The organism is Acinetobacter psychrotolerans, from assembly GCF_048552595.1.
Lineage (GTDB): Bacteria > Pseudomonadota > Gammaproteobacteria > Pseudomonadales > Moraxellaceae > Acinetobacter.
Window position 1 is genome coordinate 57,672 of sequence record NZ_JBIMDK010000011.1, and the last position, 54,994, is coordinate 112,665.

Consider the following 54,994-nt stretch of genomic DNA (forward strand, 5'->3'; position numbering starts at 1 on the left):
TTATTGCATTATTAGAAATTTTACGTTCTGAAAATAAAGCCTATTAATTGACGCAAAGGATTCGAATTTACATGCAATTTGTTCAAGGATTACCGCAAGGTATTTATGTCGGACAGACACATATACAACACACAAAGGCTTTGCCATCGGGAAAGCCTGAGCTTGATGGTTTTAACTTAGCATTGCATGTAAATGACGATCCGCAACGAGTGCAGCAACATCGCATGATTTTATTGGATGAGTTTTCACAATTCGGTGTCAATAAAATTACATGGATGACGCAAACCCATAGCACAATTTGCCATACCATTAATGATGAGATAACCTTTGAAGCGCTTATTGGTGATGGTTTAATCACACAAAAGCAAGGTCATGCTTTAATGATGATGACGGCAGATTGTTTGCCTGTGGTTTTGGGGAGTGCTGATGGTACTGAAATTGCCAATTTACATGCAGGTTGGCGTGGTTTAGCAGGAGGGATTATTGAAAATACGATTATTCAAATGCAGACCCAACCGACTTGGGCATGGTTAGGTGCAGCAATTTCACAGCCTTGCTTTGAAATTGGTACAGAAGTAAAAGACGCATTTTGTTCGAAATATACTGAATTAGAAACAGCATTTAAACGTGCTGAACAAGCAGGTAAATATTACGCAGATTTATATGCGATTGCACGCTACGTTCTCAAACAACACGGTATAGAAACTGTGCTTGGAGGAGACCAATGTTCATACTCGCAAGATCAAGATTTTTATTCATACCGCCGTCATGCTAAAACTGGACGGATGGCGACTTTTGTATTTATGCAAAAATAAAAATAGAGCTATCTCAAAAAAGATCTATCTTGAAAAGAATCAATGATTGAAAGATGGATAATAATTTTTAAATATTTTGTATGAAAATTCCACATTTACAATAATCAGTTTTAAAACTGAATTAATGTTAAACTTGACTAAATTTGTTTGTTTTATATTTGATATGTCTTTATCTTCAAAATCTATTGCGATCGTCTACCACAGCCCTTTTGGTCATACTGCAAAAGTTGCAAGTTATATCGTACAAGGTGTTGAAAAAATAGGTGTAACCGTTCACAAAATGGATATCGGACATATAGATTGGGATGTTTTAGACCAAGCAGATGCCATAGTTTTTGGTTCGCCTACATATATGGGAAGTGTCACGGGTCCATTTAAAATGTTTATGGATTCAACCTCTCAGCGTTGGAAAAATCGTGATTGGCAAGGCAAGCTTGCTGCTGCATTTACCAATTCAGGTGGCTTAAGTGGCGATAAACTTGCTGTATTACAACAGATTAATCTCTTTGCCATGCAACATGGCATGTTGTGGACAGGTTTACCGTTGATGCCTACAGGGATCAAAGCGACTGATTTAAATCGTATGGCTGGTTATTTAGGGTTAATGACGCAGTCAGATAATGCCCCGATAGAAATTACGCCACCATCTGGTGATTTAGAAACAGCACTGTGGTTTGGAGAATATCTCGCATTGATGATCAATCGTATTCATTGATTTTTATCTTAAAGTTTTTTATTTCCAGTTGATAAAGCCTCCAATTTGGAGGTTTTTTATGCTCTAAAATATATTCATGTTCTATTTGTAACAATGATAAAAGTATTTTTTCGTCTTTATTATCTTGCTAATATCTTTGTATTGTTTTTATTATCTTATTAATATCTTTGTATTGTTAATTATAAATTACATAAAATATGACATATTTTGTATAAATATTATTTACTACTTGGTTGGTCTCGTTTATTGTTGCGAAAGGACTAAAATAAAATCATAAAAGGAAATTAGAATGGGATATAGTCCTTTATATAAAAAACAGGCAATACTGTCTTCATTATTGCTTTTTGTTTCGGTATGTTCTTCTGTGCATGCGATTGATTTAATAGAATTAAATGATCGTGAATTGTCTAATGTTAATGGTCAGGCATTGATGAGCTTGGGTTATATTGCGCCTAATGACTCAGTTAATAAGATGCAAGGGCAAGGTGTCGGTTTTTATAAGTTGGGCATAGAAGCAGAACTTGAGTTAAATGCCAATATTAAAAAACTGCAATTAGGTTGTGGTGGTGTGAATGGAGCAGGTGGTTGTGATATTGATATCGATAATCTGAGTCTTTCTGGTGTAGCAGATACGCGTGAAGGGCGGGTCAGTTCAAGTGCAAAATTAACCAATCCTTTTTTAGAGTTTGCGATAAAAAATCCAAATGCTGCCTCAACAAGAGAGATTGTTGGTCTACGTTTAAGTGCTGAAAAAGCTTTAGGAATGTTGACAACGGGTACTGAAAATAGTGTAACACCGAATGGTATCAATTCACTGAGTGGTTATATGAAAATTAAAGATACAACAGGTACGGGATACACTGCTGGAAGAAATATGACCTATGCTGACACTAAACAGTCAATTGATGGTAATGTTAAAACAAGTTTTTTATTTATTCCCATTACGTTGGGTTTTAAGTCTACAGACTACAATTTAGCTTTGGATTCAGCTAAAGCGGATATATTTATAAATGGGACAACTATTTCAGGACGTAGGCTTTCAAGTGCAAAATTAGATGGCTATGCAAATATTAATCAATTAAATTTTGGCGGGCAGTTGGGTGCTTCTTTAAATATTACGGGAGGGTTGCTGACTTTACAAAAACAAGTAACTGGTAATATAACTGGGTTAAAGGCAAATATTACAATCGAAGAAAATCTGGGTTTTATTCATAAAATTCCATTGGATAATCCATTTTCATTGTCGCTACAATCGCAAAATGTGTGGTGGCCTGGTGCAGCAGAAACAGCACAAAAGGGCTGGTGGATGGCATTTGAGGATACTATTGATATAGGAAGTGTGGTGCCAAGTAAAAAAATTGATATTACTAATGATGTTTTAAAACAAGTTGTAGGGCCAATCAGCACATATATTACCAATAACCCAGTAGCGTGCGAATTATTCGATTGTATAGGAGGGAGTGGTTTGGCTGTTGGAAATGTTAATCTTCCGAATACATCCGTAAACTTTCCTTTAAAAGATTTACAACTTGCAACTCAGGATTTCGCTCCCAACTGTTACGGCAGTCTGAAGTTCTGCTAATGCAGATGAAATATAAAAAAACCTCCAATTGGAGGTTTTATCATTTAAGCTCAATGCCTTATTTATGAAAAATACGTGCTTTATCACGTTGCCAGTCACGATCTTTCTCAGTTGCACGTTTATCGTGTAACTGTTTACCTTTTACCAAAGCAATCTCAAGTTTAGCCAAACGACCTTTCCAATAACATGCCAAAGGTACGCAGGTATAACCTTTTTGATTCATCGCTCCCATCAACTTTTCAAGTTCACGGCGAGACAATAATAATTTACGGGAGCGTGTCGCTTCGGGTACAACATGTGAGGAAGCTGTTAGCAGCGGCTGAATCTGGGCACCAAATAAATAAGCTTCATTATTTTTAAAGGTAATATAGCTTTCTGTAATCGTCATACGTCCAGCACGTAACGATTTCACTTCCCACCCTTGTAGTGAAAGACCTGCTTCAAATTTCTCTTCTACAAAATAATCGTGGCGCGCACGTTTATTCTGCGCAATTGTGCCACCATTATTTTTTTTTACCACAATGTTATTCGACATAATACACATTTTCCAAGAATGCCCTTATTTTGCCTCAAACTTGAGCGTAGGTGAAGTCATTTCATAATTAAAACCTGATTGTAAATGTCAGAGAGTTATTCGCTAATATTTAAGTTTTTGTTAAACTATATGCCTACATAACAAACTAGAGTACATATGGATGTCTAAAACTCGTGTCATCTATCCGGGAACTTTTGATCCAATTACCAATGGTCATGTCGATTTAGTCGCTAGAGCCGCAAGAATGTTTGATGAAGTTGTGGTGGCAATTGCCATTGGACATCACAAAAATCCAGTATTCTGTTTGGAAGAGCGTGTAGAGTTAGCGAAAATGTCGCTTAAACATTTACCTGGTATAGAGTTTGTCGGATTTGATGGACTGTTGGTCAACTTTGCCAGAGAGCAGAATGCAACTGCGGTGTTACGTGGTTTAAGAGCCGTTTCAGATTTTGAATATGAATTTCAGCTTGCAAATATGAACCGTCAGTTGGATCAACATTTTGAAACTGTATTTTTGACGCCATCGGAACAATTTTCATTTATTTCTTCAACAATGGTTCGGGAAATAGCACGATTAAAAGGTGATGTGAATAAGTTTGTGCCACCATGTGTGGTCGAAGCCTTTAATCGTAAGCATCAACAAGGTTGGTAAAGTGTCTTTAATAATCACCGATGAGTGCATCAACTGTGATGTATGTGAACCTGTATGTCCAAATGACGCAATTTACATGGGGGAGGAAATTTATGAAATTAATCCAAACTTATGTACAGAATGCGTTGGGCATCATGATCAACCGCAGTGTTCTCTCTATTGTCCAGTCGATTGTATTCCACTTGATCCAAATCATGTGGAAAGCCAAGATGAGCTCATGGAAAAATATAAAATACTAATTGCTCAAAAAAGCGCAAGCAATTAACTGGAAAGTTTGTTAGGATACGCCCCGAAGTGAGCCAGACGATCGCTGCTGTGTAGATCTCCGTGATTGAAACAGGGGAGGAAAGTCCGGGCTTCATAGGGCAGGGTGCCAGGTAACGCCTGGGCGGTGTAAACCGACGGCAAGTGCAGCAGAGAGTAGACCGCCTTCATATCGTTTCTTTTCGGAGAAATGGAAGGTAAGGGTGAAAGGGTGCGGTAAGAGCGCACCGCGTGTCTGGTAACAGTTCACGGCAAGGTAAACCCCACCAGAAGCAAGACCAAATAGGAATCCTGAGGCACGGCCCGTGCTGGATTCGGGTAGGTCGCTTGAGCGTATGAGTGATTGTACGCCTAGAGGAATGATCGTTCTCGACAGAACCCGGCTTATCGGCTCACTTCAATAAATTTTTTTAACAATCGCTTGACGTAGTGGTGTTTACAGCAGATAATGCGCCCACAGTTTAAGGCTATGTAGCTCAGTTGGTTAGAGCACCGCACTCATAATGCGGGGGTCACAGGTTCAAATCCCGTCATAGCCACCATTTTTATAGACCACGTTTCCAAAAACGTGGTCTTTTTTTATCTTGAATATTTAGAAATTTAATATTTGGCTTGTTTTATTTTAAGTGACCAAAAGATATTTTCACTTTTATCTCGAATCAGATTGCCTGAGATATGTTTTAAATCAAGAGTGGGTGAAATTTTACTCGAGCTGTGTACGCTTTGTTGTAACCAGTCTAGGTGTAGCTTGTGGCATCGATCAATATCATAATTTTCCCAAGATGAATAATCTTCATCTAAGTCCCTTAACTCAAAAGTGATGGAGGAAATTAAGCCTTGATGATTAAAATTGAATTGAGTTTTTATATTTAAATTAACTTTTATTACCAGATAAATTTGATTGAGTATTATTTTTACTGAATGCTTAGGGCTTAGTTTTTTATCTGGACGTTTTTTTAATATTTTGAGTTGTTGTTCAAATTCTTGAAATATATCAATGGATAAAGTACCCCCTAAATTTTGAAAGGTTATATTGGCTAGATTGAGTAAGATTTTAAAATCGGTAAAGGATGTGTGAAATGGAATTGAAATTTTATTGAAATTAAATGTCTTTAAATTATCATTAATATTAAATGTTTTAAGCATTGTTAAAATTCTTTTGATTGTTTATTTTTGGATAAATTCTAAATTCAGACATAAAAAAACCAGCATATCGCTGGAAATTTTATTGCACCATTTTAAGAAGTATTAAAATGGTGCCCGAGGCCAGACTCGAACTGGCACGCTTTGTGGGCGGGGGATTTTAAATCCCCTGTGTCTACCGATTTCACCACTCGGGCATGTGCGCAATAATATAGGACAGTTTTTTACTTGGCAAGGGGATTTATGTCGATTTGCTTTCTTTTCAATCAATTCATGTGTTTATGTTTGATAATGAAGCACTTTAAGTCGTCATATTGAAATATCTGTCATAATTTTTTCATAAATTTGAGATTAAACCGAAATATTCGTTCTTTAAATTGATTGAGTAAAAAACTTAGGGAAAATCAAATTTAATGAAAAAATCAATTTCACGCCGTGAACTTATTCAAAAGTCATTGCTTAGTTTTGGGGCATTATCTATACCTGTTTCATTGACTGCGTGTGGTAGTGATAATGAGGACTCAACAACACCGATGATAAAAGTAGAATTTTTACATGGTGTTGCTAGTGGTGATCCACTGAAAGATCGTGTAATTTTATGGACAAGAATCACACCACAAGATACGTCATTGCGATTGGAGGTAGTTTGGGAAATTGCAACAGACGATAAATTTACTCAAATTATAAATGCTGGAAAAGTACATACGTCTTCAGCGCAAGATTTTACTGTAAAAGTCGATGCAGATAAGTTGAAGTCAGGACAGAATTATTTCTATCGCTTTAAATTCGGTTCGGTTATTTCACCAGTCGGTCGCACGAAAACACTGCCCGAAACGACCAGTGCTGTGCAATTTGCTGTGTGCTCATGCTCGAATTATCCAGCGGGCTATTTTTATGTATATAAAGAAATGGCGAAACAAGACGTAGATGCAATCATCCATTTAGGCGATTACATTTATGAGTACGGCAAAGATGGTTATGCAACTGAAGATGCGACTCGATTAGGTCGTACTTTGCCAATTGATAATGATAAGGAAATTATCAAACTGGATGACTACCGTAAACGCTATGCGCTTTATCATACGGACTTAGACTTACAGGCTGCTCATTCACGGCATCCTTTTATTGTGATTTGGGATGATCATGAGCTCGCAAATGATGCTTGGAAAGATGGCGCTGAAAACCATCAAGCGAACGAAGGTCGTTTTTTGGATCGTAAATTAGCAGCATTACAAGCTTATTTTGAATGGATGCCTATTCGCCCAGTATCTGAAACTGATTATTTGAATATTTATCGCCAATTTGATTATGGTTCATTGGTGCAATTGACCATGTTAGATACTCGAATTTTGGCACGTGATCAGCAGCTTGAATATGCAAGTTATATGACTGCATCTGGACTCGATTTTGCAAAATTTCAAGCGGATTTAACCAGTAACACGCGTACATTGATGGGTTATACACAGCGAGATTGGTTGCAAAAGAAATTGGCACAATCTACAGCGACTTGGAATGTACTAGGTCAGCAAGTATTGATGTCAAAAATGTTAATCCCCGCAGAATTGTTATTATCACTTACTGCAATTACCAGTGGTCAGGCGACTGCTGAAGCTTTAGCGAAAATGAATCAACAAATCACAGAGCTGGTCACTTTAAAAGTGCGTTTACAAAAAGGTGATCCGACATTAACAGCGACCGAGAAAGCACGAGTTACTACAGTCGCACCCTATAATTTAGATGCATGGGATGGTTATTATTATGAACGTGAAGTGTTGTATGGCACTTTAAAAGCGCTCAATAAGAAAGTTGTAGTATTGGCAGGGGATACGCACAATGCGTGGGCTTCTGACTTACATACGCAATCTGGCGATCTTGTGGGAGTAGAGTTGGCTACTAGTTCTGTGTCATCACCAGGGATGGAAAAGTATTTAAATATCCCTTTGGCGCAATTACAACAATTTGAATTTGCATTTACGACTTTAATTGATGAATTGAACTATACCAATTTGAATCAGCGTGGCTATTTAAAAGTCAGCTTTACCGCACAGCAAGTTCAAGCAGATTGGATTTTTGTAAATAGCATTAAAGAAAAAACCTATACGGTTGATGGTACACGAGCATATCAGGTGGTTTTAGACCCTAAATTAGTTGTTATTAAACCTGTGCAGAAAAGTGCTTAGAGGTTTTCATCTGTTTTCGGTAACAAAAAACCAAGTAGTAATACTTGGTTTTTTGTATTTAGGATAGGTTTGTCTTACATTAAACTATCCATATATTCGTCTAAATCAATAAATTTATAAGACTTAGACATTTCATTCTCATACTTTAAAAGTTGTAAATGTAATTCTAAATATTGTGTCAATTGCTGCTGCTGGAATTGGTATTTTTCAGAATTCTTAGTATGAAACTTCATTTTAAATTTGGCTTTTTGGGCTTGTTTGTATGCCCAAAAACACATGCGGCGAATTTGTTGTAATTGATAATATTCAGTATCTTTGGTGTTGTCTCTGAATAAATTTTCTTTATAGAATTTTACGAATCCAAAGCTCATCGCAAAGAAAAATAAGACACCTTGCAATAAAATACTCTCGATAAAATAAATATTGAGAGCCTGTAAAATAATAATAATTGCCAGTTTGAATGGTGTGTTATTCACTTGCTGATATAGGTGAATAGAGCTGTGTTTTATCTGATTGATAATAAATGGAACAACCAACATGAAAAAAAGCATGATTATTAATGCAGCAATACCTTTGATTTGGAAAGGATTAAATTGAGTGAAATGTTGTTCAATATAATGTCCCAAACTAAAATAAATGCTACAAAAAATCATAATGGATAAAATCCAAGGAATAAATTCCTTTGCTTCATCTAAAAGCCCTTTGGTTTTAATCTGACTGTAAAATAAAAAATTTCTTTTCAAAGCCAGTGGGTATTTACTTTGTAAATCTTGTAGATACAGGGCGGCTTGTTGAGATTTAATCATATTTAAAATTCAATATCGGTTTTCCAATGCTTTCGTTAGGGCATCAGTGGCGAAAGTTAGAAGTCATACATTGTACGTGCTAATCAGAATTTTGATCAAGACTACAATGCAGTTATCGCATTTTCAATCGTAAATAGAGTGTGTAAGGTGAGGTTTTTAAAGGTGTTCTGCATCAATATAGTTAACGGTAAATTTATTGATCATTCACGTTTTTCATTGAGATAGGGATTATTTATCAAGCATATTATTTTAATCATTAAAAATTTGGCTTTAGTAAGATGTAGATTTAAATTTTTTAGATTGTGGTGAGATGGAAATACTGAAAGGGGTGATGAAATTTTGCTTTATTAAATATAAAGTTCTATTGGTTTTATAAAATTCAGACATAAAAAAACCAGCATATCGCTGGAAATTTTATTGCACCATTTTAAGAAGTATTAAAATGGTGCCCGAGGCCAGACTCGAACTGGCACGCTTTGTGGGCGGGGGATTTTAAATCCCCTGTGTCTACCGATTTCACCACTCGGGCATTTTTAACAAGATGGAGGCGGAGGTCGGAATCGAACCGGCGTACACGGAGTTGCAGTCCGCTGCATGACCACTCTGCCACCCCGCCATGTCTTGTTGATGCGTATATTATCAACCTTTGAAAAAAAAACAATACTATAATTCATGCATATGCACATAAAATCGGCATATAGAATAAAATTGTCTAAATAATCATGTATTATTTGCAAAATTGATTCATATCTACTTTGGAGATGCGCCGTGGCATTAGTTTTAGATGGTCGTGCGTTAGCAAAACAAATTGAAGCTGACTTGTTGTTTCGTGTAGAAGCATTAAAAGCAAAAACAGGTCGTACCCCAATTTTGGCGACTATTTTAGTTGGCGATGATGGTGCATCTGCGACATATGTACGCATGAAAGGCAATGCTTGCCGTCGTGTAGGTATGGATTCTTTAAAAGTGGAATTAGGCAAAGAAACGACAACTGAACAATTATTGGCTGAAATTGAAAAATTGAATGCTAATCCAGATGTTCACGGTATTCTTTTACAACACCCTGTACCAGAACAAATTGATGAACGTGCTTGTTTCGATTCAATTTCTTTAGCAAAAGATGTAGATGGTGTGACTTGTCTTGGTTTTGGTCGTATGGCAATGGGTGAGGCTGCTTATGGTTCTGCGACTCCTGCAGGGATTATGACGATATTAAAAGAATACAACATTGAAATTGCAGGTAAACATGCAGTTGTTGTTGGTCGTTCTGCAATTTTGGGTAAACCAATGGCAATGATGTTGTTGCAAGCCAATGCAACGGTAACGATTTGTCATTCTCGTACGCAGAACCTTGCTGAGCTTGTGAAACAAGCAGATATCGTTGTGGGTGCAGTCGGTAAGGCTGAATTGATTCAAAAAGATTGGATTAAGCAAGGCGCAGTGGTTGTCGATGCTGGTTTCCATCCTCGTGATGGCGGTGGTGTAGGCGACATTCAATTGGTGGGCATTGAAGACGTAGCTTCTGCTTATACACCTGTACCAGGTGGCGTAGGGCCAATGACGATTACCACTTTAATTCGTCAGACTGTTGAAGCTGCCGAAAAAGAATTGGGTTAATTTTTTAATCTTCTTCTGAATCTTCTCTTTAAAAAAGGAGGAAGTAGATCAGAATGAGTAGTATCTTGAACGAGTAATAAGTTTCTTTATTATTCGTTTATATTCAAAAAACTCTTTAGTTAAAAATTGATCACGAAATTAAAAAACCAATGACCTGTACTTTCCAATTTACTAAAGCTCCTGAGCATTTACTAAAAGCTTTACATGACGTTATTCCAACATGTGAATTAATGGCGCAGCAGTTGCCTGAAATGCCTATTTCATTGTGGTTAATTCCGCCAGTATTTCCTACAGATCGCTTGGATGACGAAGTTATACGTCGTATTTGGAATGATACCCCGTACTGGATATTTTGTTGGGCTTCTGGTTTGGCAATGGCACAGTGGCTTTTGGCAGAGCCACATCATGTGAAAGATAAAGTGGTGCTCGATTTTGGCGCAGGTTCGGGCGTTGTTGCGATTGCTGCAAAAATGGCAGGAGCTAAACGAGTGATTTGTTGCGATATAGATCCGATAAGTTTGGATGCTTGTCGTGAAAATGCTTTACTCAATGATGTAGAGCTTGAATATCTAGATGACTTGTATAAAGCCGAACAAGTAGATGTATTGCTTGCAGCCGATGTTTTATATGATCAATCTAATCGTTTTTTCTTAGACGAATTTTTAAAATTTTCTCCAGAGGTGTGGGTCGCAGACAGTCGAGTGAAAAATTTCAGTCATCCTAATTATAAAAAATTAGACGAGCGCAGTGCGACAACTTGGCCAGATTTGGACGAATCTAAAGAGTTTAGAAATGTTAGCTTTTATAAGACGCTATAAATGCTGATTTATTTATTAATAAATTTTAGTTACATGAGTAAGAAAAAGTCTTAAATTTTTATTTTAAAAATAGATAGTACTTAACACTAGGCTAAATCATCGGATAGGGCTAAGTGTTAAGTCAATTAGAAGAACTCAATTATTCAATTAAGAACAGGTATAACGAACTACATGCAGCGTGCTTGGACGTGTTTCTAAGGCTTGGCGAGTTGCATAATCTTCACCATTATTTAGACTAGGGGTATTTGATAGCCCGAAAGAAGTACGACTATGACCAAGTTGAACCCCTGTTTGATCTGTATTGGTCGTTTGTGGATTAATGATTTCATTGACACTCAAAACAGAAATTTTATAGGTTTTATTTACACCTAAAACTTTTTGACACGCGCGCTGTAATTTATCCGAATCTAAATCGCGATCTGCACGACCCGATAAAGTATAGGCAAGTGTTGCTGTATTGCTTGATTGATTTTCAATTTGATAGCCTGTTACACCATTGTATTGTCGTGGTGTAGTCTGACATGCGGCTAAAGCTAAAACGACTAATCCTAAACTTGTAATTTTGATCTTTTTCATCTTTTAAAGTCCTAGCTTTTGAATTGTTTTTAGTATGCCATAGCTTTATTATTTTCACGATGATTGAATTGCTCAAATAAAAACAGCTTTTCTTATTGGTATAAGAAAAGCTGTTTTTATTAATTGGATATGCTTTATTTTTCAGTATCAATCATCTGTAATTAAGCTGTGCTTTTTAGTATCTTTCATAAATACATAAGTGATTAATGATAGACCGATCATGAAAGTAATATAATAGAAAAAGTAGTTTTCATGCCCAGCATTTTTAAAGCTTAAAGCCACTAACTCCGCAGTACCACCAAACAATGTATTGGCAATTGCATAAGGTAATGCAACACCTAATGCACGAATATGCGCAGGGAATAGTTCAGCTTTGACTACGGCGTTAATTGCGGTATAACCCGTTACAATGACCATACCGCTCATACATAACATGAATGCAGTGGTTGGATTAGTGGTAGAGCCTAGACCATTAAAAATTGGAATGGTGAACAGTACACCCAACACACCAAAAGTGATCATAATAGGTTTACGACCAATTTTATCGGACAAAGCACCGACAGCAGGCTGTAATAACATGAATACGAAAATCGCAGCAGTGGTAATTTCAGTAGCTGTGGTTTTTTCAAAGCCTGAAGTATTGACCAAATATTTTTGTAAATATGTTGTGAATGTATTAAACGCTAAAGTACCACCTGCAGTGAGCATGATCACTGTAAATGCTTGTTTAGGGTATTTTGTGAATAGTGCTAAAGCACCAGACTTTTCACCACCATTTTTTGCATGTTCTTGAGCTTGTTTCGAAGACTCAGTTTCAACTAAACCACGACGAATCCAAAATACCACAACTGCCAATAAAGCACCGATCAAGAAGGGAATACGCCATCCCCATTCAGAAAGCTGACCTTCTGTTAAAGTACGTTGTAAAATAATCAACACGCAAAGTGCGAGTAATTGACCTGAAATTAATGTGACATACTGAAAACTGGAGAAGAAACCACGATGGTTTTTACCCGCCATTTCGGTTAAGTAAGTCGCACTTGCGCCATACTCACCACCGACACTCAGACCCTGTAACAAGCGAGCAAACAGTAATAATGCAGGTGCAAGCATGCCGACACTTGCATATGTCGGTGCGCAAGCAATAATCAGTGAACCAACACACATCAGTGAAACAGAGAGGGTTAATCCTGATTTACGACCTTTACGATCTGCATAAATTCCCATGACCCATGCGCCAATTGGACGCATTAGAAAACCAAGTGCAAATACTGCAGCGGCTTGCAGCAGTTTTACAGTGTCATCGCCATCTGGGAAGAATTGCGGTGCAAAATAAAGAGTAAATGCAGCATAGACATACCAGTCGTACCATTCGACTAAGTTACCTGCTGAACCACCGAGTATAGATTTTAAACGAGTTTTTCTATCAAGTTGCGGAGTGGCAACCTGAGGAGATGAATTGGACAAGGCAATTCTCCAAAAGAATATGAAAAACATAGTCTGTTTAATTTTCATTTTGGATGAAAATCTAAGTAGAAAAATCAAACAGAGAGAATTTCAGCAAGTGCTGTAGGGAGATACAAATAATTACGAAGACCGTTATACGCTTGTATGAATGTGTACTTTATTAGACTTTAGTCGAGTTGGTTTTGAGTTAATATGCTTTCAATAAAATTAAGAATGTCTAAAATAAAGAATAATTTTTTTAAAACAATTGGTTAGTTTTAAATACTTAATTATTTACGATGATGAAAGCTAAAGTTGTGGGTTGATTTTCAAAGGTTTAAATGTATGAAAAATACACGCATGATTTTAAATATTTATGAATAATGAGGATTGGTGTTAGGTGAATGATAAGAAGACATGATATTTATATATGTTAGAATTTTCGTTTTCGAAAATAAAACAAAATGGTTTTACATTTATGAGCTTGATGATTCGTCAGCAACAGACTTTAGAACTGGTCAAAGAACGTGGTTATATCAGTATTGAAGAATTGGCACAGTATTTTTCTGTGACTCCGCAAACAGTACGTCGTGATATCAATCAATTGGCAGACCATGGGCTTTTACGCAGATATCATGGTGGCGCAGCGATTGATTCGAGTGTGTCTAACACAGATTATAGTATGCGTATTGATCATAATTTTGAAGAAAAACAAAAGATTGCCAAAGCCGTTGCGGAGGCTGTACCAGACCATGCTTCTATATTTATTAATATTGGTACAACAACCGAAGCGATTGCACATGCACTTTTGAATCATCAAGGCTTAAAAGTGATTACCAATAATTTGAATGTCGCAAAAATTCTCAGTGTGAAAGATGATTTTGAAGTTTTGATTGCGAGTGGAAAAGTTCGTCCAGACGGTGGTGTGATTGGGCAAGCAACTTCAGAATTTTTTAAGCAGTTTAAAGTGGATTATGCGTTAATTGGTATTAGTGGAATTGATGGTGAAGGTACATTATTAGATTTTGACTTTCAGGAAGTCTCTGTTTCACGAGAAATTATTGCAGGTGCACGACATGTTTTTCTTGCAGCAGATCATAGCAAGTTTGGTCGTCATGCCATGATGCGTTTAGGGCATTTAACAGATATTGAACGTCTTTATACCAATATAAAACCAAGTGATAATTTTATACATAAGATGAAAGAATCAGATGTAACATTAATCATTGCCTAAAAATACGATATTGAAAACTCGAAAAATTGGCTTTATGAAAATGTAAATTGATCACTTTTTGATAGACAGGTGGTCAAATATTGATTATTATTTTCTTAATCGAAAATAAACGAAAATATATATTCAAAAGGTGTCTGTAATGAATCAAACTCACGAACAACTCACTTGTTATGATATCGCTGTGATTGGCGGTGGTATTAATGGTGTGGGAATTGCAAATGATGCAGTTGGTCGTGGGCTTTCTGTGTTCTTATGTGAAAAAGATGATTTAGCCAGTCATACATCTTCTGCAAGTAGCAAGTTGATACATGGTGGTTTACGTTATTTAGAACATAAAGAATTTCGTTTGGTTCGTGAAGCACTTGCAGAACGTGAAGTATTATTATCTAAAGCACCACATATTATCCGTCCAATGCGTTTTATCATGCCACATCAACCGCATTTACGACCAGCTTGGCTCATTCGTACAGGGTTGTTCTTTTATGATCATTTAGGGAAAAGAGAAAAGCTAGCAGGTTCGAATTTGGTTCAATTCGTACCTGAAACCAGTCCGTTAAAAGATCAGATTACTCGTGGGTTTGAATATTCTGATTGCGCAGTAGATGATTCACGCTTAGTTATACTCAATGCGATGCAAGCTCATGAAAATGGTGCAAAAATTGTGACACAAACACGTTGTGTTTCTGCGCGCAGAGAAAATGGGATATGGATTGTTCAATTAGAAAATGAGCAAGGGGTTTATCAAATTCAAGCCAAAGTTTTGGTGAATGCAGCAGGTCCTTGGGTAGCGAAATTCATTAAACAAGATTTAAAATTGAAATCTCAATATGGCATTCGCTTGATTCAAGGTAGTCATATTATTGTGCCGAAAATTTATGAAGGTGATAAAGCTTTCATTATGCAAAATGATGATCAGCGTATTGTATTTGCAATCCCATATTTAACTAAATACACCATGATTGGTACGACAGATCGTGAATACGATGGTGATCCGAACCACGTTGAAATAACTCAACAAGAAATTGAATATCTGTTAGATATTTCGAATGATCATTTTAAAACACAATTGATTCAAGATGATATTGTGCAAACTTTTTCAGGTGCCCGTCCGTTGTGTGATGATGAGTCGGATAATCCAGCGGTAATTACCCGAGATTACACCTTATCTTTATCGCAAGATCATGAAAGTGATGCACCTTTGTTGTCTGTCTTTGGTGGAAAATTAACGACTTATCGTAAACTTGCTGAATCTGCAATGGATCATCTGAAAAAGTTTTTTCCTGAACTTGGAGCATCTTGGACAGAGAAAGCATTATTACCTGGTGCAGAAAATTTGGATTCTGTGGAAAGTCTCATAGCTGAAATTCAACATAAGATCAAAGGGTGCGATGCTGAGACTGCGAATCGTTGGGCACATGCTTTTGGTAATCGTGTATGGAAATTCTTAAATCATTCAACTTCTATGCATGAGTTAGGGCAGAATTTTGGACATGGTTTATATGCGCAGGAAATAGATTACGTGGTTGATCAAGAGTGGGCACAGACCAGTCAAGATATTTTAAAGCGTCGTACCAAGTTGTATTTACAGTTCTCTGATGTTGAAATTCAAGCTCTGGACGAGTATTTGGTTGGCTTGCATGAGCGCAGATTGCAAAAAAATGTGGCGTAAACTATAAAAGGGTCAAAACTTTCCCCTTTTTATGTGGTTAAGCAAATTAAGTCCAATCAAAGGTAAATAAAACACGTTTAGTTTCAGGTTGGTAATACATCAAAATATCATCTGCACCACTTGTACAATATTGCCATCCTGACGCACAGGCTATGAAGTAATAACGATGTCCTTGTTTATCATAAACATGAACCTCCTCATTGTCGGGTTTTTGATCTATAAATTGCAAATCGAAATATTGATTTAATGGTGTAATATAATTACTGACACCAAATTCACCACCGATCCAATTTAAAAGCATACTAGGATTTTCCTGACGAAATTTCGGATCGAACTCCAAATCAGATGTGGAAATGATTTCTCTTGTTTCTTTAAAACGGGCTTTCACTTCTAAAAAATCTTTGTGTATTTTTTCGCTATGTGGTTGCATTTGGTTAAAGCAAATTTCTGCATGATTTTCATTTTCAAGAATAAAATAGTGTTTTTCACCGAACCATTGATAAAGATTGTTTATGTCGAGTTGTAAAATGAAAAAGTTTTCACCAGCGAATTCATTGTGAAACTCTTCAGTATATGATCCGATATAACAATCATGCGGTTCTATTGGATTGATTAAATGAATTTTGCCTTGCTATTCTGGGTTGACTGCAGATAAATCAATTGAAATAAGTGGAAGCATGTGATTTGCGAGAAAGGCACTATCAGGAGCGAAAACATCTTCATTATCAGGTAATAAAGTTAGGTAGGGTTGTGCTGTTGTAATATTTTGAATTTGCTTCATTGTAATTTTTTAAATATTTTCATTCGTATTATTAAAGCATAAAAAGACCGCACAAAGCGGTCTTTTTATATTTCTCATAATCCCTCTTTTAAAAGAGGGACATAAAGGCGAATTAAGCAGATTTTTTAACAGCAGCAATTAACTCAGCTTGACGAGCTTTAAGTGCAGCAGGTAAGCGCTCACCAAGTTTATTAAATAACTCAGTGTGGCTTTCAAGTTCTTTAATCCACTGGTCTTTGTCTTGTGAAGTCACAAGATCAAATTGTGCTTTAGTGAAGTCGGAACCTGTCCAGTTTAATTGTTCGTAAGTTGGAACTAAGCCAATTGGTGTTTCAGTTGCTTCAGCACGACCTTCACAACGGTCAATCATCCACTCAAGAACACGCATGTTTTGACCGAAACCAGGCCATACGAAGTTACCTTCAGCATCACGACGGAACCAGTTTACATTGAATATTTTCGGAAGTTTGTTACCCGCAGCTTCAGCTTTAGTAGCAACTTGTTCGCCAAGTTCTAACCAATGGCTAAAGTAGTCAGCCATGTTATAACCAGCAAATGGAAGCATAGCAAATGGGTCACGGCGAACGATACCTTGTTGGCCTACAGCCGCCGCAGTTGTTTCAGAACCCATTGTTGACGCTTTATAAACGCCATCAATCCAGTCAAATGCTTCAGAAACTAAAGGAACTGTGTCTGCACGGCGACCACCAAAGATGAACGCAGAAATTGGAACGCCTGCTGGATTTTCCCAGTCAGCGTCAATAGAAGGGCATTGACCAGCAGCAACGGTGAAACGTGCATTTGGATGAGCTGCTTTTTCACCAGCAACGTGCGGTTGACCTTTCCAGTTGGTCAGGTTAGCAGGAGCTTCTTTAGTTAGACCTTCCCACCAAACTTCACCGTTATCAGTTACAGCAACGTTTGTATAGATTACATCTTTAGTCAATGTCGCCATACAGTTCGGGTTAGTTTTAATATTTGTACCCGGTGCTACACCAAAGAAACCTGCTTCAGGGTTAATTGCATATAAGCGACCGTCTTCACCTGGTTTGATCCAAGCAATATCGTCACCTACAGTTTCAATTTTCCAACCTTCATAACCTACTGGTGGAATCAACATAGCGAAGTTGGTTTTACCACAAGCAGATGGGAAGGCAGCAGCGATGTAGTGTTTTTCACCACGTGGATTCGTCACGCCAAGGATAAGCATGTGTTCTGCTAACCAACCTTGTTGACGACCCATAGAAGATGCAATACGTAAAGCTAGACATTTTTTACCAAGCAATGCGTTACCGCCGTAACCAGAACCGTAAGACCAGATCTCACGAGTTTCTGGGTAATGCACAATATATTTTTCTGGGTTGCAAGGCCAAGCAACGTCTTTTTGACCTGCGGTAAGTGGCGCACCCACAGTATGTACGCAAGGGATATATTCGCCATCTGTACCAAGTACATCGTAAACAGCTTTGCCCATACGAGCCATTTTACGCATGCTAACAGCAACATAAGGCGAGTCAGTAATTTCGATACCGATATGTGCAATATGAGAACCTAAAGGACCCATAGAGAATGGAACAACGTACATTGTACGACCTTCCATTGCGCCTTCGAACAAGCCGCTTAGGCGAGTACGCATTTCAGCTGGAGCTTCCCAGTTGTTCGTCGCACCAGCATCTTCTTGTTTTTCAGAACAGATGTATGTACGACCTTCAACACGGGCTACGTCAGATGGATCAGAATTGGCTAAATAAGAACCAGGATGTTTTTCTTGGTTTAAAGCTTGCATGGTGCCGTTAGCAATCATCAGGTCGATATAACGCTGATTTTCTTCTTCGCTACCGTCACACCATTCAATTTTTGCAGGTTTAGTTAATTTAGCAATTTCTTCAACCCATGCAATGAGCTTAGGATGACGAACGAATTCTGGTGCGTTCACTTGGGTCATGGTGAGGCCTATCTTAAATGTGTACAATTTCTTGTACAAATAATAATCTAAATGAAGCGATACAACACTTAGATTTAAGTGTGAAAAAAAGTGGCTGTATTAAAGCATATATTCATTAAAAAAATAAGACTAAAGGCGTAAAAGATACTAAATGTAATACTTTAAATAAGGTGCTGATTTTTAATGTTTAAATGTTCTATATTTACCATATTTAGTGGTATTTTTATCTATGATGTGCAGTATTTTTATTTTAAATAATAATGATTTACAATGGGTTGAAGCGGTATTGTACGTCGAATTAATCATTGATTTAATAAATGGTGTTAATTCGAATTTTACATAAAGGTGCTTTTATTTGTTTAGAAAATGGACGAGATTAAAGTGAATACTTCCAAATAATCAAGCTTATGCGTAAAGATCTTAAACCACTTTCTATAATTTACAATGAGAAATCGGGTTTTCATGCCAATAAAAAAGAGGCTATTTATGAGCAATTGATGACAATTTGGACGGCACATGGTTTTGAAATTCAAGTTTTTGATATTTCCTCTGAACTGAATATTCAATGTCTAATGAAAAAAGTTTTAGATCGGCATCAGCAATATGACCAGCAGGGTGTGATTGTTGCAGCAGGAGGTGATGGCACGTTAAACGCTGTAGCATCTCAAATGTTGCATCAAAGTATTCCAATGGGCATTTTACCTTTAGGCACGTTTAATTATGTCGCAAGAGTCCTTAATATTCCTTTAGATATTCTTGAAGCTGCGCAAGTGGTTGCAACGGGAGAGCCTAGAGCCTCGCATGTGGCGTGTATTAATGATTACATTTATTTAAACAATGCCAGTCTCGGTTTGTATCCTTTATTTATCAAAAAACGTGAAGAATATAATCGTAAATTTGGGCGCTTCCCTTTAAATGCCTATACGTCTGGTTTGGATGTTTTAATCCGTGATCGTAAAGAATTAAAATTAGAAGTAGAAGTCGATGGGAAAAAATATCCAGTAAAAACACCTTTAATTTTCTTTGGAAATAATCAACTACAACTCAAAGAGATGAAGCTTAAAATTGCAAAATGTGCAGAAGTCGGTGAAATAGCAGGGGTCGTGATTGCTAAAGGAGACAAAGCCACATTATTCAAAACATTATTTCAAACGATTCGTGGCAAATTAGAAAAGGCATCTGATGTGTATAGTTTTGGTGCGCAAAGCGTCATTGTTTATTCTAAAAAGCCTACACTGACTGTCGCTATTGATGGTGAAATTGTGTCTATGAATACACCATTAAAACTTCATGTCGAAAAAAAGGCTTTAAATATTATGGTGCCACATGCTGCTGCATCTGTCTGATTTACACTTTGGTACGGAGCGTCCAGAATGCATTCAAGCCATTCAAAAATTTTGTGCCGAACATAAACCTGAAATTGTGGTTGTGAGTGGGGATCTAACGCAGCGAGCTAAATTTAAAGAATTTTTAGCATGTCGACAATTTTTGGATGGTTTGAAAATCCCTTATTTTGTTGTACCTGGTAATCATGATATTCCTTTGTATCAAGTATGGAATCGACTCTTTAGACCTTTTATTCTGTATCAACTCTTTTTTGGTAGTTTGGAAAATACGTTAGCAACTGAGCATTTTTATTTGATCGGCATGAATAGTATTCGTCGTCGTTACCATACTCGTGGGCATATTTCTTTTGAACAAATTAACAAGGTCAATCAATTACTTGTCGATGCACCTGTTGGAAAACTAAAAATTATTGTCAGTCATCAACCTTTTTATACTTCCAGTGAAGATCACCATTTAAAAGATTGTCCTGCTTTGGGCAAATTCGCCATTAAAGAATGGGGGCAGCAGCAACTGTATGCTTTATTGCATGGGCATTTACATTTAGTTGCTGTTTATGATTTGAATCAAGCGTTTGCTTTAAATTTGAATCATCCTGTTTATGAGGTTCATGCAGGCACGGCAATTTCAAAACGCTTGCATAGAAATATACCGAATAGTTTTAATGTGATCGATAATAACGGTTCTGTTGAGCATTATTTTTATGATGAACAGTTAAAAAGTTTTATTGCCAAAGCATAATGCAATGATTCCCTTGGTTCTGAGATAGGGTTGAGTGAGTGAAAATAATACAAATTTGCAAAATATTTTTACGTTTCCCCCTTGAAGCGTTTATTTCCATCCCCACAAATGTCACATACAAATATTTTGTTGATGACCTAGGAAATAAGAAGTCATCTTCACTGAGCAATCAATGACATTCTTCAAATGTCTATGGAGTTTTAAATGAGCAAGATTCGTCCTTTACATGACAACGTTGTAATTCGCCGTGTTGAAAAAGAAACTAAAACTGCAGGTGGTTTAATTTTAAGTACCTCTGCGGCTGAGCAACCAGCTCAAGGTGAAATTCTTGCCGTTGGTAATGGCAAAGTAACTGACAATGGCGTACGCGCATTAGATGTTAAAGTTGGCGATAACGTATTATTTGGTGCTTACGCTGGAACTAAAATCAAAGTAGATGGCGAAGAACTTCTTGTCATGAAAGAGTCTGATATTTTAGCGGTTCTTGAAGGTTAATTCGGAACATCATTCTGCATTTATCTATAGATAATGACGCAGAAATAAAATTGATTAAAATTTAAGAATATTTGGAGTTTAGTATGTCAGCTAAAGATGTAAAATTTGGTGATTCAGCTCGTTCAAAAATGATCGCTGGTGTAAATACCCTTGCAGATGCTGTAAAAGTAACTTTAGGTCCTAAAGGTCGTAATGTTGTTATTGACCGTTCTTTCGGTGCGCCACACATCACTAAAGATGGTGTAACTGTTGCGAAAGAAATTGTGCTTAAAGATAAATTTGAGAACATGGGCGCGCAATTGGTACGTGAAGTATCTTCTAAAACCAATGATATCGCTGGTGATGGTACAACGACCGCAACTGTTTTGGCTCAAGCAATTCTAAATGAAGGTATCAAATCTGTCACTGCGGGTATGAACCCAATGGATTTGAAACGTGGTATCGATCTTGCTGTTAAAGCTATTGTTGCTGAAATTAAAGCAACTGCAAAACCTGCATCTGATACCAAAGCAATTGAGCAAGTAGGTTCAATCTCTGCTAACTCTGATGAAACTGTAGGTAAACTCATTGCTCAAGCAATGGAACGCGTTGGTAAAGAAGGCGTGATTACAGTTGAAGAAGGTTCAGGCTTTGAAGATGCGCTTGACGTTGTGGAAGGTATGCAGTTTGACCGTGGTTATATTAGCCCGTACTTCGCAAACAAACCAGAAACCTTAACTGCTGAACTTGAAAATCCGTTCATTCTGCTTGTTGATAAAAAAATCGGCAATATCCGTGAATTGATTACAGTGCTTGAAGCTGTTGCTAAAACAGGTAAACCGCTTCTTATCATCGCTGAAGATGTTGAAGGCGAAGCGCTTGCTACGCTTGTTGTAAATAACATGCGCGGTATTATCAAAGTTTGTGCTGTTAAAGCCCCTGGTTTTGGTGACCGTCGTAAAGCAATGCTTCAAGATATCGCAATCTTGACAGGTGCAACGGTTATTTCTGAAGAAGTAGGTATGTCTTTAGAAACTGCAGCATTACAAGATTTAGGTACAGCGCATAAAATCACTGTTTCTAAAGAAAACACTGTGATTGTTGATGGTGCAGGCGATGCAGCTCAAATTGCTGAACGTGTAACTCAAATTCGCGCGCAAATTGAAGAATCGACTTCTGAATACGATAAAGAAAAACTTCAAGAACGTGTTGCTAAATTGGCAGGCGGTGTTGCTGTCATCAAAATTGGTGCTGCGACTGAAGTTGAAATGAAAGAGAAGAAAGACCGTGTTGATGATGCACTTCATGCAACTCGTGCTGCGGTAGAAGAAGGTGTTGTTGCCGGTGGTGGTGTTGCACTTGTTCGTGCTGCTTCTGCGCTTGACGGTGTAACAGGTGTAAATGATGACCAAAATGTAGGTATTAACATTTTACGTCGTGCTATTGAAGCACCACTTCGTCAGATCGTTGCAAATGCAGGCGATGAGCCATCTGTTGTGATCAACGCTGTGAAAAACGGTGAAGGTAACTTCGGCTATAACGCTGCAACTTCTGTGTATGGTGATATGCTTGAAATGGGTATTCTTGACCCAGCTAAAGTAACTCGTTCTGCACTTGAACATGCTGCTTCTGTTGCAGGTTTAATGTTGACGACTGAATGTATGATTACAGACATGCCAGAAGATAAAGCTGCTATGCCAGATATGGGCGGCATGGGTGGTATGGGCGGAATGATGTAAGTCATTCTGATCATCCGATCTGAAAAATCCCCGCTTTGAGCGGGGATTTTTTATGGTTGAAATTAGAACATTTAATAAAAAATAGAATTATGATAGATTTATTGTTAATTTGTGTTAAATAATAAATAAGGTGAATTAATAATAATTAGATAGGAACTGGTTGAAATCTTTCTAATATTTAGTAAATTCAATGAATTAGTAGCTTAAAAACACATATAAAATAAAGTAGGGTAATAAAAATGCAGTTTAAACAAAAAGTACTTATTATCGCATTAATAGCAGCGGCTGGCTCGACATATGCAGATATTAACTATCGTTGGACATCAGATCCAGTATTGGGAAGTTATTATCAACAGACCAATGGAGAGAGCAGTTATCAGGTTAGCCCAGACGGCCTGGTCAGGGAAAGTCACAGTATTAACGATTCGTTATATTCAAATGACATTGTTACGAGTACTGCAAAGGCTAAAGTTGGTCAGATTACGAGTCAGGGGCAGAGCTATCAGCAATATGCTTATGATGAAACAAGACGTGCTGCTGTGAATGAAAGCTATAATTATTCATCTGACAAAGCTGCTGCGGATGAGTTGACGCATCGTGAAAGTTTGTATAGCGCAGAATACAGTACAGGCAATGTGACTCGTCAGGCAAATATGACTGTTCGACTGGATTCAACAGGGAAGGAAATCGCTAATTCCGAACAACGTACAACTGATACGTTATTTAATTTCAGTGCAGATGACCTTACCAAAGTGAAAGGTGCAAATTCATCGTCTAACAGTAGTTATCAATCTAATATTCGTTATGCTGCTGATCAGGCATTGGATACAGTAAATATCTCTAAAAACCAGAATAGTAATTATTCTAGTGTTCAGAAACTGGATGCATCTGGGCAGGTAGTTTTAGAGAATGGTCAACCTGTTTATATTGCCAATGGTCAGGACTATCAAAACCAGTCTAAAAGTAGTGTGTATAAAACTGCACTGAATGCCGATGGAAAAACGGTGAGTCGGGATATAGGGCATATCGTCAATAGATTGGATGAGTCATCAGAGCGGAATAGCACAAATGTGGATTATGCGAGAGATGAACAGGGTAAAGTTATAGGAATACTGTTATCTGCCGATAAAAAATATTTGGCTAAAGAATCGACAGTCGGTACTGAGAAAGTGACATCATCCAGTCAACAAATGATCAATGATGATTTGGCTGCAGTTAAGGAGTTTCGAAACAGCCAAAATATGAATAATTCTGAAAAGGTGTCGGTATGGGATGGATTTTCTTACAAAAATCAGTCATCTAATGAGAATTCTTATACCAAATATCAAGATGGTGCTTCTACACAGGGTACTGAAAAATTACAGAAAAATATCGAGTCCAGTACAGATCGGGTATTCAAAAAGGATCAGCAAAATGCACTGATCTTGGACGGTAATAATCAGCCTCAGGTAGCATATACAACCATTAAAAAATCATCAGATGAAACCTATATATCAGATTATCAGCCCTCACATTACACATCTGGAAGTAAACAAGGGCAGGATTTCACTATACTCGATAATGGGCAAAATAGCCGTAGTGTAAATGCCTCTACTCAAAAAATTCAGGCTAAAGCGACATCTTCTGAAACCAAAAAATATGCGGATGGGTTTATTGCTACAGCAAATAGCGATGTGCAAATGAATACAACATATCAGCGCAGTTTGCAGGAAAATATAGAAGTGAATCGACAACTTGACCGTAAGTTAAATTTGGACTCGCTTCAGTTGACTACTCGTACTGTATCTACAGAAAATTCTGATACAGCTCCAGTTTATAAAGCGGGAAGTGTCCATACTACAATCAGTAATGATCCTAACTCATGGTCAGGTTTTAATGTAAATGCTGGACAGAATATTGAACAAAGTCTAGTTCGTTCGTGGGTCGATGAGAAAGGGATTCAAAGATATTATGCCGTGCTAGGTACCGATATGAATGGTAAGGAAATTCGTAGCGAAGTCAGCTTACAAAAGCCAGCAGGGCAGAATAAGAATATTGAGCTAGACACGATCAGCACCAATAAACGCAGTGAAAATGCACAGGAAAATGTGAACTTTGGTCAGGAGGTTGCTTATAATTTTTTAGAGAGTGAAAAAACTCAAAGCTCAGAAACTTCCAAAGATAACGGTGCGCTTTATCAAAGCAATAGTACAGAAAAGGATCGGTCAGTAAAATTATATTCTGCTGGTATGAATGCATTGGATCGTGAAGTACAGCAGTCTTATAAAAATACAGGTATGGGTACAGAACTTATTTTAAATGATCAGGGACATGTTGCTGTTAAAGCGACACATTTTTCAGATTCCGCAGGTCAATCTTCATTACTACAATACCAGCAAAATCAAGAAAAGGTGTGGAGCTCATCGAATGAGACGTCTTCCACACTTAAATCGCTTGATGCGAATGGACAGATTCAGCGCTACGAGAATAGCAATGACAAAAAAAACATCACACAATATACATTAGGCAAAAATGAGCTAGATCGTACTTATAGCGGTAACTCAAGTCATATGGAGCAAAACAAACAGACAGTGACCGTAAAAACGCCAAATTATGGGGTGGATGAGCAAGGAATTGCATTGTCCACCACAGGTGGAGTTCTGGCGATTGATGAGACAGGACAGCAAGTTAAAAGTACTCAAAATGTAAAATCAACAGTCAGTGATGTTGTTAGTCAGTCTGCTTCAGATCATAAGGTCGATGAAAAAGTTTATCAGTCTGGTGCAATGGCGTATCAAAAATCTGAACAATTGAATATGAGTCAGCAATATCAGTATGCCGATGGCTATGTAGAAAAGACAGATGTTCAATCATCTCAAGAGGTGAAGCTTTATAATCATGACATGAGCGATAAATATAGAGATGCAGCGTCTTATTATATAAAGACAGCTAATGGTCAGGTTACAGATTTCAATGAAGCGGGTGAACAGTTAATTACAGGGACTTTGGAGACGTCATTGTCTGATAAAACGACAGCCATTGATTATCAACAGGGCAAAAATTTATTATTGAGTTCAAAAAATTCTATTTCTGAAGGCTCATCAAAACAGGTGACTCTGGATAGTGTAGAAGAAAGGAAGGTAAGTCTGGCGAATGATCAACTTATTTATCAGGCAGATCAAAAAATTGCCAATGAAAATACTACTTTGAGTCGTACAGAAGAAAAAGTGAGTCATACTGATCAGACGGGTTATACCTATGCAACATCAGGCTATTCCAAAGATACAGTTAATAATACGAAAATGGGATTACTGGCTTCACAGGATATATATTCTGTGAATAAAAGTGAAAATACTGAAAGTTTAAAATCAACGGCGAATGGAAAAGCTATTGATTCCACGATTATCCGTGGTGCTGAAACAGTCAATCGGACTGATCACAGTCAGGAGTTCAAACGCTATGGTTCGGAACTTGGTTTAAATAGTGATGGAAGCAGTGTTTCATTTTCAAAAACTGTAATAGGTGTACAGGATAAATTTGGCTTAAATGAGTCTACAAGTGCCTCGCAAAGTAAAACAGAGATGTCTAAAGATGGGAGCGCCAGTACGATTGCAAATACACGCGTGGATAACATTACAGGGTTAACACTGACGCAAGAGAATAGTGGAAAAACATTATCTGGGCAGGAAACTAAATTCAGCACTTCAACGACGATTAAAGCTGGAGAAATTGCCACTGGGAATGTGAAACTGACCGAAAACGGTGTAAATGCGGGTGGGAAGGTTATTTCAAATGTTGCAAATGGAGTTGCTGATTCTGATGCTGTGAATATGGGACAGATGAAATCGTATAGCGCAGATTTAAACCGTCGGTTCGATGATTTTGAAGCGGTGGCTTATCGCGGTATAGCCATTTCACTAGCAGCACAGCAACCAGTGCCAAATATGCGTCCAGGTCAGGTCGCTGTATTCGGTGGAATGGGGCATTATGAAGGTCAGTCGGCCGGTGCATTGGGGGTCACAAGTGTGCTTGAGGATGGGCGTACATCATTCAGTGGCGCATTTGGTGTTGCAGGTGGTGGTGAACTTGGTGGACGTGTAGGTATTTCCTATGTATTTGGTGGAAAATAAGACTGAGTTAAGAAATTAATAGCAGTAAAAAATCAGATTATTGAACAACCAAATCTTTGTATCAGAATGAATATATTAAATTTTCATTCTGATACGGTTGTTAAGAATTATGGTGAACTTAGCGCTTGAACTAAAATTGGTAAATTTTGTCCAGTTGCTGCTGCAAGAATAAAGTTTTGACTTGGTTTCGTGACCGTCCATTTTTGGTTATTGCCTGAGCCACAGCTGTACGTGGTTAATGTACCACGTCCATCAGGACTTGGTGCCCAACCACCGCTTAGGTCTAAACAACTATTATTTTGACGGAATTGCTGAGTAGTACCCGTAATAGGCGCTGCCCAAATTTGATTATTTATACTGTTATTACACTGTGCCAATGTAGAACCTGATAAACATAATTCAGGGTATTGAACACTATGGATTTTACCAACCGCATCATATACCCATAGCGTAGAAGGATTATTCGTACAACCATTTTTACCGCTGATAAATACACTAGGCTTACCTGTACTACTTGAAAGTTCAGTTTTAAGACAAGCTGAATTCATATTTGGCATAACAAACATACTTGCATCTGCCATTGGATTGGTATTTGCAAAACCAAGATTGTTCACAAAGCTTTTTAATGCTGCATTTACGGCAGAACCATTTTTTGTTAAATCTGTGCGATAAACATTTACCCAACGATTTATACGATAAAGTTGTTCTTCTTGTGTATTCAAGCGCTCAAGTTCTACCCGTGCAGGTGCAGAAAATTCATTTTTAAAGCCACGATAAGCTTCATAAAGAACTTTATTTTCTGGAGATAAACTTGCGATAAACTTGCCTTGATTATTGAGTAAAGCTTGTTCTAATTGTGGTAATTCTACTTTACGTAATGCAGAAAAACCTTGTTCTTTTCCGATGATAACGGCCGCAGGTAAAGGTGTTGAATAAATAGGAATATCAATTTCAGACAACTTAACGGCTTGAGCACCTGCTTGTTTACAGTATAAATCGACATGTTTGGGATTATCGCTTTGAGCAATATTGATGTGCAATTTATTTGTATTACTTCCCATGCGAGTAGGGGCTAAAGCAATATTTTGCATCGCTTTATTTGCAAATGTGACTTGCGCCCAACAGCTTGCATTATTGGTTGCTAAATCTGCTTGAGCTAAGTTAAATACGTTCCCCCAATTTCCTCGCGCAGCAGGATAAAGCAAGCCGACATTGGCAACTGGGTCATAACCGCCAAGAATTGTAAATACAGGAACACCAGATTGGACAGGTTTTAAATAGTTACCATTGGCACTGTTGTACCAAACTTGTGATGACGATGGAACTTTAGGTTGCACCACTTCCATTTGGCGAGTCTCGGTATTCCATTGTTTGTAGCCAGTAGGTGAATTTGCATCCCATACTGGGCGGTTAAAGGCAGGTTGAATTTTCTGCTGAGTGCTGTATCCCGTGTAATGCGTATAATGTGATAATGAGCTTGAGTAATTTCCTCCAGACATTGCATCAGTGGAATAAATATAGTTATTTTTGAAAATTGGTGTGCCATTTAAGCGATTATTTGTATCAGTTACATTCCAGTTTAAATTACCACGCATACGATTCCGGTAAGCAATATAACCCCAACCACTGTCATTATGATGTGCAGCTAAGAAATAATTCTCGCCATTTTGCCCTGGATAATGTCCTAGACCGTAATGGTGACCGATCTCATGACTAAATTCATTACCGACTGAATCAATCAGGGTCAAAATACCATTACCACCACTGAGTCCATGATCTGCATCACCATTTTGGTATTTACCACGTGCATGGTGGATGACAACACTTTGAGTTAATTGTGGCTGTTGTTGACTTGCCATACCTGCACTAGTGACACCCCAGTTTGCAAGATTAATACCTGTGCTAAAGGTAGATTTAGCTGTATTTTCTCGCATATCTCCACTGTAAACATCACCATCTGTGCTACTTGCTGTATCGTAAATGACACCACTCGCAACCATGACTTTATTCAGCACCATATCGTCATATTTACTAACCATAATTCGTGCTGCTGGAATTGTTTGTAAGTAGTCTGTACCAGCTTTTTCTGGTTCATTGAGAAAGTAGTATTGACCTGTTGGTGGGGTAGTCAGTAGGCCAAGGCGAATGGATTGAACCAGTAATTCTCCCGGTGGAGCAAAATCGATTGTTGCAGCTGCGAGGCGACCATTGAGTCGAGAAGTAGGATCGACAATACGAATATTTAAACCTGGTTTAACTTCATCCCAATTTAAAGCTGCTGTCCACGCTTGCTTAGAGTATTGAACACGAGGACGGTTATCACTATTACTTTGATCAGATAGTGGAATTTTTGTCGGTTCTTGCAATGCAACACGACGGATGAGGCGACTGTTTAAATAAATTTCTGCATTGAGTTGTTCGAGATTGCCCATTGCCTCTGTAGGCGTAACCAAAAGTAAGGCATCTTTTTCACTTGTTAAACGAGGCATCATTTTTGCCTCATTCCCATTTGGATCGACAGTATGACTTTGTGCAAATTGAATCATTGCAGCAAAGTTACCTGTTAAATCATTACGAATAGCACGCGTATTACCTTGTAAGTCTTCATCATAAAACCCTAAGGTATTGTCATTGAAAATATCTTTAGTGGGTTCTGGATACCCTGCATTTAACATGTTTGCTTGAGGAGGTTGAGCCGTGCTTGTTAATTCGGCATTATTATTGCTTGCTTCTCGAGAGCTTTCTCCGCAAGCAGATAATAATGCAGCAGAGATGCATAAACATAAAGTGCTTATTGAGGTTTTTGTCACAATTTCCATATTAAAATTGACCAAATTAATAAAATTTAAAATAAAATAATATATTAACCATATTATTTTGAGCTATTTAAATAATATATATTAAATGCGCTTGTTTCGTATATGTGTGATTATTTGGCATTGTGTGATGCTGTTGTTGTTTGCTTTGTAAATATTGATTCTATATGTATTTATACTGGATGTATTTTAATAAAAATATAAGTGTGTATTAAATAAAGTAATTTATTATTTAAACGACTGAATTTTAATTAATTAAATTATTAAATAGGATGGTTTGTTTATTTATCATATTATTTAATAGTCAAATTTTTAATTGTTTAGATATTAATTGTCCTTTTATGACGTTTTTTTATAAATATTGATTATAAATAAACCTTACATTTTTTATTGAATTATATTTTATTTTAAATTGAATATAAATACGGTATCTTTATTCGAATTTTATGTGCAGTGATATTGCTTTGATAATGGTCTTTCATTTATTGTCAGCGGATATTAATGGCACATATTTATTATATGCATCTATTTCCGATTAAAAAATAAAGTGGAAATAGGAAATTTAATTTTAATATTTTATTTAGGGGCGCATAGGGATGAATAAGGTCTATAAAACGGTATGGAATAAGAGCCTTTGTTGCTGGCAAGTCACTTCTGAGCTAAAAAAGGGCTATTCACGAGGAAGTAAAAATACAACACTTGCCGAAGATATGGCAAAAGGGAAAAGTTGGTTTGATTTTGCACGTTTGTCTTTATTGAGTTTAGCCTTATTGCCAATTTCAGTTTGGGCGGGAATTTATGATGTACAGCTCCCAACAGGTGGGAATGTTACTGTAGGTTCGGCAGAGATTAGCCAGAATAATAATAATTTAAATATTCATCAAAATAGTCAAAATGTGGGTATTCAATGGGATAGCTTTAATATTGGGCAGAATGGAACGGTTAATTTTCATCAACCTAATTCATCTTCAATTGCGGTCAATCGTGTATTAGACAGCAATGCTAGCCAAATTATGGGTAAATTGAATGCCAATGGGCAGGTTTTTTTACTCAACCCCAATGGCGTCATTTTTTCAAAAACAGCGCAAGTGAATGTCGGTGGAATTGTTGCATCTACTTTAAATGTGACTGATGGTGACATTATGAGTGGTAACTTTACCCTAAAAAATCATGGGGGTAAGGGTAAAGTTGAAAATCATGGTTCGATTATCGCGCAAGGTGGTGTGGTTGCTTTTATTGCACCAACAGTCATCAATACAGGTGATGTTCAATCGAAGAATGGTGTAGTTCATTTTACTGCCGCAGATCAAGTCACTTTAAGATTACAAGATGGTCAATTGACTGAATATCAAGTTGATATTGGTACGCTACAAGGTCTTATTGATAATAGCGGTGCAATTCTTGCCAATAATGGCGCAGTATATTTAACTGCAAAAGCCAAAGACAGTTTAAGTAAAGCTGTGGTGAATCATAGCGGCATTATTGAGGCTAATCGCTTAAGCCAGAATGCCAAAGGTGAAATTGTTCTTCTTGCAGATATGGAGCAAGGCACAGCTAATATTAACGGCATACTCAAAGCTGAAGGGAAAAATGGACTAGATGGCGGTTTTATTGAAACCTCTGCAGCAACGGTTCATGTCGGTCAAGCGACTCAAGTTTCAACATTATCCGATGGTGGTAAAACAGGGACATGGTTGATTGATCCAACAGACTTTACCATTAGTGCAGGTAATGCATCAGCTACGAGCAGTGGGATTGGCGCTACGACTTTACAAAATAATTTAAACACGACATCGGTTAAATTACAGACGCAGGATTCAGGTGGTGAAAAGGGCGATATTCATGTCAATGCCGCCGTGACTTGGAATAAAGACACGATACTGACTTTAGAAGCGCATAACGATATTAATATCAATGCCAATATTACCGCACAACACCAAGACGGTAAGGTTGAGTTAATTTATGGGCAAAATGGTCAAGCAGATGCCAATTATCATTTAAATAATAATGCAAAAATTAATTTACAAGCAGGACAGAATTTTAGTACGCAAAAAGGCACAGATGCAGCACAGCGTATCGATTACACCGTCATTACCCAGTTGGGCGAAGAGGGTTCAATTACGACGAAAGATCTACAAGGAATTAATGGAGATTTGTCAGGTAATTATGTTTTAGGTGCAGACATTGATGCCAGTGATACCGCAAATTGGGGTGCTTATGCTGAAAATGGTTTTAATCCACTTGGCAATGAATTTGATGGTGAATTTACAGGTCGTTTTGATGGTTTAGGGCATAACGTATCAAACTTAACCATTGATCGAAAAAATAGTTACGGTGTTGGTTTATTTGGTTATATCCAAGATGCTGTGGTACGCAATGTTGGCATACAAAGTGGTTCTATTCGTGGTGATAGTTTTGTCGGTGGCTTGGTTGGGCAAAGCACGAGTAGTTTAATTGAAAATAGCTTCAGCCGTGCCAACATAGAAGGTTACGGCACAGTCGGCGGTTTAGTTGGTGGCAACTATGATGGCAGTATTATTAAAGATTCCTATGCGACAGGGAATGTGACAGGTCAAGAATTTTCGATGTATGTGGGAGGGTTGGCTGGTGCTAATGATAGTGCCCATATAGAAAATTCTTATGCAACAGGTCAAGTCAAAGGTGATGAAATTGTCGGTGGTTTGGTTGGTGAAAATAACAATAATGCAGCGATTGACCGTAGTTATGCCACTGGCAATGTAACTGGGCTGAATAATGTCGGCGGTTTGGCAGGTAATTTATATTATGGTTCAGCAATTAAAGACAGTTATGCAACAGGTCAAGTGACAGGTCAGACTATTGTTGGTGGTCTGGTCGGAGAAAACTTAGCGGCTTCTGTGGATACTAGTTATGCAATCGGTAAAGTGATTGCCACAGCGACTGGTGGATTGGTTGGTGGATTACAAGGCCAGAATATTCAAGGTACGGTACAGAATAGTTTTTGGGATAAAGATTTAACAACACAACAGAGTAGTGCAGGCAGCCAAAACAGCAGTGGTTTAAACAGCAATGACATGTTTAAAGCGGATAAGTTTGTTGGTTTTGATTTTAAAAATATTTGGGGAAATGCCAATAATCAAACCACACCATATTTACAGAATCATAAAGGCAATAATCACGTCATTAATAAAAATGATGCGACAGGTGCTTTTTATGGTGTTATTCAAACGATTCAACAATTACAAGCCGTCAATAATCAACTCGATGGTCGTTATCTCATTGGTAATGATATCGATGCTCAAATAACAAAGACGTGGAGCGATATCGATGGTGACGGTTTTAAATCAATAGGTGATGCAGACGCTAAATTTACTGGGGTCATTGATGGTTTAGGTCATCAAGTTTCAGGTCTTTATATTAAACGTGAAAATAGTAACCACATTGGATTAATTGGTTATAACCAAGGCACGATCAAAAATTTAGGGCTAACCCACAGTGAAATTACTGGGCAAGATTTTGTTGGTGCACTAGTGGGTAAAAATGAAGGGCAAATCATCCGTTCCTATAGTACAGGCTCAGTGACTGGGCGTAAACACGTCGGAGGATTACTAGGTAGTAACAACCAATCACTCAATAGCTTATATAGTTTTGCTAATGTGAATGGTCAAGAGCAAGTCGGTGGTTTAGTGGGTCAAAATACTGGGCAGTTAACAGATATTTACACCACTGGTAATGTGACTGGTGATACTCAAATTGGTGGCTTGGTCGGTCATAATAGTCACAGTGGCAAAATTATCAATGCGTATACGACAGGTTCAGTTCAAGGTGTAGCATTTGTTGGTGGTGTTGTTGGTCAAAATGATGGTCAATTAAGCAGTACCTATTGGAATAAAGATAAGAATGAGGGTTTGCTAAGTACTGAAAATTCAGTGGGTTTGACCAGTGAGCAAATGAAGCACGCAGAGTATTTTGCTTTCCTTGATGAAAATAGCAAGCTTGGTGGAAAGAATACTGCATGGCGGATTTACGATGGGCATACGGGGCCACTATTACGTGATTTTTTAACCACTGTTGATCTATCACTGCAAGATAAAGCTACGATTTATAATGGCAAAGAACAGCATTTTGCAGATGTCTGGGGCTTGGATAGTCAAAAGTATATTGCTGAAGGGAATACCAGTGGTACCAATGCTGGAAATTATCAAGCGACATATTATTCCAATGATCAGCAAGGTTATGACTTTATTGGTAATGAAGGCACATTAACGATTAATAAAGCTCAAGTAACTGTAACAGGCTCGAGTGAAAATGACAAAATCTATAATGGTCAAAATCAAGCTATGAATCGCCCAGGCTACACAGTTAGTGGCATGGTGAATAATGAAAATGAATCGTTACTGGGAAATATCACTGCTTCAGGTGCTAATGGTAAAAATGCAGGTCATTATGTCAATAAAATTACAGGTGATTCTAGCGAGAATCAAAATTATGAAATTAGCTATGTAGATGGCAAATTTACCATTAATAAGAAACAAATCACGGTAACGGCACAAGATGAAACTCGTGAATACAATGGTTTTAATCAGCAAGTGAATGGATTTAAAGCAGATGGTTTAGTGAATGGTGAAGATGAAAGTGTTTTATTAGGGTCTGTGAATGCATTAGCGACTCGTAAAGATGCAGGAACTTATACTCATGCTGTTGCATATAAAAACAATGGGTTAGGTGATACAAACTACGATATTACTTTTGTAAATGGTACTTATACCATTACCAAAGCAACAGCAACGGTTAAAGGCGAAAACCACAATACGATTTACAATGGTAATGTGCAAAATATTGGTGGATTTACCGTTAGTGGCTTAAAAGGTAATGATAAAAATGCAGTATTGGGGAATATTGCTAATACTGCAGCAAGTGGCAAAAATGCAGGTCAATATGAAAATGTCGTGACTGGTGAAACATCGAGTTCAAATTATAATATCGTGTATGAAAATGGTTCATTAAACATTGCCAAGAAGCAAATTACTGGAACGATTACAGCTCAAGACAAAGTCTATGATGGCACAACCAATGCGATTGTTAATGGTAGTTTAAATGGCGTGATCCAAGACGATGTCGTAAATCTAAATGCCAATGGTCAATTTACCGATAAAAATGCAGGTTCGGGTAAAAGTGTAAATGTGTCTGGAAGTTTGAGTGGTGGTGATTCAAGTAACTATGAATTATCAGCAACCAATCATGTAACACAAGCCAATATTAGTAAAAAGCAAATTACAGGAACGATTACAGCTCAAGACAAAGTCTACGACGGCACAGCCAATGCGATTGTTAATGGTAGTTTGAATGGTGTAATCCAAGACGATGTTGTGAATCTGAATGCACAAGGTCAATTTGCCGATAAAAATGCAGGCTTGGGTAAGGATGTAAATGTATCAGGTAGTTTGAACGGTACAGATGCAGGCAACTATGAGTTACAAACCAATCATGTGACACAAGCCAATATCAGTAAAAAGCAAATTTCAGGCACACTGACGGCTCAAGATAAAATTTACGATGGCACAACTCATGCAATTGTTAATGGTAGTTTGAATCGAGAAGAAGTGATTGCAGGTGATCAGGTTGCCGTAGGTGGTAATGGGCATTTTATTGATAAAAATGCAGGTGAAAATAAAGTCGTAAATGCATCAAGCAGTTTGATTGGTGACGATGCAATGAACTATGAGTTGACAACGAATGGTCAAGTCACTGCCAATATCAGCAAAAAGTACATTACTGGAACGATCACAGCTCAAGACAAAGTCTATGATGGCACAACCAATGCGATTGTTAATGGTAGTTTAAATGGTGTAATCCAAGACGATGTAGTAAATCTAAATGCCAATGGTCAATTTACCGATAAAAATGCAGGTTCAGGTAAAGGTGTAAATGTATCTGGAAGTTTGAACGGTACAGATGCGGGCAATTATGAGTTAGAAATGAATCATGTGACACAAGCTAATATTAGTAAAAAGCAAATTACAGGAACGATTACAGCTCAAGACAAAGTCTACGATGGCACAACCCATGCAAATGTCAGCGGTAGTTTAAATGGTGTAATCCAAGATGATTTTGTGAATCTGAATGCACAAGGTCAATTTGTCGATAAAAATGCAGGCTTGGGTAAGGATGTAAATATATCAGGTAGTTTGAACGGTACAGATGCAGGCAACTATGAGTTACAAACCAATCATGTGACTCAAGCTAATATCAGTAAAAAGCAAATTTCAGGCACACTGACGGCTCAAGATAAAATTTACGATGGCACAACTCATGCGATCGTAAATGGTAGTTTGAATCGAGAAGAAGTGATTGCAGGTGATCAGGTTGCCGTAGGTGGTAGTGGGCATTTTATTGATAAAAATGCAGGTGAAAATAAAGTCGTAAATGCATCAAGCAGTTTGATTGGTGACGATGCAATGAACTATGAGTTGACAACGAATGGTCAAGTCACAGCCAATATCAGCAAAAAGCAAATTACAGGAACGATCACAGCTCAAGACAAAGTCTATGACGGCACAACCCATGCAAATGTCAGCGGTAGTTTAAATGGTGTAATCCAAGACGATGTTGTGAATCTGAATGCACAAGGTCAATTTACCGATAAAAATGCAGGCTTGGGTAAAGATGTGAATGTCTTGGGTAGTTTGAACGGTACAGATGCAGGCAACTATGAGTTACAAACGAATCATGTGACACAAGCCAATATCAGCAAAAAGCAAATTACAGGAACGATTACAGCTCAAGACAAAGTCTACGATGGCACAACCCATGCAAATGTCAGTGGTAGTTTAAATGGCGTGATCCAAGACGATGTAGTAAATCTGAATGCACAAGGTCAATTTGACGATAAAAATGCAGGCTTTGGTAAGGATGTAAATGTATCTGGAAGTTTGAGTGGTGGTGATTCAAGTAACTATGAATTATCAGCAACCAATCATGTGACACAAGCTAATATCAGTAAAAAGCAAATTACAGGAACGATTACAGCTCAAGACAAAGTCTACGATGGCACAACCCATGCAAATGTGAGCGGTAGTTTAAATGGTGTGATACAAGACGATGTGGTGAATCTCAATGCACAAGGTCAATTTAGCGATAAAAATGCAGGCTTGGGTAAAGATGTAAATGTATCAGGTAGTTTGAACGGTACAGATGCAGGCAACTATGAGTTACAAGTAAATAATACAACCCAAGCCAATATCGCAAAAGCGAAAGCACAAGTGATCGGTAATAGTTTGACGGCAACTTACAGTGGACAACAACATAATGTTGCTGGTTTTACAGTACAAGGTTTGGTCGGTGGAGAAACGGCATCCGTCTTGACAGATGTTACAGCAAGTGGAGCGAGTGGTACTTTGGAAGGGACGTATTATAACAATGTGAGTGGTAGTGACCAAAACTATGAATTATTGTTCACGGCAGGCATGTTGAAAATCCAAGAATCATTAACAGTCCCAGTACTCCCGCCAATTCCTGAAAAACCAACGCTACCAGAAAGACCGCTTGGGCAAAATCTATTTAATGATCAGTATCAACGGGCACTTCATGTTGCTCCAAAAGCGAAACAACTAAAACAGTCAGATGATGTCGAAATCGAAATAGTGGGTGATGGTATCAATATGGATGGTATTCACACATTAACAGGAAGCTTTTAATTATGTTGTATTCTAAAAAAACATTACTACTTAGTATGTTAACAGTAAGTAGCTTTCCTGTTGTCGCAAATACCATACCCAATGCGGGGCTGTTGTTACAGCAGCAATCGTTACAACCGTATCAGCCGCAGGCGGAAGTCAGCATTGAAGCGCCTGAACAAATTCAAATGGCTCACACAGATCTACAACAGCAGATTAAGGTTGAAAAGATTTCAATTACAGGAAATCAAAGCATTCAGACTAAAGATTTGCAGCCGTTATTTGAAAATGTTGAAGGTAGTGTACAAACTTTTTCTGATTTACAAAGTCTTGTGAAAAAGATTACCACCTATTATCAACAGCAGGGTTATCCATATAGTCGTGCTTATTTACCCGTTCAAAATCTAACGGATGGTGTCGTCACGATTGCAATTATGGAAGCGAAATATGATCGTATCCGTATTCAGAATCAAACAGATACATCTACAAAATTAATCGAGTCAATTTTAGCGCCATTACAATCTGGAAATATTATTGATTCGGCTACGTTACAACAACAGCTTAAATTACTTAATCGCTTAGATGGGATTCAAGTTCGCAATATTATTAGCGCAGGTCGTTATGCGGGTACAAGTGATTTAACCATTCATATTCAACCAACTAAGCCAGTAACAGGTTATGTTGGTTTAGATAATTATGGTAATGAATATACTCACGAAGCACGTTTTAATGCAGGTGTTGCATTAAGCAATATAATGGGTTTAGGGGATAGACTGAGTTTAGATGGAATGACTTCTGGCAATCTAAACTTTGGGCGACTGGGTTATGAAGCGACTGTGAATGGCGAAGGAACACGTTTAGGAGCGAGCTATTCAGACTTAGCTTATAAATTAGGTAAAGAATATAAAATTTTAGATGCGGTGGGTACTGCACAACAAGCCAATATATGGTTAAGTCAGCCGATATTGCTCAATAACCAGACAGAAGTTGTCATGGGTGCACAATATGACTATAAGCGTCTAGAAGATGATATTACTGTGGCAGATCTTTATCGCCATAGAGATATTCATGTGGGGCGTGTGCGCTTAGATGCATCGCAAACTGACGATTTTGCAGGTGGTGGTTTAACACAGTTTGGCGTTGCTACAGATTTTGGTCGTGTCACATTTAAAAATGCTGCATCAAAACATGACGATCAAGTGACAGCGAATACACAAGGCAGTTTTATCACTGCGTCTTTGAATGTTTCACGCTTACAAAATTTAGGTGATTCAGACACCCAATTATTTGCATCATTACAAGCACAGTTTAGCCCTGATAATTTAGACAGTGCACAACAATTCAGTGTTGGCGGTTCCGCAAATATTGCAGGCTATGAAAATAGTGCATTAAGTGGTTCGAGTGGCTATTATGTTTTGGCTGAGCTTAGACAAAACTTATATGCTTCCACACAAAATCAAGTGGTTGGGAAAGTATATATAGATACTGCAACGGTTAAACATCATGCACGAACATGGCAAGGCTTAACGGGTGATAATCAAGAGCGCGTCAATAGTGCCGGTTTAGGATTGAATTGGTCGAATAAATCGCAATGGGGAGCAGCTTTGACTGTAGGTTTCCCGATAGGTTCACAACCGAATAGTTTAGATAAACGCAATGATGCAGAAGCATGGTTTAGTTTAACAAAACAATTTTAATTGATTTTTAAATATTTGTTGAATGGCTGAGTGATAAACTGAGCCATTCAAGCTTTACTTATTTGTTTTACGATAATTAAGCTTTTGTTTATTTAAGATTAAAAACTCTTTTTTTAATAATGTTTATACGCAAAGCTTCAGTCTTTACCATACGTTATATATTTTAGAATAATTAAAAAATAACTTCTTAAAATAAAAAAATCAGTTTAAAATTACAACAATAAAACAAAATTTTCTTTGCCAAATCTGGGTGAAAGATGCAAATAAATATAGCGCAAGAAAGTCATATTATTGGCATGATTTACGATGCTGCAATGGATACAAAATTATGGCCAAATGTATTAGAAGCCATTGTTGAATACAGTGAGAGTAATTCAGCAATTTTCACGGTTTTAGATCAGCTTAATCCAGATTACAATTTTATGTATGCACATAATATTTATCAGGAAGGTTTGGAACGATACAAAACCGAACATATTGATGTCATTGATATGCGTTTGCATGGAACGCAAATGCGTCAATTGGGCGTGGGTAAATGTTTACTTGTCAATGCAATGAATTATTCAGAAGTCGAAGGAAGTGATGAATATATTCTTTATGAAAAATGCTTAAAGCCTTCAAATATTGAATATTTAAATGGGGTGCTTCTTGAAGAGGGAATATACCGTTGGTCAATGTTGGCGGTACATCGTCCTCAATGTGCTGCACCTTATTCACAAATAGAAGAGCATGTTTTAGAGCGTTTAGGAACGCATTTACGTCGTGCCTTGCAAATATATCGGCAACTGGTGGAGGTTAAAAATGAAAACCTTCATCTATATAAACTATTAGAACAAATAAAAGTCGGTATTATTTTATTAGATCATGAAAAAAAGGTCTGTTTTAGTAATAACTTAGCAACGAAGATATTAAATCAATCAACATTAATTCGAATTGATATAACAGGGCGACTTAAAACCTCAATGGTTTTTCAAAGCAAATTAGATCAGCTGATTTCGAGTGCAATGTTTCAAGATGAAATTGTACTAAATGAGGAAGTAGACGCTGGTGGTGTGATAGGAATATATCATCCAGATGAAAAAAATAGACCGATGACGCTGACAATTACACCAATGTCTATGGATCATAATAAAAAATATAATCAGCATAAACAGATGGTTGCTATTTATATAACTGAAATGAATTTGAAGCACAAACTTTCATATCGTTTAATGAAAGCGATTTATCAACTGTCTAACAGAGAAATTGAAATTTGTGAGCTGTTTGTGAATGGTTTGAATCTAGAAGAAATTTCAAAGCAATGTAATATTACGTTGAGTTCGGTGAGAACATATTTTAAAACCATTTATTCCAAAACCAACTGTACGTCACAAGTACAGCTTATGCAGTTGTTGTTAGGATTAACCGTTGATTTTGAACACATTCAATAGTTTAAGTCGTGATTATTCGATCCACTTAAATTTTTATTTAGAATGGTTTCTTGCATAACGCTTTTCTATTTATATGATTCGACCTAAAGGGTGGTTTATTAAGCCATATTTAGCGAATCAAGTTTTTATCAGCCTTTATGTAAGATATTGAATGAATTATTTAAATAAAATAATTACCCACGTAAAGAAAATAATGGCTTGAGCAACAAATTGAGCCGCACTGCCCATGTCTTTGGCATTTTTAGAAAGAGGGTGAAGTTCTAATGAAACACGGTCAACCACAGCTTCCAATGCAGAATTAAACAGTTCAACAATCATTGCCAATAAACATACGCCAATCATCAGTGCTTGTTCTACAGAACTGACATCAACAAAAAAAGTGATTGGAATCAGGATAATATTGATCCATACGACTTGACGAAAAGCGGCTTCATGCTGATAGGCTGCTTTAAAACCAGCCAGTGAATAACCAGTAGCATTTAAAATACGCTTAAAACCAGTCGTACCTTTTAAAGGGGAGTAATCACTCATAATTCACAATGGATAAGATTGGTAGTTAAAAGTAGTATTCTAAACTTAAATAGTCATTAAGTTTTTAGCAAAATGGATCAATTTACGGAAAAAGTTCAGCAAACTATTTTTGTCTGTTGATTGAATGTGCCGAGTGGCAATATAAAACACGTTAGTCATCAAAGCCTACCGTGTTTTATTACAATAGATTCATCAATCAAATTTATTTGGTACTTGGATTTGTTTTCCAATAAGTATCAACGGCTTTACGACCTAAACCAGGATCATCGGTAAATAATCCATCTACACCTGCTTTGAAATACATATCGTATTCTTTATTCGCACCTGTTTCACAACGTTTGGCTTTATCGCTTTCAGCGGTGCTGCATTTTAAATTGGCTGCAAGAAAGTTATTTTCAGGGCGAAAAGTATAAGGGTGTACTCTTAGACCGACTGTGTGTGCATCTGCGACAAAAGCTGATGGAGCAGTATAAGTTTCATTGAAAATATAAGATTTAGAAGGGCCTACACCATTGGCATATTGAGCAACGTCTTTTAAGCCTTGTACTGTTGCCATATCACCATAAGTGGTTTTAATCCCTTGTGCAGTAAAATCGGCAGGGCTCACCTTTTTATCATCATAAAGTTGAATAATTTTTGCATATTTCAGACTTTTATGAAGTCCCAATTGGTCTTTCATATATTTAAGATTACTGACTTCAAAAGACTGTAAATAGATGGGCGCAATTTCACGGCTATATTGATATTTTGACAGCGTTTTTAATAATGGATCTTCTAAGCTTAAATTGGCTTTTTGGAAGTAGGTTGGATGTTTAGTTTCTATATATAAACCAACGACTTTACCTGTCTTTTTATAATTTTTTTCTGCCAGTTCAATAATTTGTTCTAAAGTTGGAATATTAAATTGATCGTTATATTTAACATTTTCTGGGCGTAATTCTGGAATACGCTCGCGTGCTTTAATTTGGTTTAATTCATTTAGGGTGAAGTCTTCGGTAAACCAGCCTGTAAGCGTTGTACCATCAATAATTTTGGTTTTTTTACGATCTGCAAATTGCGTTAAAGTGCTAACATTTGTTGTACTGCCAATTTCATTTTCATGACGAGCAACCAGTACACCATCTTTAGTTGAAACTAAGTCTGGTTCAATAAAGTCTGCACCATCATCAATGGCTTTTTGATAGCTTTCAAGTGTATGTTCAGGACGTAACGCACTCGCTCCACGATGTCCAACAATAATAATTTTAGGTTCTTTGTACGCAGGGGCACTGATATTTATATCGTCATCATTATTGTCATTACATGCGGATAAAAGTGCGACGATGCTCGTCATAAACACTGTTATTTTAATCATTTTTTTCTCAATTATGGCGTTAAATCTTTTTGAGTGTGAAAGATTAAATTGACATATTGATGACATTTACATAAAGGAAAGATGAAATAGTTAAATCCTTTGGCAAGCGAATAGAGCATATCTTCACAGTTTCTTCATATTTAAAGTTTTAATTCTTTTTTGTGTTATTTCTTCTTGAGTTTTTCGGTTAAGTCACAGAATATCCATATAAATGGAATTTAATAGTCTGACTTATTTCTAGTATGTTTATAGATTCAACAGGCATTCATCATATTTAACTGACACAGAACTCTATCTGATGCTCTCAAAATTTTTTATTCAACGTCCTATTTTTGCTTGTGTACTTGCCATTATTGTCATGGCATTGGGCATTTTTTCGGTCATGCAATTGCCCGTAGAACGTTATCCTGATATTGCACCACCACGAATATCAGTTTCTACGACATATACTGGTGCAGATGCTGAAACTGTTGAGGAGAGTGTCACTCAGGTTTTAGAACAACAAATTAAAGGAATCGATAATCTTCTTTATTTTAGTTCGAGTAGTGATTCGTCTGGTCGTGCACGAATCAATATTAGTTTCGAAAATGGAACTGACCCAGATACTGTCCAAGTCCAAGTCCAAAACAGTATTAATGGAGTATTGAATCGTTTACCTGATGATGTGCAACGCCAAGGTGTGACGGTGAATAAATCGCTCGGCGATACCTTCATGGTGGTGGGGTTATATGATGAAACAGGTAAAAGTAACAATATAGAGCTTGGTGATTATTTATCGGATCATATAGAACAAGAAATATCCCGGATCGAAGGCATTGGTGAAGTCGATGTTTTTGGTTCGCAATATGCGATGCGAATTTGGTTAAATCCGAATTTACTACGGCAATATCAATTGATGCCGAGTGATATTCGTGCAGCAATTGAGGCGCAAAATACGCAAGTTGCAGCAGGTGGAATAGGCGATTTACCCGTAGTTGCAGACCAATACTTAAACGCAAAAGTCACCGCAGGTTCACGTTTAAGAACGGTGGATGAGTTTCAAAATATTATTGTTAAATCCAATACCAATGGCAATTATGTTTATTTAAAAGATGTTGCTCGGGTTGAACTCGGTGCAGAAAATTATCAATCCTTTAATACCATCAATGGTTATCCATCATCAGGAATGGGGATTTCGTTGTCTTCTGGTGCAAATGCTTTAGCCACATCTGCACTGATTAAAGCTGAATTGGCAAAAATTTCAGAAAAATTACCACAAGGCTATAAAATCGTTTATCCACGTGATAACACGCCATTTGTCCAAGAATCGATTAAAGAAGTTGTTAAAACATTATTTGAAGCCGTGATTTTAGTGGTCATCGTGATGTTCATTTTCTTGCAAAGTTGGCGCGCAACACTCATTCCGACCATCACAGTACCGATTGTGATTCTAGGAACATTTGCAGTATTAAACCTATTGGGAATGAGTATTAACACACTGACTTTATTTGCTTTGGTTTTGGCGATCGGTTTGTTGGTGGATGATGCGATTGTTGTAGTGGAAAATGTCGAAAGGTTAATGCACGAACAAGGCTTATCTGCCAAGCAAGCTTCTATTGAATCTATGCAAGAAATGACAGGTGCATTGATTGGGATCACCGTTGTGCTCACTGCTGTATTTATTCCAATGGCATTTTTTAGCGGTTCAACAGGTGTGATTTATCGTCAATTTTCAATTACATTAGTTGCGGCAATGGCTTTGTCATTGATGGTGGCTTTAATTCTCACACCTGCATTATGTGCGATTATTTTAAAACCGAATCCAAAACCGATGCGTTGGGCAAATTGGTTTAATAGCAAATTAGAAAATTTAAAGCAAAATTATCTCAAACTGGTTCAAAAAACCCTCAATTTTAAATGGGTGATTATGGTCATTTTTATTGGGTTAATTGCTGCTTTTACCTTAATTTATCGTACCTTACCGACCAGTTTTATTCCGAGTGAAGACCAAGGGATTCTGAGTGTACAATTTCGTCTTGCAGATGGTGCGCCCATGGCAAATAGTCAGGTAATTGGTGAGGAAATTCGTCGGTATTTTTTAGAAAAAGAGCAACAAAATGTAAATATTGTTTTGATTCGCTATGGTCGAAATTTTTCTGGAACGGGACAAAATTTAGGAACAGGCTTTATTGCATTAAAACATTGGGATGAGCGAGCAGGGCAACAGAATTCTGCACAAGCGATTCGCGAGCGTGCAATGAAGTATTTTAGAACAAATAAAAATGCCAGTATTACAGTGATGATGCCTTCATCTGTAAATGGCTTAGGTGATAGCGATAGTTTAGAATTTTGGTTGCAAGATATTAATGGACAAGGTCGAAAGTATCTAGATCAACAATTTGATTCGATCAAACAGCAAGCTATGCAATTTAAAAGCTTTGAAAATTTAGAAAAAAAATCAAACCCAGATAAAGCTAAATTAAAAATTAATGTAGACCAAAAGTTAGCAATGGCAAATGGTTTAACCCAATCGGCAATCAATAGCACTTTATCCACGGCGTGGGGCGGTTCTTATATAAATGACTTTATTGACCGTGGGCGAATAAAGCGCGTCATGATGCAAGCTGATGCGGCTTACCGATCCAAGCCTGAAGACTTGCAATATTGGACAGTGCGTAATGCACAAAATCAAATGATTCCATTTATTAATTTCTCAACCATTCATTGGGAAGGCGGGCCAGATGTAGTCAATCGTTTCCAAGGTTATACTGCCGTACAGATGCAGGCAGATACCGCCAAAAATATCAGTTCAGGTGTGGCAATGCGTGATGTACAAAAATTAGTAGATCAGCATGATGGTGTGGATGTGGCATGGAGTGGTTTATCATTTGAAGAGCAAAAGTCCAGTAGCCAAGCATTGTGGTTATATTTAATTTCGATTGGTTTTATTTTCTTATGTTTAGCGGCTTTGTATGAGAGTTGGACAATTCCAACCGCCGTGATCGCAGCAATTCCGTTGGGGATTGGCGGAAATATTATTTTTAGTAAATTGACAGGTTTCCCCAATGATATTTACTTCCAAATTGCATTATTAACCACCATTGGTTTGTCCTGTAAAAATGCCATTTTGATTGTTGAGTTTGCTGCTTTGGCGCAAGAAAAAGGCAAAACGGCCGTTGCCGCAGCTTTAGATGGCGCCGGTTTACGATTACGTCCGATTTTGATGACGTCTTTGGCATTTGGCGCAGGTATTATTCCCCTTGTATTTGCCTTTGGTGCAGGGGCTGCAAGTCGTCAAGAGATCGGTGTTAGCGTTTTAGGTGGGGTAATTTTTGGGACAATTTTAGTGCTCATTTTCATTCCGTTTATGTATGTTTTTATTCGAACTATTTTTAAATCAAAAACTGTTCAAGATTAAATTGAAATGCTTTATTTAGTCGCTAGGTTTTAGTCTAGTGTTTTAATGCGATATTTGTCGTACAGCATCATAATAAAATAGATATTCTCAATGGGTAGTATTAAGAATATCTATCTTTATCTATATGTGTTTATTCAAAAAATTATTTTAAAAAGCAAGCTGATGGATTACTGAATTAACGATAAATTGACAGCTCAATTTCAAATATATTTTATAGATAATTCCAAGTTCATAAATCTACAAAATTAAATATGTCATGTAACTATGATTCACTAAAACTGTGGCGATTTAAAATATGAAACTTATACACAACATACTGAATTTATTGGCTATGATATGAAGAGCTATTCTGAATTGGTCGTCATTTAAAAATGAGTACAGAAAAAAAATTATCTACTCAAGAAGTTATAAAACTTGAACGAGATTTGGCTAAATTTGCCAATATGATGGATTCGGTGGTTAGAATTCCATTCACCAAACAAGGTATGGGCGCGGATGCTGCTTTAAGTACAATCCCAGTGGCTGGCGACGTTGCAGGTTTTGTATTAACTTGTTATGCGGTATATAAAGCGAAACAAATTGGTGTGCCACAGGCAAAGCTAAATGGTGTGGTCAAACTTGCTGTAATGGATGCGGTGGTTGGTTTTATTCCTATTGTTGGAACAGTCTTTGATATCTTTATACGTCCCAGTCGTCGTGCTCTAGATGTGGTTCATACCCATATTCAAGAAGAGTATCAGATTCATAGTGATGATCATGTGGTACATCCATTCTTACATGAAAAATTAGAACAGAAACAACAGCAATCTGCATTTTGGCGCAATCCTATAGTGGCTTGGATTTGGCTTCATATTCCAGATATTTTAGGGCTTCTGGTTTTGATTTTAATCGGATTTGCAATGTGGTTTGGTGTAACGATGCTTTGGGATTGGTACCAAAGTTTTAAGCAGTAAAATTTTGAAAATTTGGAAAAAACTATGCAAGATTATATCTCAGCCAATCTCCCTGCGATTCATTTTGATCAAACGCGTCAATTTTACGAATTTTTGGGCTTCCAATGCGCATATCAATCTGAACAATGGATGATTATAAAAAAGGACAGTTTGATTCTAGAGTTCTTTCACCATCCACAGTTAGATCCTAAAGCATCTTGGTTCAGCGCTTGTTTAAGAACACAACGCATGCATGATTTATTTCATGATTGGCAGACTCTGGATTGGACAAAATTCCCAGAGGCAAAATTGACTGAGATTGAATCTTTAGATGAAATTGATATGTTTTGTGTGATTGACCCGAATGGGAGTTTGATCCGTTGTATTCAATTGAATTAATTCGATATCGGTAAAGCAAAATTTTAAACCAACAAAGCCTCCATATGGAGGCTTTGTATGATCTGTGAATTCAATTTCTTATGGCATATTCAGCTCAAGAAATGATTGGTTAGATCAAGGTAAATTTAATTGACGCAGTGCTGCAACACGCTGTTCGATGCTTGGGTGAGTTTGGAATAAAGCTGCCAAACTAAAACCTTGCGTTTTACCTTCTGTAATTGCAAAAGCCTTCATTTCTTTTGGCATTTGATCTGGCATTTCAGATTCTGCTTGTAAGCGAAGTAATGCCGAAATCATGGCTTCTTTACCTGCCAATTGTGCACCTGCTTCATCTGCACGGTATTCACGGTAGCGGGAGAACCACATCACAATAGAGGACGCTAGAATACCAAAGACGATATCTAAAACGATTGTAATACCGAAATAAGCCAAACCAGGTGCTTCACCATCTTGACGGCCGAAAATATTACGGTCAATAAAATCACCAACCACACGGGCAAAGAACATCACAAAGGCATTCACGACACCTTGAATCAAAGATAATGTCACCATGTCGCCATTGGCAACGTGACCGATTTCATGCGCTAATACAGCACGAAGTTCATCTTTATTCATACGCTCAAGTAAACCAGTAGAAACCGCTACTAAAGCATTGTTTTTATTCCAACCTGTGGCAAAGGCATTCGATTGATAAGAAGGGAAGATCCCGACATCTGGCATTTGAATACCAGAACGTTGTGAGAGTTGAGCAACCTCTTGTAATAACCAAACCTCAGCTTGGTTACGAGGAGCATTTGGATCAATTAATTCGGTGCCTGTGGTTTTTAGCGCCATCCACTTCGACATAAATAGGGAGATTAAAGAACCTACCATACCGAAGACTAAGCAGATAACCATCAGGTTGCCTAAGTTAAGACCGCCAGCGCCGTGGTAGCTACCAATTCCTAATAAAGATAGGACAATGCCAACTACAACCAGTACAGCGAGGTTGGTTAGCAAAAACAAACCAATCCGCATCATGGAGAAAATCCTCAATAAAATAAATAATAGACTTATTAGATAATAAATCATTCTGATGAAATATGAGGTTTAGGTGATTAAAATTCAAGAATAATTGTAAAAACCTTTACAAAAATAATAAAAAACCATTGTGATCTCGCTAAATCAAACAGCAGTTAATTTTGTATGTCTATATTGCTTAAGGGGCAATTATTATCATGGGGCTGATTAAATTATTTTTCAAATGCTTGTTTGGAGAAAGTGAATATAGAAAGATTTACAATTTGAATATTATTGGATATTCACCAACAGTACATCACGCATTTAAAAAAGATGCTGTATACGTTTTAGTTTCCGATGGTAATGTGGGCAGAGGCACTGGCATTGGCTGTTGAATAAGAGCCATTATTATTCGGTGCATCTGTAAATGTGCCATCTGAAGAAACAATAATTTGGCGAGGATTATATTTTACAGGTTGAATATTTGAAGTATTGGATGTGGCTTCGCTATTTGTCTGTTCATATTGATTCGATTGTGCGACGATTTTTCCTGTGCTGTTCGACTGACTTGAATTGGAGATAGCACTGTTAGAACTAGCAACGAGATTTAAGCCACCTGAGTATAGGTTGTTATAACGACTGGTGACACGTTTGACATAGTCTTGTGTTTCACGGAAGGGCGGAATACCACCATATTTATCTACATTGCCTTCACCTGCATTATAGGCAGCCAAAGCAAGATTGGTATTGCCATTAAAACGCTTCATTAACCAACTCAGATATTTGGCTCCACCCAATATATTTTGCTGTGGGTCTAAGGAATTAGAGACATTAAAGCGTTTTGCTGTAGCAGGCATGAGCTGCATCAGCCCTTGTGCACCAACAGGAGAGCGTGCATTGGAATTAAACCCTGATTCAGTATGCATGACTGCTTTAATTAAACCTTCGGCGACACCGTGTGTTTGTGCAGCATGGCGAATAAGACTGTCGAACGAGTTTTTACCTTTGCTGTAACTGGGTAATACTGAAGATTCCGTGGAGCCCCAATTTGTATAACTATGAATATTGCTATCTTTATAATAAGTCACTTTTACTTTTTGTAATGAGCGATCCGCATTTTTACGATTGGTCAGTAGGGTTGTGCCATTCTGATCTTTATAGAAATAAATTTGACCTGCAAAGGTCTGCGATGTAAATGACGCTAAGCTCATACACCCCAAAACCGATATCAAAGAAGCTGTAATAAATTTTTTCATTTTTAGTATTTAAAATATTTCCCCAATTAGCTTTTGGAGTTTAGCAAAGTTCTGAACCAAGAAAAACTATGAATTGTTTTTTAACAATACAAACGAAAAAAATCAAGTGCTATTTGTCGACATATTAATCAAATAAAATTTTATATTTATTTTAAAATATATCTCTTGACTACCATAAGTAATTGAAAATAATTAATAAAAAATACTGATTAAAAAGTGATCAATTTAAAGGCAACGCCCACTGTAGCATGAAAAAACTTTGTCAAGCCCCAAACAATCCACACTTTTATCCACAGGTTTTGTGGACAACTGTGGAAAAGTCCAAAACATAAGCACTTAGCTTAAAAAATGAACTGAGCCGTCTATTATATATGTGTGAATGAGACAGCAATATGACGAAATAAAAAATGATGCAAAAATAAAAAATCTTTAGATGCGATTAAGCAACAAATCAGCTAAAATCGCCCAGTATTTTTTTTTGGGTAAATCTCGTCTATGTACTCGCCAGTTGAGTCTGAACAAGGATTTAATTTCAAACCAGAGCTTCCAACAAGTTCAGCATACTATCGTCTATTGAAAAAGCTTCGTCGTCAGGTGGGTCATGCAATTCGTGACTTTAAAATGATTGAAGAAGGTGACAAGGTCATGGTCTGTGTTTCTGGTGGGAAAGACAGTTACACCTTGCTCGATATTTTGTTGCAGTTTAAACGCATTGCACCCATCAATTTTGATGTGGTCGCTGTCAATCTTGATCAAAAGCAACCTGGTTTCCCAGAAGATGTCTTGCCAAGATATTTAGAAGAAAACAATATTCCTTATTATATTTTGGAAAAAGATACATATAGCATCACCAAACGTTTAACACCTGAGGGTAAAACCTATTGTGCAGTGTGTTCGCGTTTGCGCCGTGGTTCGTTGTATGAATTTGCTCAAGAAATAGGGGCGACCAAAGTTGCGCTTGGTCATCATCGTGATGACATCTTGGCAACGTTTTTCTTAAATTTATTCCACGGTGGCAGCTTAAAAGCGATGCCGCCTAAACTTTTGTCATCTGACAAAAAGAATATTTTGATCCGTCCTTTGGCTTATGTCGAAGAAAAGGACATTATCAAATATGCAGAAATTCGTAAGTTTCCAATTATTCCATGTAATTTATGTGGTTCTCAGGAAAATTTACAACGTGCCATATTAAATGACATGTTGCGTGATTGGGATAAACAATATCCAAAACGTTTGCATAGTATTTTTGGTGCATTGCAAAATGTTTCGCCATCGCAATTGGCTGACCGTGATTTATTTGATTTTGAGAAATTAGATGAAGAGCGTGAGTTTGATATGAAATGCGATACCAAAGACATGAAAAATCGTTTAGACGTTGTAAACTTAAGTTTTGCAGCAGAATGATCATTTATGCTAATTAAATGATCGAAAAGGGCACTCATATTGATTTGAGTGCCCGATTATTAAAAACAAAACGATAAAACCAATCAAAGTTGAACGACGCGTACAAAAAATTTTAGCTCAAATATAAATTATCATGCTATAACATTCTGCAAGCAAAACTGCTTCACCATGATGTTGTTGGGATAGACAACACAATAAATTGAATAAATAATTTGAGGAATGAACATGCCTGCTTTTTTAACTGATGATTGGTTTACAAATGTAGAAAAATTGACTGCTGAAGCTGGTGATTTGAACTTACCACCATCACTTTCAAATCTAGCAATTAACTTAGTAGTTGCTGATGCTGATGGCAATACAGAGCTTGCTTTAGATGGCGGCAAAATTGTTAAAGGCACTTCTGCAAATGCTAAAACAACACTGAATATGGATGCTGATACACTTCGTAAAGTATTCTTAGAGTTTGATATGGCTGCTGCAATGCAAGCGTTCATGACTGGTAAAATCAAAGTTCAAGGTGATATGTCTCAATTGATGGCATTGCAAACTGCTAAGCCAAGCCAAGAGCAAAAAGATCTTTTCAAACGCGTTCTTGAGCAAACTGCTTAATTCTGTTTGAAATATAAAAAGCTTACCTAAATAGGTAAGCTTTTTTTTACATGATATTTAGAGATATTCCTTAGAAATAATTCTAGAAACTCTATTTCAATATCACAGTTCATTTAAAGATGAATGATCATATAAATGATTAAATCTCTAAAAGATGTGGCGTCGTTTTGATATGTTCTAAATAAGCACGAATACGTGTGACATATTGCACGGCTTGTCTATGACGTCCATTACTTGCTTGGCTACTGGTCAAATAATTGTAAAGGTTCATCCATTCATTCGGATTTTTACCTTGTGCTTTGATGCGTTTTTGAATGCCATCTACCGCACCAGGACCCATATTGTAAGCAACTAATGCATACCAATAACGGTCAGCATTCGGAATGTACGAATAACGACTAAGCATCTTATCGAAATATTTCGCACCACCCTGAATACTTTGAGCAGGGTCATTACGATTACTAACACCCATTTCTTTGGCAGTATTATTGGTTAACATCATTAAACCACGGACACCTGTGGGAGAGACAGAGTTAGGTTTTAAATATGATTCTTGATAACCAATTGCAGCAAGTAAATGCCAATCTAAGCCATATTGTTGCGCTGAACGCTTGAAACTGGCTTTATAAATAGGCAGACGTGCACTTAAATCACGCTGGATAATATTCCAATCGGATTTCTTGACAATATTACGATTATAAAATGCTGCAAGTTGCTGAGTTGCACCATTTTGTTTACTTTGGCAAATAAAACCACTGGCAGTTGCAGTGAGTGGATCATCAGCTTGTTTAAATACCCAGTTGAGATCTGTATCTAAACCATTCTTTTTCAAACTGTTAAAATCACCACAGCTTGCAGAAAAAGAAGTTAAACGATTTGCTTCGATGTTTTGCATCGTTGCAGTGGTAATTGCAAAATTAGCTTTACCTTGAGCAACCATTTTCAATGCAGTTGCATTGTCAGAAACTGTTTGAAAATCTAATTTTACATTTAAACTTTGTGCATAATTGTGCGCTAAATCATAGCCGAAGCCATGCTTATATTTTCCATCCTTAAACACTATACTTGGATTAGAAACCGCAACTACAGTTAATTTGCTTGAATTAACTACAGCATTATATTGATTGGTCTTACTTGCATTAATACTAAAAGGAATTAATGCGGTGGATAAAACTAAAGCTTTAATTGGAAGAGCACGAAAAAATGAGTTAAGGCTAAGCCTCGTCTCAGAAGTTGAACTACTGTGCATGTTGTCTCCGCTACAAGTAATTTATTGCCCTAAAAAGTCAAAGCAAAAGAATGCCTAAAACTTCTCGCAGTTGGTAAATTCAATAAGGGTGGGCAAGTCATGAACGTCATTCAAAAATGACATATGGGATAGAAAAATTTTGCAGAAAAGCTACAAAAAAAATAAATAAACTGCTAAAACTTGTGCACATAATATAGGCACTTTTTTCAGCTGTCAAATTTTGTATAAAAAACAACCAAAATATAAATATTAACATATTGATTTTTAATGGAATATTTTTTTTAAATTTAAAGGTGTTTCGGTATTGAAATATTGCTGAAATATTTGTAATAAATTGTACCCAATACACTCAAAATGTAAATGATCAACTTATTGAAAGTTGAGTTTATTTTTCGCTCAATCTTGTTGATGTAAAAAGGTCGATATTCAAAAAATATAGCTGAAATTGGGTGTTTTTTTATAATAGATGATAATTTTTTAAAGCATATATTTTAGTCTAATTGGCATAGATAATTAATCATCATGAGCTTGGAAAATACCCACTAGGTATTTCTGTGGTGAAGTATTTTTAAAGATTAAATCAAATATGACCAATACTACTATTCATGACCTTTGAATTGCGGAGTAACAGCATTTTGTGATGTATAACGACTTTAATTTACAACAAAGTAAATGGATCTATAAGCTGCTTTAACGCTCAAAATCCTTCATCTAGAGTCTAAGCATTTATATGAAGTAATAAAGTCATTTTGTCTCTTCATATGTGATTTTAGAGATGTACCAAATTTTTTTCCCAGTTGGCGTTTGAACTTGGATTTCATCATCTACAGATTTACCTAAACAGGCTTTTACCATTGGGGATTGCAATGAAATATAGTTTTTATGGCCATAAATTTCTTCATCACCCACTATGCGAAATTTAATTGTCTCTCCATCATCATTTTCTAGTTCAACCCATGCGCCAAAATAAGCTTTTCCATCTTGTTCAGGTCTATAGTCAACTTTATAGGCAACTTGGAAAAGTTTAGTTAAGAATCTGATTCTACGATCAATTTCACGAAGCTTTTTTTTATTATAGTGGTAATCTGCATTTTCAGACCTATCACCGAGGCTTGCTGCCCATGAAACGATTTTAGTTATTTCAGGGCGTTCTTTACGGACTAGATCGTTTAACTCATCTTGTAAGCGTTGATAACCTTCAGCAGTAAGCAATTTACGATTCAAGATAAATACTCCATAGCCTTATATTAAGGCATCAATTGATTGATCGGAAAATTTAGAATATTGGAGAGATATCATATTCTTATGATTATAAATATCAATCCTTTGTTTCTATGTTACTTAACATGAATATATATAAGTTATTGATAAAAATATTAATTAATCATCCGGTTTATATTTCTATTGATTCGTTTATGATATGATCAGAATGATTGGCTCGTGAGATAGTTACAGTACAGATGAAAAATAGCAATTTATCGATACAATTGCTTATATAAAGATTGTAAAATCAGCGAATTAACGAATATTGCGTTTATTTTGAACATTTGATCTGAAAAACCAGCAAAAATGTTTGCCAAATTGTCATTTTATTTATATGATAGCCGCCATTGGAAGCGTGGCAGAGCGGTTTAATGCACCGGTCTTGAAAACCGACGAGGGCGCGAGTCCTCCGTGAGTTCGAATCTCACCGCTTCCGCCAAATATTGAATTAAGCCCTTGTTATTGCAAGGGCTTTTTTTTCCTATAGTTTTACCCCGCAACCTACCCCACATAAAAATTTGGATTGAAATAGTCTATATAAGAATAATTCAGATGGCTTTGGATAATAAGTAAATTGAGTCTAAGTGGCTTTGTTGCACAAAGCTGTTCTTAAAGGCTTCTTTAGCAATATAATTTCAATATGAAGAAGCCAGCATCGAAAACTTATCATATGACCAATTGGTCCTCTTATACCCAAGTTGTCACTTAAATTTGAGTCGCTTATGAATTAGAAAATTTCGAACGAAAGAAGATATAGGAGATTTTTCAAATTACAAAAGGGCAAGTTGACTATCGTCGCAATTTACTTAAAAGGCTGA

General features: G+C 37.0%; 39 protein-coding genes, 5 tRNA genes and 1 other RNA gene (1 of these 45 running past the window's edge). 27 read left to right on the forward strand and 18 right to left on the reverse strand.

Features of this window, described 5'->3' with window-relative positions:
* The 4 genes from rluD to ACG94X_RS10995 form a co-directional block, all read left to right on the forward strand.
* Positions 1-47: the 3' end of a 23S rRNA pseudouridine(1911/1915/1917) synthase RluD gene (gene rluD / locus ACG94X_RS10980; protein ID WP_419383764.1), read on the forward strand. The gene continues 1,006 nt to the left of window position 1, outside the view; only the last 47 of its 1,053 coding nucleotides appear in the window; the start codon falls outside the window, past its left edge; it ends in the stop codon at positions 45-47.
* A gap of 24 nt (positions 48-71) precedes the next feature.
* A complete protein-coding gene (gene pgeF, locus ACG94X_RS10985) occupies positions 72-815 on the forward strand; it encodes a peptidoglycan editing factor PgeF (RefSeq protein ID WP_419383765.1) in 744 nt (247 codons plus the stop codon).
* Positions 816-978: 163 nt separating this feature from the next.
* Positions 979-1,530: a flavodoxin family protein gene (locus tag ACG94X_RS10990; RefSeq protein WP_419383766.1), complete on the forward strand. Its 552-nt coding sequence runs from the start codon at positions 979-981 to the stop codon at positions 1,528-1,530.
* Positions 1,531-1,819: 289 nt separating this feature from the next.
* The gene (locus ACG94X_RS10995; RefSeq protein WP_419383767.1) at positions 1,820-3,112 is read left to right on the forward strand and encodes a hypothetical protein; all 1,293 of its coding nucleotides are present in this window, start codon (positions 1,820-1,822) and stop codon (positions 3,110-3,112) included.
* Positions 3,113-3,170: 58 nt separating this feature from the next.
* On the opposite strand, the gene smpB is transcribed toward ACG94X_RS10995, so the two are convergent.
* On the reverse strand, positions 3,171-3,647 hold the full coding sequence (gene smpB, locus ACG94X_RS11000; RefSeq protein WP_419383768.1) for an SsrA-binding protein SmpB: 477 nt from the start codon (positions 3,645-3,647) through the stop codon (positions 3,171-3,173).
* 160 nt (positions 3,648-3,807) lie between these two features.
* Here smpB and coaD point away from each other — a divergent pair, with 160 nt between their 5' ends.
* The 4 genes from coaD (at position 3,808) to ACG94X_RS11020 (ending at position 5,105) form a co-directional block, all read left to right on the forward strand.
* Positions 3,808-4,299, forward strand: coding sequence for a pantetheine-phosphate adenylyltransferase (gene coaD / locus ACG94X_RS11005; protein WP_419383769.1), 492 nt, complete (start codon positions 3,808-3,810; stop codon positions 4,297-4,299).
* A gap of 1 nt (position 4,300) precedes the next feature.
* Positions 4,301-4,564 (forward strand): YfhL family 4Fe-4S dicluster ferredoxin, encoded by a 264-nt coding sequence (locus tag ACG94X_RS11010; protein WP_419383770.1) that lies wholly within the window; start codon positions 4,301-4,303, stop codon positions 4,562-4,564.
* A 26-nt stretch (positions 4,565-4,590) separates the two neighbouring features.
* Positions 4,591-4,966: RNase P RNA component class A (gene rnpB / locus ACG94X_RS11015), an RNA gene on the forward strand.
* Positions 4,967-5,028: 62 nt separating this feature from the next.
* Positions 5,029-5,105 (forward strand) — tRNA-Met (locus tag ACG94X_RS11020).
* 58 nt (positions 5,106-5,163) lie between these two features.
* On the opposite strand, the gene ACG94X_RS11025 is transcribed toward ACG94X_RS11020, so the two are convergent.
* Positions 5,164-5,709, reverse strand: a complete 546-nt coding sequence (locus ACG94X_RS11025; protein ID WP_419383771.1) for a hypothetical protein — start codon at positions 5,707-5,709, stop codon at positions 5,164-5,166.
* 108 nt (positions 5,710-5,817) lie between these two features.
* Positions 5,818-5,903: transfer RNA gene (locus tag ACG94X_RS11030), tRNA-Leu, on the reverse strand.
* Between the two features lie 216 nt (positions 5,904-6,119).
* On the opposite strand from ACG94X_RS11030, the gene ACG94X_RS11035 reads away from it, so the two are divergent.
* Positions 6,120-7,886, forward strand: coding sequence for an alkaline phosphatase D family protein (locus ACG94X_RS11035; RefSeq protein ID WP_419383772.1), 1,767 nt, complete (start codon positions 6,120-6,122; stop codon positions 7,884-7,886).
* A gap of 74 nt (positions 7,887-7,960) precedes the next feature.
* Here the strand turns inward: ACG94X_RS11035 and ACG94X_RS11040 are convergent, their stop codons facing one another.
* From ACG94X_RS11040 to ACG94X_RS11050, 3 genes are all read right to left on the reverse strand, one after another.
* Positions 7,961-8,692, reverse strand: a complete 732-nt coding sequence (locus tag ACG94X_RS11040) for a hypothetical protein (RefSeq protein ID WP_419383773.1) — start codon at positions 8,690-8,692, stop codon at positions 7,961-7,963.
* Positions 8,693-9,135: 443 nt separating this feature from the next.
* A tRNA-Leu gene (locus ACG94X_RS11045) sits at positions 9,136-9,221 on the reverse strand.
* Between the two features lie 13 nt (positions 9,222-9,234).
* Positions 9,235-9,308, reverse strand: a tRNA-Cys gene (locus tag ACG94X_RS11050).
* Positions 9,309-9,460: 152 nt separating this feature from the next.
* Here ACG94X_RS11050 and folD point away from each other — a divergent pair.
* On the forward strand, positions 9,461-10,309 hold the full coding sequence (folD, locus tag ACG94X_RS11055; protein WP_419383774.1) for a bifunctional methylenetetrahydrofolate dehydrogenase/methenyltetrahydrofolate cyclohydrolase FolD: 849 nt from the start codon (positions 9,461-9,463) through the stop codon (positions 10,307-10,309).
* A 149-nt stretch (positions 10,310-10,458) separates the two neighbouring features.
* On the forward strand, positions 10,459-11,127 hold the full coding sequence (locus ACG94X_RS11060) for a class I SAM-dependent methyltransferase (RefSeq protein ID WP_419383775.1): 669 nt from the start codon (positions 10,459-10,461) through the stop codon (positions 11,125-11,127).
* Positions 11,128-11,274: 147 nt separating this feature from the next.
* Here the strand turns inward: ACG94X_RS11060 and ACG94X_RS11065 are convergent, their stop codons facing one another.
* The gene (locus ACG94X_RS11065; RefSeq protein ID WP_419383776.1) at positions 11,275-11,703 is read right to left on the reverse strand and encodes a hypothetical protein; all 429 of its coding nucleotides are present in this window, start codon (positions 11,701-11,703) and stop codon (positions 11,275-11,277) included.
* Positions 11,704-11,850: 147 nt separating this feature from the next.
* Positions 11,851-13,170 carry an MFS transporter gene (locus ACG94X_RS11070; protein ID WP_419383777.1) on the reverse strand — a complete coding sequence of 440 codons (1,320 nt, stop codon included), beginning with the start codon at positions 13,168-13,170 and terminating at the stop codon, positions 11,851-11,853.
* 457 nt (positions 13,171-13,627) lie between these two features.
* On the opposite strand from ACG94X_RS11070, the gene ACG94X_RS11075 reads away from it, so the two are divergent.
* Entirely contained in the window at positions 13,628-14,383 is a 756-nt protein-coding gene (locus tag ACG94X_RS11075; RefSeq protein ID WP_419383778.1) for a DeoR/GlpR family DNA-binding transcription regulator, read from the forward strand.
* 130 nt (positions 14,384-14,513) lie between these two features.
* A complete protein-coding gene (gene glpD, locus ACG94X_RS11080; RefSeq protein WP_419383779.1) occupies positions 14,514-16,052 on the forward strand; it encodes a glycerol-3-phosphate dehydrogenase in 1,539 nt (512 codons plus the stop codon).
* A gap of 46 nt (positions 16,053-16,098) precedes the next feature.
* Here the strand turns inward: glpD and ACG94X_RS11085 are convergent, their stop codons facing one another.
* The 3 genes from ACG94X_RS11085 to ACG94X_RS11095 form a co-directional block, all read right to left on the reverse strand.
* Positions 16,099-16,482 (reverse strand): hypothetical protein, encoded by a 384-nt coding sequence (locus ACG94X_RS11085; protein WP_419383780.1) that lies wholly within the window; start codon positions 16,480-16,482, stop codon positions 16,099-16,101.
* A 201-nt stretch (positions 16,483-16,683) separates the two neighbouring features.
* Complete coding sequence (locus ACG94X_RS11090) at positions 16,684-16,833, reverse strand: hypothetical protein (protein WP_419383781.1); 150 nt, start codon at positions 16,831-16,833, stop codon at positions 16,684-16,686.
* Between the two features lie 112 nt (positions 16,834-16,945).
* Complete coding sequence (locus tag ACG94X_RS11095) at positions 16,946-18,778, reverse strand: phosphoenolpyruvate carboxykinase (GTP) (RefSeq protein WP_419383782.1); 1,833 nt, start codon at positions 18,776-18,778, stop codon at positions 16,946-16,948.
* 407 nt (positions 18,779-19,185) lie between these two features.
* Here ACG94X_RS11095 and ACG94X_RS11100 point away from each other — a divergent pair, with 407 nt between their 5' ends.
* From ACG94X_RS11100 to ACG94X_RS11120, 5 genes are all read left to right on the forward strand, one after another.
* On the forward strand, positions 19,186-20,124 hold the full coding sequence (locus ACG94X_RS11100) for a diacylglycerol/lipid kinase family protein (protein WP_419383783.1): 939 nt from the start codon (positions 19,186-19,188) through the stop codon (positions 20,122-20,124).
* Positions 20,105-20,863, forward strand: coding sequence for a metallophosphoesterase family protein (locus ACG94X_RS11105; protein WP_419383784.1), 759 nt, complete (start codon positions 20,105-20,107; stop codon positions 20,861-20,863). The genes ACG94X_RS11100 and ACG94X_RS11105 overlap by 20 nt, the downstream gene beginning before the upstream one ends.
* A gap of 204 nt (positions 20,864-21,067) precedes the next feature.
* The gene (locus ACG94X_RS11110) at positions 21,068-21,358 is read left to right on the forward strand and encodes a co-chaperone GroES (protein WP_419383785.1); all 291 of its coding nucleotides are present in this window, start codon (positions 21,068-21,070) and stop codon (positions 21,356-21,358) included.
* Positions 21,359-21,441: 83 nt separating this feature from the next.
* The gene (gene groL / locus ACG94X_RS11115; RefSeq protein WP_419383786.1) at positions 21,442-23,076 is read left to right on the forward strand and encodes a chaperonin GroEL; all 1,635 of its coding nucleotides are present in this window, start codon (positions 21,442-21,444) and stop codon (positions 23,074-23,076) included.
* Positions 23,077-23,315: 239 nt separating this feature from the next.
* Positions 23,316-27,185: a YadA-like family protein gene (locus ACG94X_RS11120; protein ID WP_419383787.1), complete on the forward strand. Its 3,870-nt coding sequence runs from the start codon at positions 23,316-23,318 to the stop codon at positions 27,183-27,185.
* Positions 27,186-27,292: 107 nt separating this feature from the next.
* Here ACG94X_RS11120 and ACG94X_RS11125 read toward each other — a convergent pair whose 3' ends face one another.
* Positions 27,293-30,004, reverse strand: coding sequence for a M66 family metalloprotease (locus ACG94X_RS11125; RefSeq protein WP_419383788.1), 2,712 nt, complete (start codon positions 30,002-30,004; stop codon positions 27,293-27,295).
* A gap of 593 nt (positions 30,005-30,597) precedes the next feature.
* Between ACG94X_RS11125 and ACG94X_RS11130 the strand changes: the two genes are divergently transcribed.
* The 3 genes from ACG94X_RS11130 to ACG94X_RS11140 all read left to right on the forward strand — a co-directional run bounded on the left by ACG94X_RS11130 (position 30,598) and on the right by ACG94X_RS11140 (position 40,783).
* Positions 30,598-37,677 (forward strand): YDG domain-containing protein, encoded by a 7,080-nt coding sequence (locus tag ACG94X_RS11130; RefSeq protein ID WP_419383789.1) that lies wholly within the window; start codon positions 30,598-30,600, stop codon positions 37,675-37,677.
* A gap of 2 nt (positions 37,678-37,679) precedes the next feature.
* Positions 37,680-39,353 (forward strand): ShlB/FhaC/HecB family hemolysin secretion/activation protein, encoded by a 1,674-nt coding sequence (locus tag ACG94X_RS11135; protein ID WP_419383790.1) that lies wholly within the window; start codon positions 37,680-37,682, stop codon positions 39,351-39,353.
* Positions 39,354-39,610: 257 nt separating this feature from the next.
* Positions 39,611-40,783 (forward strand): LuxR C-terminal-related transcriptional regulator, encoded by a 1,173-nt coding sequence (locus tag ACG94X_RS11140; protein WP_419383791.1) that lies wholly within the window; start codon positions 39,611-39,613, stop codon positions 40,781-40,783.
* A 156-nt stretch (positions 40,784-40,939) separates the two neighbouring features.
* Here ACG94X_RS11140 and ACG94X_RS11145 read toward each other — a convergent pair whose 3' ends face one another.
* Both ACG94X_RS11145 and ACG94X_RS11150 read right to left on the reverse strand, forming a co-directional pair.
* Entirely contained in the window at positions 40,940-41,314 is a 375-nt protein-coding gene (locus ACG94X_RS11145) for a diacylglycerol kinase (RefSeq protein ID WP_419383792.1), read from the reverse strand.
* Between the two features lie 202 nt (positions 41,315-41,516).
* Entirely contained in the window at positions 41,517-42,668 is a 1,152-nt protein-coding gene (locus ACG94X_RS11150) for a glycerophosphodiester phosphodiesterase (protein ID WP_419383793.1), read from the reverse strand.
* Between the two features lie 298 nt (positions 42,669-42,966).
* Here ACG94X_RS11150 and ACG94X_RS11155 point away from each other — a divergent pair, with 298 nt between their 5' ends.
* The 3 genes from ACG94X_RS11155 (at position 42,967) to ACG94X_RS11165 (ending at position 47,396) form a co-directional block, all read left to right on the forward strand.
* Positions 42,967-46,065: a multidrug efflux RND transporter permease subunit gene (locus ACG94X_RS11155; protein ID WP_419383794.1), complete on the forward strand. Its 3,099-nt coding sequence runs from the start codon at positions 42,967-42,969 to the stop codon at positions 46,063-46,065.
* Between the two features lie 371 nt (positions 46,066-46,436).
* Positions 46,437-47,018, forward strand: coding sequence for a DUF4112 domain-containing protein (locus ACG94X_RS11160; protein WP_419383795.1), 582 nt, complete (start codon positions 46,437-46,439; stop codon positions 47,016-47,018).
* 24 nt (positions 47,019-47,042) lie between these two features.
* Positions 47,043-47,396 carry a DUF8817 family protein gene (locus ACG94X_RS11165; RefSeq protein ID WP_419383796.1) on the forward strand — a complete coding sequence of 118 codons (354 nt, stop codon included), beginning with the start codon at positions 47,043-47,045 and terminating at the stop codon, positions 47,394-47,396.
* 114 nt (positions 47,397-47,510) lie between these two features.
* Here ACG94X_RS11165 and htpX read toward each other — a convergent pair whose 3' ends face one another.
* Both htpX and ACG94X_RS11175 read right to left on the reverse strand, forming a co-directional pair.
* Entirely contained in the window at positions 47,511-48,416 is a 906-nt protein-coding gene (gene htpX / locus ACG94X_RS11170; RefSeq protein WP_419383797.1) for a protease HtpX, read from the reverse strand.
* 326 nt (positions 48,417-48,742) lie between these two features.
* Positions 48,743-49,651, reverse strand: a complete 909-nt coding sequence (locus ACG94X_RS11175; RefSeq protein ID WP_419383798.1) for a lytic transglycosylase domain-containing protein — start codon at positions 49,649-49,651, stop codon at positions 48,743-48,745.
* 495 nt (positions 49,652-50,146) lie between these two features.
* Here ACG94X_RS11175 and ttcA point away from each other — a divergent pair, with 495 nt between their 5' ends.
* Together ttcA and ACG94X_RS11185 are read left to right on the forward strand one after the other, a co-directional pair.
* Entirely contained in the window at positions 50,147-51,055 is a 909-nt protein-coding gene (ttcA, locus tag ACG94X_RS11180; protein WP_419383799.1) for a tRNA 2-thiocytidine(32) synthetase TtcA, read from the forward strand.
* 225 nt (positions 51,056-51,280) lie between these two features.
* Positions 51,281-51,664 (forward strand): SCP2 sterol-binding domain-containing protein, encoded by a 384-nt coding sequence (locus tag ACG94X_RS11185; protein ID WP_419383800.1) that lies wholly within the window; start codon positions 51,281-51,283, stop codon positions 51,662-51,664.
* A gap of 139 nt (positions 51,665-51,803) precedes the next feature.
* Here ACG94X_RS11185 and ACG94X_RS11190 read toward each other — a convergent pair whose 3' ends face one another.
* Both ACG94X_RS11190 and greB read right to left on the reverse strand, forming a co-directional pair.
* On the reverse strand, positions 51,804-52,913 hold the full coding sequence (locus ACG94X_RS11190; protein ID WP_419383801.1) for an MltF family protein: 1,110 nt from the start codon (positions 52,911-52,913) through the stop codon (positions 51,804-51,806).
* 744 nt (positions 52,914-53,657) lie between these two features.
* Positions 53,658-54,137, reverse strand: a complete 480-nt coding sequence (gene greB / locus ACG94X_RS11195) for a transcription elongation factor GreB (RefSeq protein ID WP_419383802.1) — start codon at positions 54,135-54,137, stop codon at positions 53,658-53,660.
* Positions 54,138-54,525: 388 nt separating this feature from the next.
* Between greB and ACG94X_RS11200 the strand changes: the two genes are divergently transcribed.
* Positions 54,526-54,615: transfer RNA gene (locus tag ACG94X_RS11200), tRNA-Ser, on the forward strand.
* Positions 54,616-54,994: the final 379 nt, after the last annotated feature.

Excerpts from the sequence above, each read along its gene's own strand:
- pgeF (WP_419383765.1), top strand. The coding sequence starts at position 72 with ATGCAATTTGTTCAAGGATTACCGCAAGGTATTTATGTCGGACAGACA.
- ACG94X_RS10990 (WP_419383766.1), top strand. The coding sequence starts at position 979 with ATGTCTTTATCTTCAAAATCTATTGCGATCGTCTACCACAGCCCTTTT.
- ACG94X_RS10995 (WP_419383767.1), top strand. The coding sequence starts at position 1,820 with ATGGGATATAGTCCTTTATATAAAAAACAGGCAATACTGTCTTCATTA.
- smpB (WP_419383768.1), bottom strand. The coding sequence starts at position 3,647 with ATGTCGAATAACATTGTGGTAAAAAAAAATAATGGTGGCACAATTGCG.
- coaD (WP_419383769.1), top strand. The coding sequence starts at position 3,808 with ATGTCTAAAACTCGTGTCATCTATCCGGGAACTTTTGATCCAATTACC.
- ACG94X_RS11025 (WP_419383771.1), bottom strand. The coding sequence starts at position 5,709 with ATGCTTAAAACATTTAATATTAATGATAATTTAAAGACATTTAATTTC.
- ACG94X_RS11035 (WP_419383772.1), top strand. The coding sequence starts at position 6,120 with ATGAAAAAATCAATTTCACGCCGTGAACTTATTCAAAAGTCATTGCTT.
- ACG94X_RS11040 (WP_419383773.1), bottom strand. The coding sequence starts at position 8,692 with ATGATTAAATCTCAACAAGCCGCCCTGTATCTACAAGATTTACAAAGT.
- ACG94X_RS11060 (WP_419383775.1), top strand. The coding sequence starts at position 10,459 with ATGACCTGTACTTTCCAATTTACTAAAGCTCCTGAGCATTTACTAAAA.
- ACG94X_RS11065 (WP_419383776.1), bottom strand. The coding sequence starts at position 11,703 with ATGAAAAAGATCAAAATTACAAGTTTAGGATTAGTCGTTTTAGCTTTA.
- ACG94X_RS11075 (WP_419383778.1), top strand. The coding sequence starts at position 13,628 with ATGAGCTTGATGATTCGTCAGCAACAGACTTTAGAACTGGTCAAAGAA.
- ACG94X_RS11085 (WP_419383780.1), bottom strand. The coding sequence starts at position 16,482 with ATGCAACCACATAGCGAAAAAATACACAAAGATTTTTTAGAAGTGAAA.
- ACG94X_RS11090 (WP_419383781.1), bottom strand. The coding sequence starts at position 16,833 with ATGAAGCAAATTCAAAATATTACAACAGCACAACCCTACCTAACTTTA.
- ACG94X_RS11095 (WP_419383782.1), bottom strand. The coding sequence starts at position 18,778 with ATGACCCAAGTGAACGCACCAGAATTCGTTCGTCATCCTAAGCTCATT.
- ACG94X_RS11100 (WP_419383783.1), top strand. The coding sequence starts at position 19,186 with ATGCGTAAAGATCTTAAACCACTTTCTATAATTTACAATGAGAAATCG.
- ACG94X_RS11105 (WP_419383784.1), top strand. The coding sequence starts at position 20,105 with ATGCTGCTGCATCTGTCTGATTTACACTTTGGTACGGAGCGTCCAGAA.
- ACG94X_RS11110 (WP_419383785.1), top strand. The coding sequence starts at position 21,068 with ATGAGCAAGATTCGTCCTTTACATGACAACGTTGTAATTCGCCGTGTT.
- groL (WP_419383786.1), top strand. The coding sequence starts at position 21,442 with ATGTCAGCTAAAGATGTAAAATTTGGTGATTCAGCTCGTTCAAAAATG.
- ACG94X_RS11120 (WP_419383787.1), top strand. The coding sequence starts at position 23,316 with ATGCAGTTTAAACAAAAAGTACTTATTATCGCATTAATAGCAGCGGCT.
- ACG94X_RS11125 (WP_419383788.1), bottom strand. The coding sequence starts at position 30,004 with ATGGAAATTGTGACAAAAACCTCAATAAGCACTTTATGTTTATGCATC.
- ACG94X_RS11130 (WP_419383789.1), top strand. The coding sequence starts at position 30,598 with ATGAATAAGGTCTATAAAACGGTATGGAATAAGAGCCTTTGTTGCTGG.
- ACG94X_RS11135 (WP_419383790.1), top strand. The coding sequence starts at position 37,680 with ATGTTGTATTCTAAAAAAACATTACTACTTAGTATGTTAACAGTAAGT.
- ACG94X_RS11140 (WP_419383791.1), top strand. The coding sequence starts at position 39,611 with ATGCAAATAAATATAGCGCAAGAAAGTCATATTATTGGCATGATTTAC.
- ACG94X_RS11145 (WP_419383792.1), bottom strand. The coding sequence starts at position 41,314 with ATGAGTGATTACTCCCCTTTAAAAGGTACGACTGGTTTTAAGCGTATT.
- ACG94X_RS11150 (WP_419383793.1), bottom strand. The coding sequence starts at position 42,668 with ATGATTAAAATAACAGTGTTTATGACGAGCATCGTCGCACTTTTATCC.
- ACG94X_RS11155 (WP_419383794.1), top strand. The coding sequence starts at position 42,967 with ATGCTCTCAAAATTTTTTATTCAACGTCCTATTTTTGCTTGTGTACTT.
- ACG94X_RS11160 (WP_419383795.1), top strand. The coding sequence starts at position 46,437 with ATGAGTACAGAAAAAAAATTATCTACTCAAGAAGTTATAAAACTTGAA.
- ACG94X_RS11165 (WP_419383796.1), top strand. The coding sequence starts at position 47,043 with ATGCAAGATTATATCTCAGCCAATCTCCCTGCGATTCATTTTGATCAA.
- htpX (WP_419383797.1), bottom strand. The coding sequence starts at position 48,416 with ATGATGCGGATTGGTTTGTTTTTGCTAACCAACCTCGCTGTACTGGTT.
- ACG94X_RS11175 (WP_419383798.1), bottom strand. The coding sequence starts at position 49,651 with ATGAAAAAATTTATTACAGCTTCTTTGATATCGGTTTTGGGGTGTATG.
- ttcA (WP_419383799.1), top strand. The coding sequence starts at position 50,147 with ATGTACTCGCCAGTTGAGTCTGAACAAGGATTTAATTTCAAACCAGAG.
- ACG94X_RS11185 (WP_419383800.1), top strand. The coding sequence starts at position 51,281 with ATGCCTGCTTTTTTAACTGATGATTGGTTTACAAATGTAGAAAAATTG.
- ACG94X_RS11190 (WP_419383801.1), bottom strand. The coding sequence starts at position 52,913 with ATGCACAGTAGTTCAACTTCTGAGACGAGGCTTAGCCTTAACTCATTT.